The sequence below is a fragment of the Kitasatospora sp. NRRL B-11411 genome (genome assembly GCF_000721345.1).
GTDB lineage: Bacteria > Actinomycetota > Actinomycetes > Streptomycetales > Streptomycetaceae > Kitasatospora > Kitasatospora cineracea.
Window position 1 is genome coordinate 1 of sequence record NZ_JOGH01000015.1, and the last position, 56,791, is coordinate 56,791.

General features: G+C 72.8%; 51 protein-coding genes, 7 tRNA genes and 1 pseudogene (1 of these 59 cut by a window edge). 43 read left to right on the top strand and 16 right to left on the bottom strand.

Annotated elements, in window-relative coordinates:
* On the bottom strand, window positions 1-946 hold a 946-nt coding region (locus IH44_RS0110015; RefSeq protein WP_030459101.1), incomplete at its 3' end, for a serine/threonine-protein kinase.
* 554 nt (window positions 947-1,500) lie between these two features.
* Here IH44_RS0110015 and IH44_RS46400 point away from each other — a divergent pair.
* Entirely contained in the window at window positions 1,501-1,677 is a 177-nt protein-coding gene (locus IH44_RS46400; RefSeq protein WP_157852248.1) for a hypothetical protein, read from the top strand.
* A gap of 244 nt (window positions 1,678-1,921) precedes the next feature.
* Here the strand turns inward: IH44_RS46400 and IH44_RS0110025 are convergent.
* From IH44_RS0110025 to IH44_RS0110045, 5 genes are all read right to left on the bottom strand, one after another.
* A tRNA-Val gene (locus IH44_RS0110025) sits at window positions 1,922-1,996 on the bottom strand.
* 35 nt (window positions 1,997-2,031) lie between these two features.
* Window positions 2,032-2,103, bottom strand: a tRNA-Val gene (locus IH44_RS0110030).
* Between the two features lie 34 nt (window positions 2,104-2,137).
* Window positions 2,138-2,209: transfer RNA gene (locus IH44_RS0110035), tRNA-Val, on the bottom strand.
* Between the two features lie 39 nt (window positions 2,210-2,248).
* A tRNA-Cys gene (locus IH44_RS0110040) sits at window positions 2,249-2,319 on the bottom strand.
* Window positions 2,320-2,362: 43 nt separating this feature from the next.
* Window positions 2,363-2,435, bottom strand: a tRNA-Gly gene (locus IH44_RS0110045).
* A 357-nt stretch (window positions 2,436-2,792) separates the two neighbouring features.
* On the opposite strand from IH44_RS0110045, the gene IH44_RS0110050 reads away from it, so the two are divergent.
* Genes IH44_RS0110050 through IH44_RS0110060 form a run of 3 tightly spaced genes read left to right on the top strand, consistent with a single transcriptional unit; the run spans window position 2,793 to window position 5,552 of the window.
* Entirely contained in the window at window positions 2,793-3,836 is a 1,044-nt protein-coding gene (locus IH44_RS0110050; RefSeq protein WP_030459102.1) for a chorismate-binding protein, read from the top strand.
* Window positions 3,833-4,651 carry an aminotransferase class IV gene (locus tag IH44_RS0110055; protein WP_030459103.1) on the top strand — a complete coding sequence of 273 codons (819 nt, stop codon included), beginning with the start codon at window positions 3,833-3,835 and terminating at the stop codon, window positions 4,649-4,651. Before IH44_RS0110050 ends, IH44_RS0110055 begins: the two co-directional genes overlap by 4 nt.
* A gap of 55 nt (window positions 4,652-4,706) precedes the next feature.
* A complete protein-coding gene (locus tag IH44_RS0110060; RefSeq protein ID WP_030459104.1) occupies window positions 4,707-5,552 on the top strand; it encodes a GNAT family N-acetyltransferase in 846 nt (281 codons plus the stop codon).
* A 24-nt stretch (window positions 5,553-5,576) separates the two neighbouring features.
* Here the strand turns inward: IH44_RS0110060 and IH44_RS0110065 are convergent, their stop codons facing one another.
* From IH44_RS0110065 to IH44_RS0110075, 3 genes are all read right to left on the bottom strand, one after another.
* Entirely contained in the window at window positions 5,577-6,065 is a 489-nt protein-coding gene (locus IH44_RS0110065; RefSeq protein WP_030459105.1) for a DsbA family protein, read from the bottom strand.
* 44 nt (window positions 6,066-6,109) lie between these two features.
* Window positions 6,110-6,703: a CGNR zinc finger domain-containing protein gene (locus IH44_RS0110070; RefSeq protein ID WP_030459106.1), complete on the bottom strand. Its 594-nt coding sequence runs from the start codon at window positions 6,701-6,703 to the stop codon at window positions 6,110-6,112.
* 321 nt (window positions 6,704-7,024) lie between these two features.
* On the bottom strand, window positions 7,025-7,438 hold the full coding sequence (locus IH44_RS0110075) for an SsgA family sporulation/cell division regulator (protein WP_030459107.1): 414 nt from the start codon (window positions 7,436-7,438) through the stop codon (window positions 7,025-7,027).
* 448 nt (window positions 7,439-7,886) lie between these two features.
* Between IH44_RS0110075 and IH44_RS0110080 the strand changes: the two genes are divergently transcribed.
* Window positions 7,887-7,958: transfer RNA gene (locus tag IH44_RS0110080), tRNA-Val, on the top strand.
* A gap of 185 nt (window positions 7,959-8,143) precedes the next feature.
* A tRNA-Val gene (locus IH44_RS0110085) sits at window positions 8,144-8,215 on the top strand.
* Between the two features lie 77 nt (window positions 8,216-8,292).
* On the opposite strand, the gene IH44_RS0110090 is transcribed toward IH44_RS0110085, so the two are convergent.
* Complete coding sequence (locus IH44_RS0110090; protein WP_051816739.1) at window positions 8,293-9,057, bottom strand: exonuclease domain-containing protein; 765 nt, start codon at window positions 9,055-9,057, stop codon at window positions 8,293-8,295.
* Between the two features lie 268 nt (window positions 9,058-9,325).
* Between IH44_RS0110090 and thrS the strand changes: the two genes are divergently transcribed.
* Complete coding sequence (thrS, locus tag IH44_RS0110095) at window positions 9,326-11,305, top strand: threonine--tRNA ligase (RefSeq protein ID WP_030459109.1); 1,980 nt, start codon at window positions 9,326-9,328, stop codon at window positions 11,303-11,305.
* A gap of 84 nt (window positions 11,306-11,389) precedes the next feature.
* On the top strand, window positions 11,390-11,947 hold the full coding sequence (locus tag IH44_RS0110100; protein WP_030459110.1) for an HIT domain-containing protein: 558 nt from the start codon (window positions 11,390-11,392) through the stop codon (window positions 11,945-11,947).
* A 63-nt stretch (window positions 11,948-12,010) separates the two neighbouring features.
* On the opposite strand, the gene IH44_RS0110105 is transcribed toward IH44_RS0110100, so the two are convergent.
* Window positions 12,011-13,654, bottom strand: coding sequence for a hypothetical protein (locus IH44_RS0110105; protein WP_030459111.1), 1,644 nt, complete (start codon window positions 13,652-13,654; stop codon window positions 12,011-12,013).
* 191 nt (window positions 13,655-13,845) lie between these two features.
* On the opposite strand from IH44_RS0110105, the gene IH44_RS0110110 reads away from it, so the two are divergent.
* Entirely contained in the window at window positions 13,846-14,268 is a 423-nt protein-coding gene (locus IH44_RS0110110) for a thiol-disulfide oxidoreductase DCC family protein (protein WP_030459112.1), read from the top strand.
* Window positions 14,269-14,275: 7 nt separating this feature from the next.
* Here the strand turns inward: IH44_RS0110110 and IH44_RS0110115 are convergent, their stop codons facing one another.
* Window positions 14,276-16,288 (bottom strand): elongation factor G, encoded by a 2,013-nt coding sequence (locus IH44_RS0110115; protein WP_030459113.1) that lies wholly within the window; start codon window positions 16,286-16,288, stop codon window positions 14,276-14,278.
* A gap of 291 nt (window positions 16,289-16,579) precedes the next feature.
* Between IH44_RS0110115 and pgsA the strand changes: the two genes are divergently transcribed.
* The 17 genes and pseudogenes from pgsA (at window position 16,580) to IH44_RS0110200 (ending at window position 33,109) form a co-directional block, all read left to right on the top strand.
* A complete protein-coding gene (pgsA, locus tag IH44_RS0110120) occupies window positions 16,580-17,236 on the top strand; it encodes a phosphatidylinositol phosphate synthase (protein ID WP_030459114.1) in 657 nt (218 codons plus the stop codon).
* Entirely contained in the window at window positions 17,233-18,138 is a 906-nt protein-coding gene (locus IH44_RS0110125) for a phosphatidylinositol mannoside acyltransferase (RefSeq protein ID WP_030459115.1), read from the top strand. Before pgsA ends, IH44_RS0110125 begins: the two co-directional genes overlap by 4 nt.
* A complete protein-coding gene (locus IH44_RS0110130) occupies window positions 18,135-19,307 on the top strand; it encodes a glycosyltransferase family 4 protein (RefSeq protein WP_030459116.1) in 1,173 nt (390 codons plus the stop codon). The genes IH44_RS0110125 and IH44_RS0110130 overlap by 4 nt, the downstream gene beginning before the upstream one ends.
* Window positions 19,308-19,336: 29 nt before the next feature.
* Complete coding sequence (locus IH44_RS0110135) at window positions 19,337-19,699, top strand: tautomerase family protein (protein WP_030459117.1); 363 nt, start codon at window positions 19,337-19,339, stop codon at window positions 19,697-19,699.
* A gap of 19 nt (window positions 19,700-19,718) precedes the next feature.
* The gene (locus tag IH44_RS0110140; RefSeq protein WP_030459118.1) at window positions 19,719-20,264 is read left to right on the top strand and encodes a hypothetical protein; all 546 of its coding nucleotides are present in this window, start codon (window positions 19,719-19,721) and stop codon (window positions 20,262-20,264) included.
* Between the two features lie 146 nt (window positions 20,265-20,410).
* On the top strand, window positions 20,411-21,322 hold the full coding sequence (gene pdxS / locus IH44_RS0110145) for a pyridoxal 5'-phosphate synthase lyase subunit PdxS (protein ID WP_030459119.1): 912 nt from the start codon (window positions 20,411-20,413) through the stop codon (window positions 21,320-21,322).
* A gap of 98 nt (window positions 21,323-21,420) precedes the next feature.
* A complete protein-coding gene (gene pdxT / locus IH44_RS0110150) occupies window positions 21,421-22,032 on the top strand; it encodes a pyridoxal 5'-phosphate synthase glutaminase subunit PdxT (protein ID WP_030459120.1) in 612 nt (203 codons plus the stop codon).
* A gap of 98 nt (window positions 22,033-22,130) precedes the next feature.
* Window positions 22,131-22,886, top strand: coding sequence for a YebC/PmpR family DNA-binding transcriptional regulator (locus tag IH44_RS0110155; RefSeq protein ID WP_030459121.1), 756 nt, complete (start codon window positions 22,131-22,133; stop codon window positions 22,884-22,886).
* Between the two features lie 112 nt (window positions 22,887-22,998).
* Window positions 22,999-23,517, top strand: a pseudogene (gene ruvC / locus IH44_RS0110160) (crossover junction endodeoxyribonuclease RuvC); the annotation flags it as partial.
* Between the two features lie 221 nt (window positions 23,518-23,738).
* On the top strand, window positions 23,739-24,350 hold the full coding sequence (gene ruvA, locus IH44_RS0110165) for a Holliday junction branch migration protein RuvA (RefSeq protein ID WP_030459123.1): 612 nt from the start codon (window positions 23,739-23,741) through the stop codon (window positions 24,348-24,350).
* An 80-nt stretch (window positions 24,351-24,430) separates the two neighbouring features.
* Window positions 24,431-25,528: a Holliday junction branch migration DNA helicase RuvB gene (gene ruvB, locus IH44_RS0110170; protein ID WP_030459124.1), complete on the top strand. Its 1,098-nt coding sequence runs from the start codon at window positions 24,431-24,433 to the stop codon at window positions 25,526-25,528.
* Window positions 25,529-25,712: 184 nt separating this feature from the next.
* Window positions 25,713-26,117: a preprotein translocase subunit YajC gene (gene yajC, locus IH44_RS40830; protein ID WP_107066505.1), complete on the top strand. Its 405-nt coding sequence runs from the start codon at window positions 25,713-25,715 to the stop codon at window positions 26,115-26,117.
* A gap of 147 nt (window positions 26,118-26,264) precedes the next feature.
* Window positions 26,265-28,037, top strand: coding sequence for a protein translocase subunit SecD (gene secD / locus IH44_RS0110180; protein ID WP_030459126.1), 1,773 nt, complete (start codon window positions 26,265-26,267; stop codon window positions 28,035-28,037).
* 3 nt (window positions 28,038-28,040) lie between these two features.
* Complete coding sequence (gene secF, locus IH44_RS0110185; RefSeq protein WP_030459127.1) at window positions 28,041-29,162, top strand: protein translocase subunit SecF; 1,122 nt, start codon at window positions 28,041-28,043, stop codon at window positions 29,160-29,162.
* Between the two features lie 20 nt (window positions 29,163-29,182).
* Complete coding sequence (locus IH44_RS0110190) at window positions 29,183-29,737, top strand: adenine phosphoribosyltransferase (RefSeq protein WP_030459128.1); 555 nt, start codon at window positions 29,183-29,185, stop codon at window positions 29,735-29,737.
* A gap of 188 nt (window positions 29,738-29,925) precedes the next feature.
* The gene (locus IH44_RS0110195; protein ID WP_030459129.1) at window positions 29,926-32,217 is read left to right on the top strand and encodes a bifunctional (p)ppGpp synthetase/guanosine-3',5'-bis(diphosphate) 3'-pyrophosphohydrolase; all 2,292 of its coding nucleotides are present in this window, start codon (window positions 29,926-29,928) and stop codon (window positions 32,215-32,217) included.
* A gap of 100 nt (window positions 32,218-32,317) precedes the next feature.
* Entirely contained in the window at window positions 32,318-33,109 is a 792-nt protein-coding gene (locus IH44_RS0110200; protein ID WP_157852250.1) for a hypothetical protein, read from the top strand.
* A 63-nt stretch (window positions 33,110-33,172) separates the two neighbouring features.
* Here the strand turns inward: IH44_RS0110200 and IH44_RS0110205 are convergent, their stop codons facing one another.
* Together IH44_RS0110205 and IH44_RS0110210 are read right to left on the bottom strand one after the other, a co-directional pair.
* Entirely contained in the window at window positions 33,173-34,402 is a 1,230-nt protein-coding gene (locus IH44_RS0110205; RefSeq protein ID WP_030459131.1) for a DUF349 domain-containing protein, read from the bottom strand.
* Window positions 34,403-34,609: 207 nt separating this feature from the next.
* Complete coding sequence (locus IH44_RS0110210) at window positions 34,610-35,362, bottom strand: peptidylprolyl isomerase (protein WP_030459132.1); 753 nt, start codon at window positions 35,360-35,362, stop codon at window positions 34,610-34,612.
* A 224-nt stretch (window positions 35,363-35,586) separates the two neighbouring features.
* Here IH44_RS0110210 and IH44_RS0110215 point away from each other — a divergent pair, with 224 nt between their 5' ends.
* From IH44_RS0110215 to IH44_RS0110230, 4 genes are all read left to right on the top strand, one after another.
* Entirely contained in the window at window positions 35,587-36,294 is a 708-nt protein-coding gene (locus IH44_RS0110215; RefSeq protein ID WP_030459133.1) for an MBL fold metallo-hydrolase, read from the top strand.
* An 11-nt stretch (window positions 36,295-36,305) separates the two neighbouring features.
* Entirely contained in the window at window positions 36,306-37,577 is a 1,272-nt protein-coding gene (gene hisS, locus IH44_RS0110220) for a histidine--tRNA ligase (protein ID WP_030459134.1), read from the top strand.
* Window positions 37,574-39,373 (top strand): aspartate--tRNA ligase, encoded by a 1,800-nt coding sequence (aspS, locus tag IH44_RS0110225; protein WP_030459135.1) that lies wholly within the window; start codon window positions 37,574-37,576, stop codon window positions 39,371-39,373. The genes hisS and aspS overlap by 4 nt, the downstream gene beginning before the upstream one ends.
* Window positions 39,374-39,544: 171 nt before the next feature.
* Window positions 39,545-40,051, top strand: a complete 507-nt coding sequence (locus IH44_RS0110230; protein WP_030459136.1) for a GNAT family N-acetyltransferase — start codon at window positions 39,545-39,547, stop codon at window positions 40,049-40,051.
* Here IH44_RS0110230 and IH44_RS0110235 read toward each other — a convergent pair.
* On the bottom strand, window positions 40,024-40,989 hold the full coding sequence (locus tag IH44_RS0110235) for a LysR family transcriptional regulator (protein WP_081966816.1): 966 nt from the start codon (window positions 40,987-40,989) through the stop codon (window positions 40,024-40,026). The two genes, IH44_RS0110230 and IH44_RS0110235, sit on opposite strands and share 28 nt — an antisense overlap.
* A 329-nt stretch (window positions 40,990-41,318) precedes the next feature.
* Between IH44_RS0110235 and ppk2 the strand changes: the two genes are divergently transcribed.
* The 4 genes from ppk2 (at window position 41,319) to rpsD (ending at window position 45,083) form a co-directional block, all read left to right on the top strand.
* Entirely contained in the window at window positions 41,319-42,116 is a 798-nt protein-coding gene (gene ppk2, locus IH44_RS0110240) for a polyphosphate kinase 2 (RefSeq protein WP_030459138.1), read from the top strand.
* A gap of 9 nt (window positions 42,117-42,125) precedes the next feature.
* Complete coding sequence (locus IH44_RS0110245; RefSeq protein ID WP_030459139.1) at window positions 42,126-42,749, top strand: L-threonylcarbamoyladenylate synthase; 624 nt, start codon at window positions 42,126-42,128, stop codon at window positions 42,747-42,749.
* Window positions 42,750-42,799: 50 nt separating this feature from the next.
* Window positions 42,800-44,149: a replication-associated recombination protein A gene (locus IH44_RS0110250; protein ID WP_030459140.1), complete on the top strand. Its 1,350-nt coding sequence runs from the start codon at window positions 42,800-42,802 to the stop codon at window positions 44,147-44,149.
* A gap of 319 nt (window positions 44,150-44,468) precedes the next feature.
* On the top strand, window positions 44,469-45,083 hold the full coding sequence (gene rpsD, locus IH44_RS0110255) for a 30S ribosomal protein S4 (protein WP_030459141.1): 615 nt from the start codon (window positions 44,469-44,471) through the stop codon (window positions 45,081-45,083).
* Between the two features lie 82 nt (window positions 45,084-45,165).
* On the opposite strand, the gene IH44_RS0110260 is transcribed toward rpsD, so the two are convergent.
* Complete coding sequence (locus tag IH44_RS0110260) at window positions 45,166-47,346, bottom strand: hypothetical protein (protein ID WP_030459142.1); 2,181 nt, start codon at window positions 47,344-47,346, stop codon at window positions 45,166-45,168.
* Between the two features lie 252 nt (window positions 47,347-47,598).
* On the opposite strand from IH44_RS0110260, the gene IH44_RS40835 reads away from it, so the two are divergent.
* From IH44_RS40835 to IH44_RS0110305, 9 genes are all read left to right on the top strand, one after another.
* Window positions 47,599-48,078 carry a DUF948 domain-containing protein gene (locus IH44_RS40835; protein WP_035954619.1) on the top strand — a complete coding sequence of 160 codons (480 nt, stop codon included), beginning with the start codon at window positions 47,599-47,601 and terminating at the stop codon, window positions 48,076-48,078.
* 5 nt (window positions 48,079-48,083) lie between these two features.
* On the top strand, window positions 48,084-48,524 hold the full coding sequence (locus tag IH44_RS42575; RefSeq protein WP_051816736.1) for a DUF6167 family protein: 441 nt from the start codon (window positions 48,084-48,086) through the stop codon (window positions 48,522-48,524).
* Entirely contained in the window at window positions 48,524-51,193 is a 2,670-nt protein-coding gene (alaS, locus tag IH44_RS0110275; RefSeq protein WP_030459145.1) for an alanine--tRNA ligase, read from the top strand. Before IH44_RS42575 ends, alaS begins: the two co-directional genes overlap by 1 nt.
* Window positions 51,193-51,681: a Holliday junction resolvase RuvX gene (ruvX, locus tag IH44_RS0110280; RefSeq protein ID WP_030459146.1), complete on the top strand. Its 489-nt coding sequence runs from the start codon at window positions 51,193-51,195 to the stop codon at window positions 51,679-51,681. Before alaS ends, ruvX begins: the two co-directional genes overlap by 1 nt.
* Before the next feature lie 91 nt (window positions 51,682-51,772).
* A complete protein-coding gene (gene mltG / locus IH44_RS40845; RefSeq protein ID WP_232794887.1) occupies window positions 51,773-52,960 on the top strand; it encodes an endolytic transglycosylase MltG in 1,188 nt (395 codons plus the stop codon).
* Window positions 52,961-53,076: 116 nt separating this feature from the next.
* The gene (mltG, locus tag IH44_RS42580) at window positions 53,077-55,149 is read left to right on the top strand and encodes an endolytic transglycosylase MltG (RefSeq protein WP_051816737.1); all 2,073 of its coding nucleotides are present in this window, start codon (window positions 53,077-53,079) and stop codon (window positions 55,147-55,149) included.
* 76 nt (window positions 55,150-55,225) lie between these two features.
* Entirely contained in the window at window positions 55,226-56,050 is an 825-nt protein-coding gene (locus IH44_RS0110295; protein ID WP_030459149.1) for an ABC transporter ATP-binding protein, read from the top strand.
* Window positions 56,047-56,517: a GNAT family N-acetyltransferase gene (locus IH44_RS0110300; protein WP_030459150.1), complete on the top strand. Its 471-nt coding sequence runs from the start codon at window positions 56,047-56,049 to the stop codon at window positions 56,515-56,517. Before IH44_RS0110295 ends, IH44_RS0110300 begins: the two co-directional genes overlap by 4 nt.
* Window positions 56,514-56,791, top strand: the 5' end (the start) of a protein-coding gene (locus tag IH44_RS0110305; protein ID WP_030459151.1) for a shikimate dehydrogenase. Its footprint extends 550 nt past the window's final position; 278 of the gene's 828 nt are visible here — the first part of the coding sequence; the start codon lies at window positions 56,514-56,516; the stop codon falls past the right edge of the window. The genes IH44_RS0110300 and IH44_RS0110305 overlap by 4 nt, the downstream gene beginning before the upstream one ends.

A 56,791-nucleotide genomic window follows, 5' to 3' on the forward strand; every position in this document is an offset into this window, starting at 1 on the left:
GCGCCGCACCGGCAGCCGCCCGGCGGGCCGGCGGAGCGCCCTCCGCGGGACCGTCGGCGGGCGGCGCGGCGGGCGCGTGCGCCTCGTCGGCCCGGACGGCGGCGCCGCTCCGCCCGGCCCGGCCGCCGCCGCGCGCCGCGAGCTCGCTCAACCGCTCGTGCAGCGCCGCGGCCGGCGGGCGCTCGGACGGCTCCTTGGCCAGGCAGGCGCGCACCAGCGGTGCCAGCACCGGCGGGATGCCGGTCAGGTCGGGCTCCTCGTGCACCACCCGGTACAGCATCACCTCGGAGGAGGCGCCGGACCCGAACGGCGACTCCCCGGTCAGCGCGAAGGCCACCGTCGCCCCGAACGCGAACACGTCGGTGGCGGGCGTGACGGCCGCGCCGCGCACCTGCTCGGGCGCCAGGAAGCCGGGCGAGCCGACCGCGGTGCCGACGTGGGTGAGCGTGGAGGCGCCGCGCGACCAGGCGATGCCGAAGTCGATGATCCGCGGGCCCTTGGGGGAGAGCAGGATGTTCGACGGCTTGAGGTCCCGGTGCACCACCCCGGCCTCGTGCACCTTCACCAGCCCGTCGGCCAGCGCCGAGCCGATCCGGGCGGCGTCCGGCCAGGCCAGCGGCCCCTCCTCGGAGACCTGCTTGTACAGCGAGGGCCCGGGCACGTACGCGGTGGCCAGCCAGGGCCGTTCGGTCTCGATGTCGGAGCCGACCACCCGGGCCGTGCACCCGCCGCGGATCCGGGAGGCGGCGGCGATCTCCCGGGCGAACCGGGTGCGGAACTCGGCGTCCTCGGCCAGCTCGGCGCGGATCAGCTTCAGTGCGACCCGCTGCCCCTTGCGGTCGGAGCCGAGGTACACCACGCCCATCCCGCCGGCGCCCAGCCGCCGGTGCAGCCGGTACGGGCCGACGATGCGGGGGTCCTCACGCCTCAGCCGCATCATTGCCATCTGCCCGTACCCGTTCCCGTTCCGTCAGCTTGTGGGATGAGGCCCCGTCGGATGTGGGGCATCGTCAGGCAACCGTCTCGGGACAGCTTACGGACAGGTGGTGGCCCCGCGTCGACACGCAACACGCGAACCGCCGGTCGGATTGTCGGATTGGTGCCGTACGCTCCGTCCCCGGACGCCCGGACCCCGCCCGCCACCGGCGGCGATCCGTGTCCGAACCGCCCGGCGCCCGCCGTTCACGCCCCGTCAGAACCCGGGCTCCGCCGCCGATCGAGCCGACCCCCAGGGGGCGCCCCCAGGGTGGTCTAGGGGTACCCGCGCACCGGTCTCCGCCTCCAGGAGTAGGCCGCCGCACCACGCCTCATCCCAGCGGAGGCGATCGGAACGGTACGCGGGCATGACGACCCGGACACCCACCCCGCCATACGGTTGTCCACAGCGAGGGCGGGCCCGCTCGTCCCCCGAGAACCCGCCCCCGCTGCCAGACCGCACCACCCGTCCCACCCCCTCCGAACCCGACCCGCAGCACCCAGCCCGGCAGGAGCCCGCACACCATGGCACCGCTCACCAGAGCCCTTCGCCGCCGCCACCTCCCCGCCACGGAGACCCGGCACCCGGTCGTCGCCCTCGCCATCGTCCTGCCCTGCGCGGTCCTGCTGCTGGCCCTGTTCGGAGCGTGGGACCAATTGGCGACCCAGACCAGAGCGGTCGCCGACCTGATCGGGCGCTGACCCCCTCATGGGGTGGGGGTCTTCGCCGGCCGGAGCCGCCCTCACAGTCGTGGACGGACTCAAGTGAGTGGCACAGGCTGCAGCTCCGGCCCACCCGATGGCCGGGAACGACACGTCGGTGAGGGCGTGCCGTTCCCGGCCACCGGTCGTTCCCGCAACGGCCCGCCGGTCGTCTCCCGCGCAACGGCAGAAACGCGCAGAAACGCCGAGAGCCGCAGTCCGGACGGACTGCGGCTCTCAACCGTGGTGCGCGATACTGGGATTGAACCAGTGACCCCTACCGTGTCAAGGTAGTGCTCTCCCGCTGAGCTAATCGCGCGGGTGCGCCAGGAATCCCCTGCTGGGAAGCCTGAGTGCGCGATACTGGGATTGAACCAGTGACCCCTACCGTGTCAAGGTAGTGCTCTCCCGCTGAGCTAATCGCGCGGGTCGATCCGAAGGACCGGGATCCGAAGACCAGTGCGCGATACTGGGATTGAACCAGTGACCCCTACCGTGTCAAGGTAGTGCTCTCCCGCTGAGCTAATCGCGCGGGGAGGGCCTCCGGTCGGAACCGGACGGCACCTCTTTGAGGTGGAGACGGGATTTGAACCCGTGTACACGGCTTTGCAGGCCGTTGCCTCGCCTCTCGGCCACTCCACCAGGCAACTCACTTCTGAAGAACGATCTTACCCGTTCTCCATCGAGCGGACGACGAGATTCGAACTCGCGACCCTCACCTTGGCAAGGTGATGCTCTACCAACTGAGCCACGTCCGCCTGTCGGCCCGGGTGCTTTCCGGTTTTCCCGGCTGCGCTCCCTGGCGACGTGTTGAACTCTAGCGGATTCCCGGCCCAGCTGAAAAATCCGTTCCCGCAGCGTGGCGCGGGGGTGGCCGCCGCATGCCGAACCGCCCCGCCCGGCCCGGGCGTTCTCCCAGGCCCCCGACCTAGACTTTCCGGTACCGGGGCGATCCCCCGGGGCCCGTCCCGCGCCCGCGCGGACCGGCGCCGCCACCAGGCCCCGCCCGGCCGGTCCCGCCGGGCGCCCGGCCCGGCGCCGCCGGCGGGCAGCACCGAAATCCGCGCAGGAGAACCGTGTCCGGCCGCACCGCCCCCCTCAGCCCCGACCAGCCGATGGCCCGCTTCGCCGGCCGCCTCGCCACCGGACTGCGCGAAGTCAGCCACGACCCGGCCGTCCTTGACCGCGGCGGGTTCTGGGCCGTCGCCCACGACTTCGAGGGCCGCCTCACCTGCGCCCGGTTCGCCGACGTCCGCCCCGACCCGGCCCCGCCCGCCACCGCCCGCTGGCAGGGCCCCGCCCCCGCCGCCTGGCACAGCTCCCTCGACGCCGACGCCTACCGGGCCGGAGTCCGCCGGATCCGCGAGCACATCGCCGCCGGCGAGGTCTACCAGGCCAACCTCTGCCGGGTGTTGAGCGCCCCGCTGCCCGACCCCGCCCGCACCGACATCGACGCCCTCACCGGCCTGCTCGCCGCCCACAACCCCGCGCCGTACGCAGGAACGATCCGCCTCCCCGAGCACGGCGTCGAGATCGCCACCGCCTCCCCCGAGCTCTACCTCGCCCGCCGCGGCCGCACCGTCCGCTCCGGCCCGATCAAGGGCACCGGCCGCACCGAGCACGACCTGCTCGACAAGGACCACGCCGAGAACGTGATGATCGTCGACCTGGTCCGCAACGACCTCGGCCGGGTCTGCGGGACCGGCACCGTCACCGTCCCCGACCTCTGCGCCGTCGAGAAGCACCCCGGCCTGGTCCACCTGGTCTCCACCGTCGAGGGCACCCTGCGCCCCGACGCCGGCTGGCCCGAGCTCTTCGCCGCCACCTTCCCGCCCGGATCCGTCACCGGCGCCCCCAAGAGCAGCGCCCTGCGGATCATCGACGCCCTGGAGACCGCCCCCCGCGGCCCCTACTGCGGCGCCGTCGGCTGGGTCGACGCCGACCGCGGCGAGGCCGAACTCGCCGTCGGCATCCGCTCCTTCTGGATCGAACGCCCCGCCACCGGCGCCCCCGTCCTCAAGTTCGGCACCGGCGCCGGCATCACCTGGGACTCCGACCCCGACCGCGAATGGCGGGAAACCGAGCTCAAAGCCGCCCGACTGGTGGCGATAGCCTCCACCGGCACCCCCGAAACACCCGAAGGAGCAAGCCGCCGATGATCTGGGTCAACGGAACCCTCAGCACCGAGGACACCGCCGCACTCCCCGTCCTCGACCACGGACTCACCGTCGGCGACGGCGTCTTCGAAACCGTCAAGGCCGAGCACGGCGAACTCTTCGCCCTCACCCGGCACCTCGACCGCCTCACCCGCTCCGCCCGCGGCCTCGGCCTCCCCGACCCCGACCACGACCTGGTCCGCGAAGCCTGCGCCGCCGTCCTCGCCGCCAAGTCGCTGCCGCTCGGCCGCCTGCGCATCACCTACACCGGCGGCACCTCCCCGCTCGGCTCCGAACGCGGCACCGCCGCCCCCAGCCTGGTCGTCGCCCTCGGCAGCGCCCACCCCCGCCCCGAGACCACCGCGGTCGTCACCGTCCCCTGGCGCCGCAACGAGCACTCCGCCGTCACCGGCCTCAAGACCACCTCCTACGCCGAGAACGTCGTCGCCCTCGCCGCCGCCCACCGGGCCGGCGCCAGCGAGGCCCTCCTCGCCAACACCGCCGGCCTGCTCTGCGAGGGCACCGGCTCCAACGTCTTCCTGGTCCTCGACGGCCGCCTGGTCACCCCCACCCTCGCCTCCGGCTGCCTGGCCGGCATCACCCGCCACCTGGTCGTCGACTGGACCGGCGCCGAGGAGGCCGACGTCCCGATCGAGGCCCTCGCCGAAGCCGAGGAGGTCTTCCTGACCTCCACCCTCCGCGACGTCCAGGCCGTCACCCGGATCGACGACCGCGAACTCCCCGGCGTCGGCCCGGTCACCCGCAAGGCCATGGAGGTCTTCGCCGAACGCGCCGCCCAGGACCGCGACCCGGTCTGAACACCGGCGGCAGCACGGGGATAGAAGAACGTCCGGGGCGGGAAAGGGAGACGGCATGACCACCACGTTGCGGCCCGACGGGCCCGAGGAAGCGGGCGTCGGCGGCGGGCGGACGCAGCGCTGGCACATCATGGTGAACGGCCGCCGGGCGGGCGGCCTGCGCACCAACGCGTGGGCCCGCACCGGCCAGTACCCCGGCGAGATCTGCGAACTCGAAGTGGCCGAACCGGACCGCCGCCGCGGCCGCGCCACCGTCGCCGCCCTGGCCGCCGAGGAGGTCCTCCGCTACTGGGGCTGCGCCCGCGCCCAGGTCACCGTCCCGGCCGGAGCCACCGTCGCCCTGCACCTCGCGCACACCCTCGGCTACACCGAACAGATGCGCAACCTCGGCAAGGACCTCGCCCAACTCCCGCCGATACCAGAGGGATTGACGGACCGTCCGATCACCGCCGAGGAGTACCCGGACTGGCGCCGGGACGCCGTCGCCGGCTACCGCGAGGAACTGCTCACCGCCGGCCTCGGCCCCGACGAGGCCACCGCCCGCGCCGAGAACGACCACCGCCGCGCCCTCCCGGTCGGCCCCGGCACCGTCGGCACCGTGCTGCGCCACCTGCTGGACGCCGACGGCCGCGTCCTCGGCAGCATCTGGGTCACCCTCCACCAGGACCGCCTCCCCGACGGCAGCCCGCTCGCCTGGGTGATGCTGGTCAAGGTCGCCCCCGAACACCGCGGCCGGGGCCACGGCCGCACCCTCATGCACATCGCCGAACGCGAGTGCCTGCGGGCCGGCGTCCGCCACCTCGGCCTCAACGTCTTCCGCGACAACGGGGTGGCGATCGGGCTGTACGAGTCGCTCGGCTACCGGACCACCCGGCACCTGCTCAGCAAACCCCTGGGCTGACCACCCCGCCGCCCCGGGCCGCCCTCAGCCGTTCAGCAGCTCGACGATCCGCTCCCGCAGCCCCTCCTGCGACTGCCCGCCGTCCAGCCGCTTCCCGGCCACCACGTACGTCGGCGTGCCCTTGACCCCGATCGCCCGGCCCTCCGCCACGTCCGAGTCGACCCACAGCATGTGCCGCCCGTCGACCAGCGCGGTGTCCACCTCGTCCGCGTCCACGCCCACCGCACCGGCGATCTCCACCAGCACCGGAGCCCCGCCCCGCTCGACGTCCGCCAGCCGCTCCAGCACGGCCTCCACGAACTCCCAGCCGCGCCCCTGCTCGAACGCCTCCGCCGCCGCCTCGGCCGCCGGGTACGCGTACTTGTGCTTCTCCAGCGGGAAGTGCCGCAGCTCGACGGTCAGCGCGTCACCGAACCGCTCCCGCAGCGCCCGGACGTCGTCCAGCGCGGTACGGCAGTCGGGGCACAGCAGGTCGCACCAGAACTCGACACGGGGCAGCGAGGAATCACTCATGCCGCCAAGTCTCCCAGGTCGGCGGCGCCCCGCCGACCGCCGCCTCAGCGCCCCGGGGCCGGCACCGCCTCCGCCTCGGCCGCGGCCTCCGCCGAGCGCTGCCGGGCCCGGTACGCGGCGACGTGCAGCCGGTTGCCGCAGGTGCGGCTGTCGCAGTAGCGGCGCGAACGGTTGCGGGACAGGTCGACGAAGACCCGGGCGCAGCTCGGCGCCTCGCAGCGGCGCAGCCGCTCCAGCTCGCCGGCCATCACGATGAACGCCAGCGCCATGCTCAGCTCGGCGGCCAGGTGCCGGCCGATCGCGGCGTGCGGGGCGAAGTAGTGGATGTGCCAGCCGTGGTGGTCGTGGTTGGTCAGCCGGGGCGTGGTCCCGGCCTCCGCGACCAGGGCGTTCACCAGCCCGGCGGCCCGCTCGACCGACCCGGCCGAGAACACCTCGCGCAGCCGGGAGCGCAGCTCGTGCACGGCCGCCAGGTCCGCCGGACCGAGCGAGTCGATCTCGCTGATCTCCTGCCGGACCACGAACGCGCTCAGCGCCGCCACGTCGGGCAGCTGTTCGCTGCCGCACGCCTCCGGCGCCGTGTTCAGCAGCTCCACCAGGATGCTCAGCGCGCACTCGGTGTCATGGGTGATCAGCACGTGGGGGCTCCTCACGCGGCGCCGGCCGGGGGCCGTCGCGTCGGTCATCGCGCGCCGACTCTACCGGCCCGGGCCGCCACCGGGGCGGGTGCGCGGGCCGGGACGTGACCAGGCCGTGACGTGAAGCGACCGGATCCGACCGGACGCGGCCCGGACCCGGACGTGACTGGGCCCCGGGCGTCCGCTCCGGTGGGAGGGACGCCCGGGGCCGGCCCCGAGGCCGCCGTGGCGGCTGCGAGCTGCGACCGTGCCCCCGAGTAGGACGGTGCGCATCGAGGCGTTCCCGCCGCCGCGCGACGGCGGGCCGTACTCGTTCGGGGCTCAGTTCTCGGCGAGGATGTGGGAAAGCTCCCGGTCGAGGTCGAAGTGACGGTGTTCGGTGCCGGGGGGCACCGCGGCGTCCGTCCGCTTGAGGAAGGACTCAAGCGCCCGGGCCGGGGCCTCCAGCAGGGCCTCTCCTTCCGGAGAGCTCAGGGCGATGCAAACCACGCCTTGACCGTGGCTGCGGGACGGCCACACCCGGACGTCGCCGGTACCGGTCGGTCGGTGCAGCCCCTCCGCGAGGAGGTCGCGGGCGAACACCCACTCCACGGTCTCGTCTGCTCCGGTGTGGAACGTCGCGTGCACGGCATAGGGGTCGGCAGTGTCGTAGCGCAGGCCCGCGGGGACGGGCAGTGACGACTCGCTGGACACGATGAGGCGCAGGTGCAGCTCGCAGCTGACCGTGGTGTTCATAAGCGCCAGGGCCTTTCGCTCAGTGTGCGCTCGGGGAATCGCACGTCGGCGAACGGACCATCCCACCTGAAAGCCCGGTGTAAACCCGTCTGTCCCGATTCCGGTGCGAGTCGTACCCCTTCCGGCGCATTGCGGAATCCCCCGGCCGGTCCGGTCGCCCGAGCGGCGGACCGGTAACGGCAGGGCATTACCGGGGGTCGCACCGGGGCGGCCGCGGCGGGACTGGAGGAACCCACGAACCTGGCCCGGCGCGCGCCCGGCCGGCCCCCGTCCGGCCAGGCCCGGCGACCGCCCCGACCGGGGGCGTCACTCGGCGTGCCCGGCCCGCGCCGCTGGTCGGGGCGGTCGGGCGGGGGCCGGCCCCGGGGGCGGGGGAGCGGGGCGGGCGCGGCGGTGGCGAGGGTGTTCGGAGCACCCGCGCGGATGGGGTAATGTTTTCCCTGCACCCGGGCGATTAGCTCAGCGGGAGAGCACTTCGTTCACACCGAAGGGGTCACTGGTTCGATCCCAGTATCGCCCACCGGAATGCACAGGCGTAGGGCTCCGACTTGTTTATCAGGTCGGGGCCCTACGCCTTTTCCGCGTGCCGGGCGCCGAGTTCTGACGGTCATTCAACGTGCCGTCCCGGAACGGGAACTGGGGGACCGTCCGGGGAACGGATTGTGAACCGGGGCCCAAGTGGTGCTACAGTTCTTCTCGTTGCCCGGGCGATTAGCTCAGCGGGAGAGCACTTCGTTCACACCGAAGGGGTCACTGGTTCGATCCCAGTATCGCCCACCGAGCACCAACCGCAGGCCCCGACCACGCTGTCGGGGCCTGCGGCGTTTCCCGGGCCGGGCGGTCCCGACGGGGCGTCAGGCCGCCAACTCGCAGGCGTGGCCCGGCTCCAGGCGCCCGCCGCAGTGGCAGCGGGCCGGGCGCATCGGCCAGGCCGTGTCCACCCGTTCCGGGGTGCCCGCGCGCTCGAACCACCGCTCCAGGCCGCGTGCCTGCGCCGCGTGCCACACCGCCTGCCGCAGGTGCAGCTCGGCCGGCGTCAGCGCACCGAGGCGCGCCTCGTGCCGGGAGGCCACCGCGCGCACCAGGTCCATCGCCGCCAGCGCGTCCGCCGCCGCGTCGTGCGCGCCCACCAGCGAGACCCCGTAGTGCGCGCACAGGTCGGTCAGCGTGCGGCGGCCCTTGCGGTAGCGGTCCAGCTGCTTGTCCAGCACCCGCGGGTCGAGCACCAGCAGCTCCGCGCCGCCCAGCACCTCCGGCAGCGAACCCGCCCCGTGCCGGCGCAACTCCCGGTCCAGCAGCGTCAGATCGTACGGAGCGTTCATCACCACCAGCGGCACGCCCGCCCGGGACTGCTCGGCCAGGGCCAGCGCCACCTCCACCGCGACCGCCCGCGGCGGCCGGCCGTACGCCCGCACCTGCTCGTCCGAGATGCCGTGCACCGCGCGGGCCGGCTCCGGGATCGGCACCCCCGGATTCGCCAGCCACGTCCGGACGGCGGCCTCCCGGCCCGGTGCGGGCTGCACCACCAGGGCGGCCGAAACGATTCTGTCCCGCTCGACGTCGACACCCGTGGTCTCGGTGTCGAAGGACGCCAGCGGGCCGCGGTACCAGGAACGGATCTGCTGCATGACGCCCCCTCAGACGCCGCACGGTCCTTGCCGGGCGGCCGCTGCCACCGAGGACCGGTGCAGCGGCAGCGCCGTGCAGGAGTGATACCGCACTTGGCGGGCGGCCAACCGTCCCGGCGGCCGGATCGTCGCGGAACGTGACCGGACGATCACCCGGGCCGCGAACGGGCCTTGGCGACGGGGACGCGGCCCGGCTCGGTACCATGCACGGTGCAGCGGTTCAGCTGCGCCACGGTAGCCAGAACGTCAGGAGAGACCGGTGACGGACGTCCGGATCATCATCAACCGCGAACCCGATCGGGAAGAGCGCGTGGTGACCACGGGCACTACGGCCGCCGAGCTCTTCGCCGACGACCGCGCCGTGATCGCCGCCCGGATCGGCGGCCAGCTCAAGGACCTCGCCCACGTCGTCCGGGACGGCGACGAGGTCGAACCCGTCGTGATCTCCAGCCCCGACGGCCTCGACATCCTGCGGCACTCCACCGCCCACGTGATGGCCCAGGCCGTCCAGCAGGTCTTCCCCGAGGCCAAGCTCGGCATCGGCCCGCCCGTCCGGGACGGCTTCTACTACGACTTCGACGTCGAGCGGCCGTTCCAGCCGGACGACCTCAAGACCATCGAGAAGAAGATGCAGGAGATCATCAAGCGGGGGCAGAAGTTCTCCCGCCGCGTGGTCACCGACGAGGCCGCTCGCGAGGAGCTCGCCAAGGAGCCCTACAAGCTCGAACTGATCGGCCTCAAGGGCTCGGCCGCCACGGCCGGCGAGGGCGCCGACGTCGAGGTCGGCGCCGGCGAGCTCACCATCTACGACAACCTCGACCCGAAGACCGGCGAGCTCTGCTGGGGCGACCTCTGCCGCGGCCCGCACCTGCCCAGCACCCGGCACATCCCGGCGTTCAAGCTGATGCGCTCGGCCGCCGCGTACTGGCGCGGCAGCGAGAAGAACCCCATGCTGCAGCGCCTCTACGGCACCGCGTGGCCCACCAAGGACGAGCTCAAGGCCCACCTCGACTTCCTCGAGGAGGCCGCCAAGCGCGACCACCGCAAGCTCGGCAACGAGCTCGACCTGTTCTCGATCCCCGAGCAGATCGGCTCCGGCCTCGCCGTCTTCCACCCCAAGGGCGGCATCATCCGCCGCACCATGGAGGACTACTCGCGCAAGCGGCACGAGGAGGAGGGCTACGAGTTCGTCTACACCCCCCACGCCACCAAGGGGAAGCTGTTCGAGACCAGCGGCCACCTCGACTGGTACGCCGACGGCATGTACCCCCCCATGCAGCTGGACGAGGGCGTCGACTACTACCTCAAGCCGATGAACTGCCCGATGCACAACCTGATCTTCGACGCGCGCGGCCGCTCCTACCGCGAACTGCCGCTGCGCCTCTTCGAGTTCGGGACGGTCTACCGCTACGAGAAGTCCGGCGTCGTGCACGGCCTGACCCGCGCCCGCGGCTTCACCCAGGACGACGCGCACATCTACTGCACCCGTGAGCAGATGGCCGACGAGCTGGACCGCACGCTGACCTTCGTGCTGGACCTGCTGCGCGACTACGGCCTGAACGACTTCTACCTGGAGCTGTCCACCAAGGACCCGGAGAAGTTCGTCGGGTCGGACGAGGACTGGGAGGAGGCCACCGCCGTCCTGGCCAGCGTGGCCGAGAAGCAGGGCCTGCCGCTGGTGCCGGACCCGGGCGGCGCGGCCTTCTACGGCCCGAAGATCTCGGTGCAGGCGCGCGACGCGATCGGGCGGACCTGGCAGATGTCGACCGTCCAGCTCGACTTCAACCTGCCGAACCGCTTCGACCTCGAGTACACCGCGGCGGACGGTTCGCGGCAGCGGCCGGTCATGATCCACCGGGCGCTGTTCGGCTCGATCGAGCGCTTCTTCGCGGTGCTGCTGGAGCACTACGCGGGCGCCATGCCGCCGTGGCTGGCCCCGGTCACCGTCACCGGCATCCCGATCACCGACGAGCACGTGCCGTACCTGCTGGACGTGGCGGCCGAGCTGAAGAAGCACGGGATCCGGGTCGAGGTCGACACCTCGGACGACCGGATGCAGAAGAAGATCCGCAACGCCCAGAAGACCAAGGTGCCGTTCATGCTGATCGCGGGCAACGACGACGTCGAGGCCGGCGCGGTGTCGTTCCGCTACCGCAGTGGCGAGCAGAAGAACGGCGTGCCGAAGGCCGAGGCGATCGCGGAGATCGTCGAGGCGGTGCGCAGCCGGGTGCAGGTCTGAGACCTGCGGGACTGACGTGACGGTGCGGGGCGGCCTCCTTCGGGAGGGCGCCCCGCACTGCTCTGTTCGTGGGCCGTGGCGCTTATGCTGGCGGGCATGACGAGTGAGCCGGAACTGCAGCGGGGCGTGGGGGAGCCGGACGGCTTCCGTCGCCTGTGGACACCCCACCGGATGGCGTACATCCAGGGCGAGAACAAGCCCACCGGGCCGGCTCCCGACGACGGTTGTCCGTTCTGCTCGATCCCGAAGCTGAGCGACGAGGACGGGCTGATCGTGCAGCGCGGCGAGTCGGTGTTCGCGGTGCTGAACCTGTACCCGTACAACGGCGGGCACTTGATGGTGGTGCCGTACCGGCACGTCGCGGACTACACCGAGCTGGACGGGCCGGAGACGGCCGAGCTGGGGGAGTTCACCAAGAAGGCGATGACGGCGCTGCGGGCGGCGTCGGGGGCGCACGGGTTCAACATCGGGATGAACCAGGGGGCGGCCGCGGGTGCCGGGATCGCCGCGCACCTGCACCAGCACGTGGTGCCGCGCTGGGGCGGGGACACGAACTTCATGCCGGTGGTGGGGCAGACCAAGGTGCTGCCGCAGCTGCTGGCGGACACCCGGAAGATGCTGTCCGAGGTGTGGCCGGTCTGACAGCGGCTCAGGGGCGTGCGGGAGGGTTCCCGTACGCCCCTGCTGCTCGTGCGGCGGGTCCGGTCAGCCGGCGTCGTACTTGTCGGCGCGGAACGGGCGGGTGCCCTGGATCTCGCTGCGCAGGATGTTGGAGCGGTTGGTGATCCGGTCGGTGGCGACGTCGTGCTCCTCGAGGAACTCGATCACGGCGGCGTGGATGATGCCGACGATCGGGCGGGGCAGGTAGATGGTGTCGTCCGACTTGAAGCGGCTGTTCCAGGTCGGGTCGGCCCAGGCCTGGCGCAGGCAGAGCGGTTCGGGGAAGGCGATCGAGCCGCCGAGCCACTTCTGCAGGCCGGGGATCTTGTGGAAGGGGGCGCGGACGGCCTGCCGGACCACTTCGAGGTCGGTGACGACCGGGAGTTGGACGGTGCGGGTCTCCCAGAACCGGAAGGTCTTGGTGACGTCCTTCTCGGGGACCTTCGGCTTGCCGGTGAAGTAGCCGTTGATCGGGCCGAGGGTGTGCGGGGTGACGTGGATCTGCAGGTTGTGGGCGAGCACCATCACGTTGACGACGATGGTGGCGACCAACTGGCCCTTGTGCAGGACGAACTGGACGGCAATGCGGTGCCGGGTCTCGGCGCCGAGGCTCTGCTTGCTGGCGAGTTCCTGGACGGCGAAGTCGCGCATCCGGTCGCCGTCCATGTCGGGGCCGGAGGGGCGGCCGATCTCGTCGGCGCCCTCGCCGATGTCCAGCAGCACCCAGTGGCTGATCTGCGGGCGGGGCAGGCCGCCGTTGGGCACGTCGCTGCTGGTCAGGCCGGAGAGGCGGTCGGCGATCCGGCGGGTGAGGTCGGCGACGTGGAAGGTCCGGAAGTCGGTGTGGCCCTCGGCGGGGCGGAGGTCCTCGGCCAGGGACCACTCGGCCCAGCGGGCGCCGATGCCGAGGATGCCCTTGGGTCCGGCCTGGTGCTGGACGTTGGTGGCCTGTTCGGTGGTGAGGCGGTCCAGGCCGGCCTTGAGCGCGTTGGCCTTCTTGTCCAGGTGGTCCTTGGGGACGGCCTTGGGGACGACGGCGGCGACCGGGCTGCCGCCGACCAGGTCCCCCCAGCGGGCGCGCTGCTGCATGACGCTGGCGACCACGGTGCGCTTGGCCAGGTACCAGCCGAGGACCGGGCCGAGCATCACCACCCGGAAGTAGAGGCCGAGCGGGCCGCCGAAGGGCGGGCGGATCAGCAGCAGGAGGGTCAGGCCGAGGGCGAGCAGCAGGGCCAGGGTGCCGATGAAGCCGTCCTTGGCGGCGGACTTCTTGCTGCCGAGCCAGGCGCGGGCCTGGTAGGCGGCCAGCCAGACCAGGGTGCCGGGCAGGAAGAGCAGGCCGAAGAGCAGGCTGAGGCCGGCCAGCTTGCGGTCCCGGGCCTCGCGGAGGTCCTCGGCGGCCAGGCAGTGCTCGACGACCATCCGGACGTCGGTGCCGTGCGAGGGGACGAGCGGTTTGCGGCCGCCGCCGAGGGTGCGGTCGATCAGGGCGCGGCTGAAGGCCTCGCCGGCGCTGGGGCGGAAGAGCGCGAACTTGCCCTTCTTGACCGTGACTCCGGTGAGGACTTCCAGTTCGGTGTAGTCGCCGTTGCGGTAGGCGGCGGAGGAGAACGCCTGGGTGACCGCGGTCTGGTTGCCGACGTCCGTCCGTGGTACCTGCGCGCCCGGCGTCATGTCGAGCTGAGTCACCTGTGCAGCTCCTTCTCCCCTGATCGATCTGCGGCAGGTTACCGTGCGGGGGCCGGGCCGTGCGGATCATCGGCTGATCCTGGGTCACATATCGGCCGCGCGCGGCGTTTCCGGGGTGATGTTGCCCCGTGCGGGCGGGTTCGACGCCCCCGGTTTGTCGGCCGGTGCCGCGGGGGTGGAGGATCTCGGGCATGACGAGTGCGTACGCACCGGGGCCGGTGCTGGTTTTCGACGGTGATTGCGCGTTCTGTTCCAGCTGCGTGCGGTGGGCGGAGCGCTACCCGCGGCAGAGCCTGTCCTCGGCGGGGTGGGACGCGGTGGCGTGGCAGTTCGCGGACATGGCGGCGCTGGCGGAGTTCACCGGCGGGGAGGTGTCGGCGGAGCGGGCCTCGCGGGAGGTGCTGTGGGTGACGCCGGACCGCCGGGTGTACGGCGGGGCGCAGGCGCTGGCGCGGCTGCTGATGCGGTCGGGCGGCCTGTGGGCGTGGGCCGGCGGGGCGCTGGCGCTGGCGCCGGTGCGGCCGGTGGCGGACGTGGTCTACCGCTGGGTGGCGAAGAACCGGGACCGGATGCCGGGCGGTACTCCGGCGTGCGCGCTGCCGCGGCGTTCCTGACGGCGGGTCAGCCGTCGGCGTGCCGGGCGGCGAGGTGGGCGGGCATCGGGGCGTGCCGCAGGTAGCTGCGGGTGAACTGGCCGGTTCCGTGCGACAGCGAGCGCAGGTCGAGCGGGTAGCGGGTGAGTTCGAGCTCGGGGACCTCGGCGCGGACCAGGCTGAGGCCGGGTCCGCCGACCTCGGTGCCCAGGACGTGTCCGCGCCGGGCGGAGAGGTCGGTGAGGACGGCGCCCTGGTACTCGTCGGGGAGCAGCACGCGCACTTCGTCGACGGGTTCCAGGACGGCGACGGCGGTGTGGTCGGCGGCTTCCTTGAGGGCGAGGGCGGCGGCGGTCTGGAAGGCGGCGTCGGAGGAGTCGACGGAGTGCGCCTTGCCGTCGGTGAGGGTGACCCGGACGTCGGTCATCGGGTGGCCGTGCAGGCCCTGGGCGAGCTGGGCGCGGACGCCCTTCTCGACGGAGGGCACGAAGTGGCGGGGGACGGCGCCGCCGACGACGCGGTCGACGAATTCGAAGCCGCCGCCGGGCAGTGGTTCGACGGTGAGGTCGCAGACGGCGTACTGGCCGTGGCCGCCGGACTGCTTGACGTGCCGGCCGTGGCCGTCGGCGGGGGCGGCGAAGGTCTCGCGCAGGGCGACCCGGTAGTCGACGGTGTCGATGTGGACGCCGTGGCGGGTGGTGAGGCGGTCGAGGGTGACGGCGAGGTGGGCCTCGCCGGTGCACCACAGGACGAGCTGGTGGGTGTCGGGGTTCTGTTCGACGCGCAGGGCCGGGTCCTGGGCGGTGAGCTTGCCGAGGGCCTGGGAGAGCCTGTCCTCGTCGGCCTTGGAGTGGGCCCGGACGGCGGTGGGGAGTAGGGCTTCGGGCAGTGGCCAGGGCGGTAGGACGGTGTGGTCGGCGGTGAGGGTGTCGCCGGTGCGGGCGGCGGTGAGCTTGGTGACGGTGGCGAGGTCGCCGGCGACGGCCTGCGGGACGGGGCGCAGTTGGTGGCCGAGGGGGCTGTGCAGGGCGGTGAGGCGTTCCTCGGTGCCGTCGGGGAGGTGGGCGGCGGTGTCGGGGCGCAGGGTGCCGGTGAAGACCTTGAGCAGGCTGAGGCGGCCGAGGTAGGGGTCCTCGCCGGTGTGCACGACCTGGGCGGTGAGCGGGGCGTCCGGGTCCGGTGCGGGGAGGGCGTCGGTGCGGTCGGCGGGGGAGGGGAAGGCGTCGGCGAGCAGGTCGAGCAGGGCGTCGCAGCCGGTGCCGTCGGGGGCGGTGGCGAGGACGGGGTGCAGGGTGCCGGCCAGCAGTTCGCGGCGCAGTCCGGCGGTGAGGGCGGCGGTGTCCAGGGGCTCGCCGTCGAGGTAGCGGGCCATCAGGGCGTCGTCCTCGCCGGCCAGGGCCTCGACCAGGCGGGCGCGTTCGGCGGCCAGGTCGGGGGTGTCGCCGGGGGCGCCGTAGGTGCGGCCGGTGAGCAGGTCGGTGCTGCCGTGCAGGTGGCCGTCGCGCAGGTCGGCGTGGTGCAGGGGGCGGACGGTGTCGGGGGTGCCGAGGGTGTCCTGGAGCATCCGCAGGACGTCGTCGAGGCGGACCCGGGCGGTGTTCAGGTGGGTGAGGACGATCGCGCGGGGGAGGCGGGCGTCCTCGCACTGCTGCCACAGGGCGCGGACCGGGCGGGGGACCTCGGGGTCGGCGGCGGAGTGGACGAACAGGGCGGCTTCGGCGGCGCGCAGGGCGGCCTGGAGTTCGCCGGCGAAGTCGGCGTAGCCGGGGGCGTCGATCAGGTTGACCTTGAGGTCGCGCCAGGGGAGCGGGAGGAGGGCGAGCTGGACGGAGCGCTGCTGCTGGTGCTCGATGTCCTCCCAGTCGGCGGTGGTGGTGCCGTCGGGGACGGTGCCGGGTCTGGTCAGGACGCCGGCGGTGTGGGCGAGCGCTTCGGCGAGGGTGGTCTTCCCGGCTCCGCCGGCCCCGACCAGGGCCACGTTGCGGAGCCGGTCGGGTCGGTCGGCGGGCGGTGCGGGGGTGTGGGCCGTCCGGTCCGGCATGGCTGGCCTCCTGCCGCTCGATCAGCGTGGATACCATTGTCCGGCCGGGCGGGTCCATTCGCGCGGCCGCCCGGCGGGCAAGGTCCTGTCCGGTCGATCCTGTCGGACCAGCGCGCGGCGTTGGGCGCCCGGCTGGGCGTGCGCCCGAGCCGCCCTCGTACTGGATGTACTTGGGTGGTTCGGACGTGCGGCCAGGCGGGATGCCCGGCGTCGTGCGCCCGGCAGGATCGACCGGACAGGGCCTGGCTGCTCGCGGGTGCCAATCCGAGGAGCGGAGCGGACCGGAAGGCCATGCTCAACAAGTACGCGCGTGCCTTCTTCACACGTGTCCTCACCCCGTTCGCCGCGATGCTGCTGCGGTGGGGTGTCAGTCCGGACGCGGTCACGCTGATCGGTACGGCCGGGTCGGTGGCCGGCGCGCTGGTGTTCTTCCCGCGCGGGGAGTTCTTCTGGGGCGTGATCACCGTCACGCTGTTCATCTTCTCCGACCTGGTGGACGGCAACATGGCCCGCCAGGCGGGCCGCTCCAGCAAGTGGGGCGCGTTCCTGGACTCGACGCTGGACCGGGTCGCCGACGCGGCGATCTTCGGCGGTCTGGCGATGTGGTACGCCGGGGGCGGGAACAACGACCTGCTGTGCGCGGTGTCGGTCTTCTGCCTGGCCAGCGGCCAGGTGGTGTCGTACACCAAGGCGCGCGGCGAGTCGCTGGGCTTCCCGGTGAACGTCTCGGGCCTGGTGGAACGGGCCGAGCGGCTGGTGATCAGCCTGACCGCGGCCGGGTTCGCGGGCCTGCACAAGTTCGGGGTGCCGTACGTCGAGTGGCTGCTGCCGGTCGCCCTGTGGGCGGTCGCGGCGGGCAGCCTGGTGACGGTGGCGCAGCGGATGCTGACGGTGCGCCGGGAGTCGGCGGAGCTGGAGGCGGCGGCCGCCGCCGAGGGGGTCAAGTGAGGGAACGGTTGGTCGACGCCGCGTACGCGGCCGGGTGGGCGGGGCTCAAGCACCTGCCCGAGCCGGTGGCCCGCGGCCTGTTCGACACCATCGCCGACGTGGCGTGGCGGCGGCAGGGCAAGGGGGTGCGGCAGCTGGAGGCCAACCTGTCGCGGGTCCACCCGGACGCGGACGCGGTGCGGCTGCGGGAGCTGTCCCGGGCCGGGATGCGTTCGTACCTGCGGTACTGGCGGGAGTCGTTCCGGCTGCCGACCTGGAGCCGGGAGCGGATCGCCGGTGCCATAACGGTGAAGAACCTGGAGCAGCTGAACGAGGCGATGGCGGCCGGGCGGGGCGCGGTGCTGGCGCTGCCGCACATGGCGAACTGGGACCTGGCGGGGGCGTGGATCGCCTCGGCGGGCGGGTTCCCGTTCACCACGGTCGCGGAGCGGCTGAAGCCGGAGTCGCTGTTCGACCGGTTCGTGGCCTACCGGGAGAGCCTGGGGATGGAGGTGCTGGCGCTGACCGGCTCCCAGGTCTCGGTGGTGGGGACGCTGGCTCGGCGGCTGCGCGAGGGCAAGCTGGTGTGCCTGGTGGGCGACCGGGACCTCTCGGAGGCCGGGATCCAGGTGGACTTCTTCGGCGAGCCGACCCGGATGCCGGCCGGTCCGGCGGCGCTGGCCCAGCGGACGGGGGCGGCGCTGTTCCCGGTGTCGCTCTGGTACGACGGGGCGATGCTGCGGGCCGAGGTGCACCCCGAGGTGGTGCCGTCCGGCGAGGGCACCCGGCAGGAGCAGGCCGCGGCGATGACCCAGGCGATGGCGGACGTGTGGGCGGAGGCGATCCGCGAGCACTCGGTGGACTGGCACATGCTGCAGAAGCTGTGGCTGGCCGACCTGACGCCCCGTCGGGAGGCGTCGTGAGGATCGGCGTGGTGTGCCCGTACGACTGGGACGTGCCCGGCGGGGTGCAGTTCCACATCCGGGACCTGGCGGAGCACCTGATCCGGCTGGGGCACGAGGTGTCGGTGCTGGCCCCGGCGGAGGACGAGGAGGCGCTGCCGCCGTACGTGGTCTCGGCGGGGCGGGCGGTGGCGGTGCCGTACAACGGGTCGGTGGCGCGGCTGAGCTTCGGCATCCTGTCGGCGGCCCGGGTGCGGCGCTGGCTGCGCGAGGGCCGGTTCGACGTGCTGCACGTGCACGAGCCGAACTCGCCGTCGCTGTCGATGCTGGCGGCGTGGGCGGCGACCGGGCCGATGGTGGGGACGTTCCACACCTCGAACCCGCGCTCGCGGGCGATGATCGCGGCCTCGCCGATCCTGCAGCCGGGCCTGGAGAAGATGTCGGGCCGGATCGCGGTGTCCGAGTACGCCCGGCGCACCCTGGTCGAGCACCTGGGCGGGGACGCGGTGGTGATCCCGAACGGCGTGGACGTGCGGTTCTTCGCGGACGCCGAGCCGGAGCCGAAGTGGCAGGGCGGCGCGGCCGAGGGTGGCCCGGGGACGATCGGCTTCATCGGGCGGATCAACGAGCCGCGCAAGGGCCTGCCGACGCTGCTGGCCGCGCTGCCGCGGATCCTGGCCGAGCGCCCGGGCGTGCGGCTGCTGGTCGCGGGCAAGGGCGACGAGGAGGAGGCGGTGGCGGGCCTGGCGCCCGAGGTGCGGGCCCGGGTCGAGTTCCTCGGCATGGTCTCGGACCGGGACAAGGCCCGGCTGCTGCGCAGCGTGGACCTGTACGTGGCGCCGAACACCGGCGGCGAGTCCTTCGGCATCATCCTGGTCGAGGCGATGTCGGCGGGCGCCCCGGTGCTGGCCAGCGACCTGGACGCGTTCCGCCAGGTGCTGGACGGCGGCGCGGCCGGCGAGCTGTTCCCGGTGGAGGACGCGGACGCGCTGGCCGCCTCGGCGGTCAAGCTGCTGGGCAGCCCGGAGCGGCTGCTGGCGCTGCGCGAGGCGGCCTCCCGGCACGTGCGGCGCTTCGACTGGGAGACGGTCGGCGCCGAGGTGCTGTCGGTGTACGAGACGGTCACCCACGGGCGGCCCCCGGTGGCCGAGCTGGAACCGTCCGACCGGCGTCCGCGCCAGAGCCGATGACCCCGCACCGCCCCGAGAGGTAGCCCCGCATGCCGTTGATCACCGTCGACTACACCGACCGGCTCGCCGGTTCCTTCGACCGGCGCGGCTTCGGCCTGGCCCTGAACCGGCTGGCGGTGAAGCTGCTGGACGCCAAGCCGGAGAAGTGCAAGACCAGGTTCCGGCGCACCGAGGAGAACGTGGTCGGGGCGGACGCCGAGACCTTCGCGCTGGTCGCGGTCCGGGTCGAGGTCTTCCCGGGGCGCAGCGCGGAGGCCAAGGCGGCGCTGGCCGGGGCGGTGGTGGAGGCGCTGCCCGAGTACCTGGGGGCGGACGCCGGAGCGGTGCAGGTCGCCGTCCAGGTCGAGGAGTTGGACCACCTCGCCTACCGCTCGGCGGTCCTCGGGGGCTGAGCCGGTACCGTAGCGCCCCGTGGCTACCTGGATCTGGGCCGTTGCGGCCGTCGTACTGTTCGCCGTCTACCTGAGCTGGACGGCGGGCAGGCTCGACCGGCTGCACGCCCGGATCGACGCCGCCCGGGCCTCGCTGGACGCCCAGCTGCTGCGCCGCTCCTCGGTCGCGGTGGAGCTGGCCACCTCCTCGCTGCTGGACCCGGCCGCGTCGATCCTGCTGCTGGAGGCCGCGCACGCGGCCCGGCAGGCCGAGGACGAGCAGCGCGAGGTCGCGGAGAGCGAGCTGAGCCTGGCGCTGCGGGCGGTGCTGGACGAGCCGGCGCAGGTCGGCGCCCTGCGGGCGGCGCCGGGCGGCGAGGAGGCGGTGCGCGACCTGGTCGAGGCGGTGCGCCGGGTGCCGATGGCGCGGCGCTTCCACAACGACGCGGTGCGGGCGGCCCGGGCGGTGCGCGAGCACCGGCTGGTGCGCTACTTCCGCCTCGCGGGGCGGGCGCCGTTCCCGATGGCCTTCGAGATGGACGACGAGCCCCCGGTGGCCCTCACGCCCGAGGGCGCGCCCGCGTAGGCTGACAGCGTTTCCTGCCGAAACCGGGCCGCTGGCCTGATTGTCGTATGCCGGGGACGGCCCTGGACCATGTGGCGCATGGGTCGTGGGGTCGCCGGGCCTACGATGGATCGATAGCACCGGTTCATCCCTGAGTGAGGTCTTACGTGTCCACCACCCCCACTTCCGCTGAGCAGCCCCAGGTCGGCACCGCCCGGGTCAAGCGCGGCATGGCCGAGCAGCTCAAGGGCGGCGTGATCATGGACGTGGTCAACGCCGAGCAGGCGAAGATCGCCGAGGACGCCGGTGCGGTCGCGGTCATGGCGCTGGAGCGCGTTCCGGCCGACATCCGCAAGGACGGCGGCGTGGCCCGGATGTCCGACCCGAACATGATCGAGGAGATCATCGCCGCGGTCTCCATCCCGGTGATGGCCAAGTCCCGGATCGGCCACTTCGTCGAGGCCCAGGTGCTGCAGTCGCTCGGCGTCGACTACATCGACGAGTCCGAGGTGCTCACCCCGGCCGACGAGGTCAACCACTCCGACAAGTGGGCGTTCACCACCCCCTTCGTCTGCGGCGCCACCAACCTGGGCGAGGCGCTGCGCCGGATCGCCGAGGGCGCGGCCATGATCCGCTCCAAGGGCGAGGCCGGCACCGGCAACGTGGTGGAGGCCGTCCGCCACCTGCGCCAGATCAAGAACGAGATCGCCAAGCTGCGCGGCTTCGACAACAACGAGCTGTACGCGGCCGCCAAGGAGCTGCGCGCCCCGTACGAGCTGGTCCGCGAGGTCGCCGAGCTCGGCAAGCTGCCGGTCGTGCTGTTCTCGGCCGGCGGCGTGGCCACCCCGGCCGACGCCGCGCTGATGCGCCAGCTCGGCGCCGAGGGCGTGTTCGTCGGCTCCGGCATCTTCAAGTCGGGCGACCCGGCCAAGCGCGCCGCCGCCATCGTGAAGGCCACCACCTTCTTCGACGACCCGAAGATCATCGCGGACGCCTCCCGCAACCTGGGCGAGGCCATGGTCGGCATCAACTGCGACACCCTGCCGGAGACCGAGCGCTACGCCAACCGCGGCTGGTAAGTACCCACGCGTCCGGCCCGCCGTGCGAGTTCCCGGTACGGCGGGCCGCTGCGTGGCTCCCGGGCCCTGTAGTTCGAGAACGAAGAGGTAGTGAGACCGTGAGCACCCCCACCATCGGCGTCCTGGCCCTGCAGGGCGACGTCCGCGAGCACCTGGTGGCGCTGGCCGCCGCCGACGCGCTGGCCCGGCCGGTGCGCCGCCCCGAGGAGCTGGCCGAGGTCGACGCGCTGGTGATGCCCGGCGGCGAGTCCACCACCATCTCCAAGCTGGCGGTGCTGTTCGGCCTGATGGACCCGCTGCGCGAGCGGGTCGCGGCCGGCATGCCGGTGTACGGCACCTGCGCGGGCATGATCCTGCTGGCCGACAAGATCCTGGACGGCCGGGACGACCAGGAGGGCGTCGGCGGCATCGACATGACGGTGCGCCGCAACGCCTTCGGCCGGCAGAACGAGTCCTTCGAGACCGCGATCCCGTTCGCCGGCCTGGCCGGTGACCCGGTCACCGGCGTGTTCATCCGCGCCCCCTGGGTCGAGGCGGTCGGTGCGGGCGTCGAGGTGCTGGCCGAGGTGCCGGCCGCGGACGGCCCGGAGGCCCGGATCGTCGCGGTCCGCCAGGGCAACCTGCTGGCCACCTCCTTCCACCCGGAGCTGACCGGCGACCACCGCGTCCACGAGTACTTCGTCCGGATGGTCGAGGCCGCCGGGCGCTGAGCGCCCGGTGCGGCGCAGTGACCGTGTGCCACCTGACGGTGCGGCACCGGTAGGATCTCCCCTGTTCATTTCCCATTGGCGACGAAAAGGAGCTGGCGATGTCCGGCCACTCTAAGTGGGCTACCACCAAGCACAAGAAGGCCGCGATCGACGCCAAGCGCGGCAAGCTCTTCGCCAAGATGATCAAGAACATCGAGGTGGCGGCCCGCACCGGCGGCGGTGACCCCGCGGGCAACCCGACGCTCTACGACGCCATCCAGAAGGCCAAGAAGAGCTCCGTCCCGATCGACAACATCAACCGGGCCGTCAAGCGCGGCTCCGGTGCGGAGGCCGGCGGCGCCGACTACTCGACGATCATGTACGAGGGCTACGGCCCCAACGGCGTGGCCGTCCTGATCGAGTGCCTCACCGACAACCGCAACCGCGCCGCCTCCGACGTGCGCGTGGCGATGACCCGCAACGGCGGCAACATGGCCGACCCGGGCTCGGTGTCCTACCTGTTCAACCGCAAGGGCGTCGTGATCGTCCCCAAGGCCGACGGCGTGGACGAGGACAAGATCCTGGACGTCGTGCTGGACGCCGGCGCCGAGGAGGTCAACGACCTGGGCGAGGCCTTCGAGGTGATGTCCGAGGCCACCGACATGGTCGCGGTCCGCACCGCGCTGGTCGACGCGGGCATCGATTACGACTCCGCCGACGCCAACTTCGTCCCCAGCATGCAGGTCGAGCTGGACGCCGAGGGCGCCCGCAAGATCTTCAAGCTGATCGACGCGCTGGAGGACAGCGACGACGTGCAGAACGTCTTCGCCAACTTCGACGTCTCCGACGAGATCATGGCCGAGCTGGACGCCTGAGTCCGGCCGTTCCCCGCCCGGTGGCCCGCTGGTGGCCGCCGGGCGGAGGCGTGTCCGGGGCCGCCTGTCGGTGGCCGGGAGTAACCTGCGCAGGTCGGAGAGAGGTGGGGCCGTGCGAGTGCTGGGTGTGGACCCTGGGCTGACCAGGTGCGGCGTCGGCGTGGTCGAAGGGCTGCCCGGGCGGCAGTTGACGATGCTCGGCGTCGGCGTGGTGCGGACCCCGCCGGAGGACGAGATCGGCCCCCGGCTGCTGGCCATCGAACAGGGCCTGGAGTCCTGGCTCGACCGGTACCGGCCCGAACTCGTCGCGGTGGAGCGGGTGTTCGCCCAGCACAACGTCCGCACCGTGATGGGCACCGCGCAGGCCTCGGCGGTCGCCGTGCTCTGCGCGACCAGGCGCGGCATCCCCGTCACGCTGCACACCCCCAGCGAGGTCAAGGCCGCCGTCACCGGCTCCGGCCGGGCCGACAAGGCGCAGGTCACCGCCATGGTCACCCGGCTGCTGCGGCTCGACGCCCCGCCCAAGCCCGCCGACGCCGCGGACGCCCTCGCCCTGGCCATCTGCCACATCTGGCGCGGCGGCAGCACCAACCGCCTGACCGCGGCGATCAAGGCCCACGGCGCGGGCGGGAGTTCCTGGCACGGCGGCGCACCCGGGCGGAATCAGGGGCGCGGGGAACTGCGCGAAGCGGGAGACGCCCAGCAGCAGGATCCGCCCGAGCAGCAGGCAGCCCCACCCAGGGCGGCGTACGGCAGGGCGCCGGGCCGCTCGCGCAGTTCCCCGCGCCCCTGACGGGGCACCCGGCAGCACCGCAGTTCGACGTCCAACCACCGAAGGGAAAGAACGACGCCATGATCGCCTTTGTGCAGGGGCCGGTTGCGGTGGTGGGGGCCGGGGTGGCCGTGGTGGAGGTCGGGGGGGTGGGGATGGCGGTGCAGTGCACGCCGACCACGCTGGCGACGCTGCGGGTGGGGGAGGTGGCCCGGCTGGCGACCTCGCTGGTGGTCCGGGAGGACTCGCTGACGCTGTTCGGGTTCGTGGACGACGACGAGCGGGCGACGTTCGAGGTGCTGCAGGCGGCGCCGGGGGTGGGGCCGAAGCTGGCCCAGGCGATCCTGGGGGTGCACTCGCCGGAGGCGCTGCGGGCGGCGGTGGCGGGCGGCGACGAGAAGGCGCTGATCGCGGTGCCCGGCATCGGCAAGGCGAAGGCGGCGAAGCTGCTGCTGGAGTACAAGGACAAGCTCGGTGCCCCGCACGGCACCGTCCCGGCGCAGAAGCCGGTGGCGTCCGGCCCGGCGCCCTGGCACGAGCAGCTGCACTCCGCGCTGGTGGGCCTGGGCTACGCTCCGCGGGAGGCGGAGGAGGCGGTGGCCCGGGTGACGCCGGAGGCCGAGGCGCAGCCGGTGCCGGACGTCGGCGCGCTGCTGCGGCTGGCCCTGCGGGGGCTGAACCGGGCCCGCTGAGGCCCGCCGGGATCCCCCGGAAACACGATGAAGCAATGTGACGATCCGTCACCAAGTCGACAAAGGGGAGCAGTCTTCCGATGAGCCCGTACGAGTCCGAGCCCGTTGACCGCCTGGTGACGGCGTCCGCCGACGGCGAGGACCAGGCGGTGGAGGCGGCGCTGCGCCCCAAGCTGCTGGAGGAGTTCATCGGGCAGGAGCGGGTGCGCGAGCAGCTCTCGCTGGTGCTGCAGGCGGCCCGCAAGCGCGGGGCGGCGCCGGACCACGTGCTGCTCAGCGGCCCGCCCGGGCTGGGCAAGACCACCCTGTCGATGATCATCGCGGCGGAGCTGAACGCCCCGATCCGGATCACCTCCGGCCCGGCGATCCAGCACGCGGGCGACCTGGCGGCGATCCTGTCCTCGCTGACCGAGGGCGAGGTGCTGTTCCTCGACGAGATCCACCGGATGTCCCGGCCCGCCGAGGAGATGCTGTACCTGGCGATGGAGGACTTCCGGGTCGACGTGATCGTCGGCAAGGGCCCGGGCGCCACCGCCATCCCGCTGGAGCTGCCGCCGTTCACGCTGGTCGGCGCGACCACCCGGGCGGGCCTGCTGCCGCCGCCGCTGCGCGACCGGTTCGGGTTCACCGGGCACATGGAGTTCTACGTGCCGGCCGAGCTGGAGCGGGTGGTGCACCGTTCGGCGGGCCTGCTGGACGTGGAGATCGACCCGGCGGGCGCGGCCGAGATCGCCGGCCGCTCGCGCGGCACGCCGCGGATCGCCAACCGGCTGTTGCGCCGGGTGAGGGATTTCGCGCAGGTCCGGCACGACGGCCTGGTGACCCGGGAGATCGCCGCGCGGGCGCTGGAGGTCTACGAGGTCGACGCGCGCGGTCTGGACCGGCTGGACCGGGCGGTGCTGGAGGCGCTGCTGAAGCTGTTCGGCGGCGGCCCGGTGGGCCTGTCCACGCTGGCGGTGGCGGTGGGCGAGGAGGCGGAGACGGTCGAGGAGGTGGCTGAACCTTTCCTCGTCCGGGAGGGCCTGCTGGCGCGCACCCCGCGCGGGCGGGTCGCCACCGCGGCGGCCTGGCAGCACCTGGGGCTGACCCCGCCGCAGGCGGCGCGGGCGTCGGGCGGGGCGCGGGGCGGGCAGCAGAACGGGCTGTGGGCCGACGGCCAGGGGCAGGGCCAGGGATAACTCCGCTGCCTTATCGGGAGTTTATGTGCATGCCAAGGCTCGCCACTTTCGGCGGCACACTGGCATGCTTGGCGTTGTCCGTTCAGTGCGGGTCGCCTAGACTCCGCCGGACCGCCCCAGTCACCCGACGGGCCGACGTATACGCACTGGCCGCCGCACCGGCGGCCTACAAAGGACCCTGGCTGTGCAATTCATCATCTTCCTCCTCCCGCTCCTCGCCATCTTCCTGATGATGCGCTCGCAGAAGAAGCGTCAGGCCCAGATGCAGAGCATGCAGACCGCGCTCCAGCCGGGGTCCGGTGTTCGCACCATCGGCGGAATGTACGCGCTGGTCAAGGCGGTCAACGACGAGACGGTCGAGCTGGAGGTCGCCCCCGGTGTGGTGGCCCACTACACCAAGGGCGCGATCGCGGCCGTCCTGGAGCCGCTGGAGTACGACGCGATCATCAACGGCCGCCCCGCCGAGGACGAGTCCGACGAGGCCGTCGAGGCCCTCGACGCGGCTGCCGACGAGAAGCCGCTGAGCCTGTCCAAGGACGAGGCGAAGGACGAGGCGAAGGTCGACGCCGAGGCTCCCGAGAGCAAGTAGTACGGTCGGGGTCACCCTCGACCAGCGGCATCCGCCGCAAGCCCAACAGGACCTCTTGGGCCGTCGTGCGTCCGCCGCCTTCCGCCCCCGCCCGCGCGGGGCCGGGGGCCGGCCGCCGGGCGGCATGGACAGGGAGAAACGAGCAAGGTGGCAACACCCAAGTCGCGGTCGCGCGACGGATACCCGGGACGGGCGCTGGCGCTCATCCTGGTGGTCACCGTCGGCCTTGTGGCCCTCATGTTCGGGACGGGCAACACCAAGCCCCGTCTCGGTATCGACCTCGCCGGTGGCACCAGCGTCACGCTGACCGCAAAGTCGGACGATCCCTCCGCGATCAACAAGACCAATCTGAACACCGCGGTCGGCATCATCCAGAAGCGCGTCAACGGCATGGGTGTCTCCGAGGCGGAGGTGCAGACCCAGGGCAATGCCAACATCATCGTCAACATTCCCGACGGTGGTAACACGCAGCAGTCCATCGACAAGGTCGGTGACACCGCCAAGCTCTACTTCCGCCCGGTGCTGGCCGCCGAGCCGTCCGGTGCGGCCGCCCAGCAGCCCACCCCGTCCGGCTCCCCGGACGCCGCGGCCTCGACCGCCCCGAGCGCGGGCGCCTCCGCCTCCGCGGGCGCCTCCACCTCGGCCTCCGCCCCGGCCTCCGCGTCCGCGTCCGCCAGCAAGGCGGGCCGCGCGCTGTCCGGCGCGCTGCAGGCCGACCCGACGGCCTCCGCGAGCGCCGGCGCCTCGGCCCAGCCGAGCACCGCCGCCTCCGCGCCCGCCACCGCCCCGAGCGCCGCGCCCACCCCGGACGCCGCGACCGCCGCGCTGCAGCAGAAGTACGCCGCCCTGGACTGCACGGTCAAGGAGCAGCGGATCAACTACCAGACCAACGACCCGACCGCGCCGGCCCTGGCCTGCTCGTACGACGCGGAGCAGGGCCTCTGGTACAAGTTCGTGCTCGGCGGCGTCGCGGTGAACGGCTCGGACGTCACCAAGGCCCAGGCCGTGTACGACACCCAGACCGGCAAGGGCTGGATGGTCGACCTGTCGTTCAACGACACCGGCTCCAAGGCCTTCGCCTCCACCACCGGCCAGCTGGCCACCCAGTCCACCCCGGCCAACCAGTTCGCCATCGTGCTGGACGGCCAGGTCGTCTCCCACCCGTACGTGCAGGAGTCGATCACCGGCGGCAGCGCCGTGATCAACGGCACCTTCACCTCGGACGAGGCCAAGTCGCTGGCGAACGTGCTGAGCTACGGCGCGCTCCCGCTGGACTTCGTCAAGAGCGACGTCACCACCGTCTCCCCGCAGCTCGGCTCCGAGCAGCTGAAGGCCGGCCTGATCGCCGGTCTGATCGGCATGGTGCTGGTGGTCGCGTACTCGCTGGTCTACTACCGCGGCCTGGGCCTGATCTCGATCGCCGGCCTGGTCGTCTCGGCGGTCCTGACCTGGTCGATCATGAGCCTGCTGGGCGCGGGCATCGGCTTCGCGCTGAACCTGCCCGCGGTCTGCGGCGCGATCGTGGCGATCGGCATCACCGCGGACTCCTTCATCGTGTACTTCGAACGGATCCGGGACGAGGTCCGCGAGGGCGCCCAGCTGCGGGCCGCCGTGCAGCGGGCCTGGCCGCGGGCCCGGCGCACCATCCTGGTGTCGGACTTCGTCTCCTTCCTGTGTGCCGCGGTGCTGTACCTGGTGTCGGTCGGCAAGGTCCAGGGCTTCGCCTTCACGCTGGGCCTGACCACCCTGCTCGACGTCGTGGTGATCTTCCTGTTCACCAAGCCGCTGATCAGCCTGCTCGCCCGCACGAAGTTCTTCGCCGGCGGCCACCCGATGTCCGGCCTGGACCCGAAGCGGCTCGGCGCCCGTCCGCCGATCCGCGGCTCCCGCCGCCGTTCCACCACCACCCAGGAGGTCTGACCCATGTCGCTCCGCAACATCGGTCACCGCCTCTACCAGGGCGAGGTCTCCTTCGACTTCGTCGGCAAGCGGAAGATCTGGTACTCGATCTCGGCGGTGATCGTCCTGGTGGCCGCCGTCGGCCTGGCCATGGGCCTGCACCTGGGCATCGAGTTCAAGGGCGGCTCGGTCTACACCGTGCACAAGCCCGGTCTCTCGGCCTCCCAGGCGAAGGAGACCGCCGACAAGATCATCGGCTCCAACACCGCGCTGGTGCAGACCACGGACAAGGGTGACGTCCGGGTCCAGGTCAGCGCCCAGGAGTCGATCCCGGCGGCGACCTTCACCAAGGAGTTCTCGCAGGCGGTCGGCGTCCAGGAGCAGGACATCAACGCCCAGGTGATCGGCCCCTCCTGGGGTGCCGACATCTCCAAGAAGGCGCTGACCGGTCTGATCGTCTTCATGGTGCTGGTCACCGTCTACATGGCGATCGCCTTCGAGTGGCGGATGGCGGTGGCCGCCCTGGTCGCCCTGATCCACGACCTCCTGATCACCATCGGCGTCTACGCCCTGGTCGGCTTCGAGGTCACCCCGGGCACCGTGATCGGCTTCCTGACCATCCTCGGCTACTCGCTCTACGACACGGTCGTCGTCTTCGACACCGTGAAGGAGAACACCCGGGGCATCACCAAGCAGTCCCGCCGGACCTACAGCGAGGCCGCCAACCACGGCCTCAACCAGACCCTGGTGCGTTCCATCAACACCACGGTGGTGGCCCTGCTGCCGGTCTCCGCGCTGCTGTTCATCGGCGGCGGCCTGCTCGGCGCCGGCACCCTGAACGACATCTCGCTGGCCCTGTTCATCGGCCTCGCGGCCGGTGCCTACTCCTCCATCTGCGTGGCCACCCCGCTGCTCGCGCAGCTCAAGGAGCAGGCCCCGGACATGAAGGCGCTGGCCAAGCGGGTCGCCCAGCGGCGCGCCTCGGAGGCCAAGGCCGCGGCCGAGGGCCGGGGCCGGGACGCCGAGGGTGAGGAGTTCGACGGCGGGGAGGACGACGGCGACGAGGTCCCGGCCGGTATGGTCGGACAGCGTAACCAGCCGACCAGCCGCTCCCGAGGCAAGGGACGGCCGTCCGGCAAGCGCTGACCCTCCGCGAAGGAACCCCCGTGACCTCCACCACCGACCCCGCCCTGTCCGAGCTGCTCAACAGCCGGATCCGGGACGTGCAGGACTACCCGAAGCCGGGCGTCCTGTTCAAGGACATCGCCCCCCTGCTCGCCGACGCCGAGGCGTTCGGCGCGCTGACCCGGGCGCTGGCCGAGCGGGCGCGGGAGCTCGGCGCCACCAAGGTGGTCGGGCTGGAGGCGCGGGGGTTCGTGCTCGCCGCACCGGCCGCGTTCGCGGCCGGGCTCGGGTTCGTCCCGATCCGCAAGAAGGGCAAGCTGCCCGGCGAGGTGTTCGCCCGCTCGTACGACCTCGAGTACGGGTCGGCGACGCTGGAGGTGCAGTGCGACGCGTTCGAGCCCGGCGAGAAGGTCCTGGTGGTGGACGACGTGCTGGCCACCGGCGGGACGATCGCCGCCTCGCTGGACCTGGTCCAGGAGGCCGGGGCCCAACTGGTCGGCGTGGTCGTGCTGATGGAGCTCGGCTTCCTGACGGGGCGCGCGAAGCTCGCCGCGCACCTGCACGGCGCACCGCTGGAGACGCTCGTCGTGGTGTGACGCCGCGCTGTTCGAGAGCCGCCCGGGAACACGACCGTTCCCGGGCGGCTTCCTGTTCGAGGCGGGCGCGCCACCGCGCGGGGGTGCGCTGTCGGTACGATGAAGGTTGATCCGACGTAGGAGTGTCCTTGCCCGACGAGGTTGTGCCCACGGCCGCTGCCGCCAGTTCCCGTTCCTCGCAGGGCGGGATGCGGGCTCGGCTTGCGCGGCTGGGCGGACAGCGCAGTTCGATGGTCAACCCGGTGCTGGAACCGCTGTTCCGGACGATCCGGGCCAACGACCCCAAGGCCGACCCGGGGCTGCTGAAGGACATCGAGCGGGCGTACGCCGTCGCGGAGAAGTGGCACCGCGGGCAGAAGCGCAAGAGCGGCGACCCGTACATCACCCACCCGCTGGCGGTGGCCACCATCCTGGCCGAGCTGGGGATGGACGCGCCGACCCTGATGGCCGGGCTGCTGCACGACACCGTCGAGGACACCGACTACGGGCTGGAGACGCTCCGGCAGGACTTCGGCGACTCGGTGGCGCTGCTGGTCGACGGCGTGACCAAGCTGGACCGGGTCAAGTTCGGCGAGGCCGCGCAGGCGGAGACCGTCCGCAAGATGGTCGTGGCGATGGCCAAGGACCCGCGGGTGCTGGTGATCAAGCTCGCCGACCGGCTGCACAACATGCGCACCATGCGCTACCTGAAGCGGGAGAAGCAGGAGAAGAAGGCCCGCGAGACGCTGGAGATCTACGCCCCGCTGGCGCACCGGCTGGGCATGAACACCATCAAGTGGGAGCTGGAGGACCTGGCCTTCGCCATCCTCTACCCCAAGATGTACGACGAGATCGTCCGGCTGGTGGCCGAGCGCGCCCCCAAGCGCGACGAGTACCTGGCCACCGTGATCGACCAGGTGCAGGGCGACCTGCGCGGGGCCCGGATCACCGCGCAGGTGACCGGCCGGCCCAAGCACTACTACTCGGTCTACCAGAAGATGATCGTCCGGGGCCGGGACTTCGCCGAGATCTACGACCTGGTGGGCATCCGGGTCCTGGTCGACACCGTCCGCGACTGCTACGCGGCGCTGGGCACCATCCACGCGCGGTGGAACCCGGTGCCGGGGCGGTTCAAGGACTACATCGCGATGCCCAAGTTCAACATGTACCAGTCGCTGCACACCACGGTGATCGGCCCCGGGGGCAAGCCGGTCGAGCTGCAGATCCGCACCTTCGACATGCACCGCCGGGCCGAGTACGGCATCGCCGCGCACTGGAAGTACAAGCAGCGCGCGGTGGCCGGCGCCTCCAAGGTGCGCACCGACACGCCCACCCACGGGCGGCAGCACGACAAGGCCGACGCGGTCAACGAGATGGCCTGGCTGCGGCAGCTGCTGGACTGGCAGAAGGAGACCGAGGACCCGAGCGAGTTCCTGGAGTCGCTGCGCTTCGACCTGTCCACCAACGAGGTGTTCGTCTTCACCCCGAAGGGCGACGTGATAGCGCTGCCCGCGCAGGCCACCCCGGTGGACTTCGCGTTCGCGGTGCACACCGAGGTCGGCTGCCGGTGCATCGGCGCCCGGGTCAACGGCCGGCTGGTGCCGCTGGAGTCGACGCTGGAGAACGGCGACACCGTCGAGGTGTTCACCTCCAAGGCGGAGAACGCCGGCCCGTCCCGGGACTGGCTGAGCTTCGTCAAGTCGCCCCGGGCCCGCAACAAGATCCGCGCCTGGTTCTCCAAGGAGCGCCGCGAGGAGGCGATCGAGCAGGGCAAGGAGTCGATCGCCCGGGCGATGCGCAAGCAGGGCCTGCCGATCCAGCGGATCCTCACCGGGGACTCGCTGGTCACCCTGGCCCACGAGATGCGCTACCCGGACATCTCCTCGCTGTACGCGGCGATCGGTGAGGGCCACGTCGCCGCGCAGGCCATCGTGCAGAAGCTGGTCCAGGCGATGGGCGGCGAGGAGGGCGCGGTCGAGGACCTCGCCGAGACCGCCACCCCCTCGCACCAGCCGCGCGCGATGCGCCGCCGGGCCAAGGGCGACCCGGGCGTCATCGTCAAGGGCGTCGACGACGTGTGGGTGAAGCTGGCGCGCTGCTGCACGCCGGTGCCCGGCGACCCGATCGTCGGCTTCATCACCCGCGGCAACGGCGTCTCGGTGCACCGTGCGGACTGCGTCAACGTGGAGTCCCTGCAGCAGCAGCCCGAGCGGATGATCGACGTCGAGTGGGCGGCCACCCAGTCCTCGGTGTTCCTGGTCGCCATCCAGGTCGAGGCGCTGGACCGCTCCCGGCTGCTCTCCGACGTCACCCGGGTGCTCTCCGACCAGCACGTCAACATCCTGTCGGCGGCCGTCCAGACCTCCCGCGACCGGGTGGCGATGAGCCGGTTCACCTTCGAGATGGGCGACCCCAAGCACCTGGGGCACGTGCTCAAGGCGGTGCGCGGCGTCGAGGGCGTGTACGACGTGTACCGGGTCACCTCGGCCCGCAACAAGTAGGCCCGCGGCCCTCCCCCCGGTCGCCGACCGCGCCCGCCCCGCCGACACTGGCCGGGTGGGGGCGGTCGGCTTTCCGGGAGGCACCGTGCACGGGATACGGATGAGGACGGCAGTGGCCGGCGCGGCGGCGGCCGCGGCGCTGGCGGCCGGCTGCGGCAGCGGCTCGGGCGGCTCCGGGAGCACCGGCAGCCCGGCGGCGAGCGGCACCGGCAGCCCGGTGTCGGCGTCCGCGGCGGCGGCCTCCGCGGCCGCCGACAACGGGGTGGCCGGGCAGTCCGCCGACCAGGTGCTGCAACGGGCCGTGCAGGCGCTCAAGGACGCCGGCGCGGTCCGGGCGGCGGGCACCGTCGGCAGCGAGGGCGGCCAGATCACCATGGACCTGCGGCTGGACACCACCGGCGACTGCACCGGCACGCTCAGCCAGGGCGGCGTCGGCAGCTTCCAGGTGGTGAAGTCCGGGCAGCAGCTGTGGGTCAAACCGGACCAGGAGTTCTGGCAGACCCACGGCGGCCCGGCGATGGCCCAACTGGTCGGCGACCGCTACCTGAAGACCACCAGCGACAACCCGGACTTCGGCGAGATCGGCAGCCTGTGCGACCTGACCGCGCTGGCCGACCAGCTCGGCACCGGCAAGAGCGGCCTGGCCAAGGGCGGCGAGGAGAACGTGCAGGGCCGCCCCGCGCTCACCCTGACCAACACCTCCAGCACCGGCACCGGCACCCTGTACGTGGCCACCACCGGCGAGCCGGTGCCGCTGAAGCTCGCCAAGGACACCGGGGCGGTCGAGTTCAGCGACTTCGGCACCCCGGTGCCCAGCGCCACCCCCGGGCCCGACCAGAGCCTCGACCTGGACCAGCTGCAGCAGCCGTCCTCCTCGACCTCGGTGGTGTGAAGCGGAACGCGCGAAGGGCCCCCACCGTGCGGCGGGGGCCCTTCGCGCGGGCGTTGCCGGAGCTCAGGAGGTGAACTCCTGGAGCGACTTCTGCGCCTGGTCGAGCAGCGCCCGGCGGCCGGCCAGCTCGGTCTCCAGCTTGGCGGCCTTGGCCGTGTTGCCGGCGGCGCGGGCCTTGGCCAGGTCGGCCTCGAGCTTGTCCACGGCGGCCTGCAGCAGCGCGGTCATGCCGGTGGCGCGGGCCCGGGCCTCCGGGTTGGAGCGCTGCCACTCGGCCTCCTCGGCCTCGCGGACCGCGCGCTCCACCGCGCTCAGCCGGCCGTCCAGCTTCGGGCGGGCGTCGCGCGGGACGTGGCCGATCGCCTCCCAGCGCTCGGCGATGTCGCGCAGCGCGGCCTTGGCGGCCTTCAGGTCGGTGATCGGCAGGATCGCCTCGGCCTCGACCAGCAGCGCCTCCTTGGCCTTCTGGTTCTCGCCCTGCTCGGCGTCGCGCTCGGAGAACGCGGAGGACCGGGCCTGGAAGAAGACGTCCTGGGCGCCGCGGAAGCGGGCCCACAGCTCCTCCTCGGCGTCCCGCTGGGCGCGGCCGGCGGCCTTCCACTGCGTCATCAGGTCGCGGTAGGCGGCCGCGGTCGGGCCCCACTCGGTGGAGCCGGACAGCGCCTCGGCCTCGGCGACCAGCTTCTCCTTGACCGAACGGGCCGACTCGCGCTCCGAGTCGAGCGCCGCGAAGTGCGACTTGCGGTGCTTGGAGAACACCGAGCGGGCGTGCGAGAAGCGGTGCCACAGCTCGTCGTCGCTCTTGCGGTCCAGGCGCGGCAGCGCCTTCCAGTTGTCGACCAGGGCGCGCAGCCGGTCGCCGGCCTCCCGCCACTGGTTGGACTCGGCGAGCTGCTCGGCCTCGGCGACCAGCGCCTCCTTGGCGGCGCGGGTCTCCTCCTGGGCCTTCGCCCGGGCGGCCTTGCGCTCGCCCTGCCGGGTCTCGATCTCGCCGGCCAGGGTGTCCAGGCGGGCGGCCAGGGCGGCCAGGTCGCCGACCGCGTGCGCCTCGGTGACCTGCGCGCGCAGGTGCTCCAGCGCGGTCTGCGCCTCCTTGGCGGCCAGATCGGTCTTGCGCACCCGGTGCTCCAGGAGGGAGGTCTCCGCCTCCAGGCCCTGGAACTTGCGCTCGAAGTAGGCGAGGGCCTCCTCGGGGGAGCCGGCCTGCCAGGAGCCGACCTGGCGTTCGCCGTCGGCCGTCCTCACGTAGACGTTCCCCTGCTCGTCGACACGGCCCCACGGGTCGCTGCTCACAGCGCCTCCTCCACATGACGCCACGCCCACGGGCGGGAGCGTCGTCCACAGTTGATGTGCGGCGGACCGATGGAGCCCGCCGTCCCGAGCCGTCGTGGTGTTGCGCCGAGGGTGACGGCCGACGGTCAGGGCACCCTATACAACAGCAACATAGGCGACCAGCGCCGGTGCTGTCCGCATCCGGCGCCGGTCGATTTTCGCGGCGGGTCAGCCCTTGGCGGTGGTGATGCTCGTGACGTTGACCGGGAGCTTGGGGGCGCCGTCGCCGCCGGTTCCCTCGGCGCCGCCGGCGGCGATCTTCTGCAGCACGTCGAGGCCGCCGGTGATCTTGCCGAACGGGGTGTAGCTGGGGGGCAGTTGGGTGTCCTTGTAGACCAGGAAGAACTGGCTGCCGTTGGTGTTCGCGCCGGAGTTGGCCATCGCCACGGTGCCCGCGGGGTAGGTCGCGCCCTCCAGGTTCTCGTCGGCGAACTGGTAGCCCGGGCCGCCCCGGCCGGTGCCGGTCGGGTCGCCGCACTGCAGGACGTAGATGCCCTCCGTGGTGAGGCGGTGGCACTTGGTGTTGTCCCAGAACTGCTGACCGGCCAGGAACACGAAGGAGTTGACGGTGTGCGGCGCCTTCGCCGCGTCCAGCGCCAGGGTCACCTCGCCCTGCGAGGTCTCGATCTTCGCGGTGTACTTGGCGGCCGCGTCGATCGACATGGCCGGCTCGGCGGCCCACTGCTTGCCGGTGGCGGACGGGGACGGCGCGGCGGAGGCCGTCTTGGTGTCCTTCTTCTTGTCCGAGTCGAACACGCCGGAGGCCACGGTGGCGACACCGCCGACCACCACGACGGCCAGGATCCCCGCGACGATCGCGTTGCGCTGCTTGCGCTTGGCCGCCGCCTCGGCGCGCGCCTGCATCTGGCGCTCGTACTTCTCACGGGCGAGCTGCCGCCGCCGCTGTTCGCTGCTGACCACCGGGGGTGTCTCCTGGACTGTGTCGACGTGGGGGGAGTTGAGCTGGCGTGCACGGATCATCGCATCCGTCGGCGGCCAGTGTAAGGACCCCGCGCGTCAGGACGGGATCAGCGCGAGATGAGAAAGGTCTGAACGCACCGGACAACCGGTTCGCCCGCGGCCCGGTGCCGCCGGTAGGCTGCGGGGGAAAAGCAGACCGCCGCCGCATGAAACGAAGGACTCGCGTGTTCGTCGCCGGATTCCCCGCCGGGGCCTGGGGCACCAATTGCTACCTGGTCGCACCCGCCGCCGGTGAGGAGTGCGTGATCGTCGACCCCGGGCACGAAGCGGCCGCCGGCGTCGAGGAGTTGATCCGCGAGCACCGGCTCAAGCCGGTCGCGGTGCTGCTCACCCACGGGCACATCGACCACGTCGCCTCGGTCGTCCCGGTCTGCGGCGCGCAGGGCGTCCCGGCCTGGATCCACCCCGCGGACCGCTACATGCTGGCCGACCCGGAGAAGGCGCTCGGGCGCTCGCTCGGGCAGCAGCTGATGGGCTCGATCACCGTCGGCGAGCCGGACGACGTCCGCGAGTTGGCCGACGGCAGCGTGCTGGAGCTCGCCGGGATGCACCTCACCGTCGACCACGCCCCCGGCCATACCGAGGGGTCGGTGACGTTCAGGACGCCCGCATCGGCAGAGGTCCCGCCGGTGCTGTTCTCGGGCGACCTGCTGTTCGCCGGCTCCATCGGGCGTACCGACCTCCCGGGCGGAGACAGCGGAGCGATCATGCGCTCGCTGGCCCGGGTGTGCCTGCCCCTCGACGACGCGACCGTGGTGCTCTCCGGCCACGGCTCGCAGACCACCATCGGCCGAGAGCGCGCCACCAACCCCTACCTCCGGCAGGCGGGCGGTGCGCCGGACGCACCGGCCTTCCCGCGACGAGGAATGTGACGGAAGAGAAGTTGAGCACCTTCACCGCCCCCAAGGGCACCTTCGACCTGCTGCCGACGGTCAACTCCGCGGCCTACCTGGCGATCCGCGACCGGCTCTCCGGGCCGCTGCGCCGCGCCGGGTACGGCTACGTCGAGACCCCCGTGTTCGAGGACGTCAAGCTGTTCTCCCGCGGCGTCGGCGAGTCCACCGACATCGTCACCAAGGAGATGTTCACCCTCGCCCAGCGCCCGGAGAGCAGCGAATCGCTGGCGCTGCGCCCCGAGGGCACCGCCTCGGTGGTCCGGGCCGCGCTGGAGGCCAACCTCCACAAGCTCGGCAACCTGCCGGTCAAGCTCTGGTACTCCGGCAACTTCTACCGCTACGAGCGCCCGCAGAAGGGCCGCTACCGGCAGTTCTCGCAGGTCGGCGCGGAGGCCATCGGCGCCGAGGACCCGGCGCTGGACGCCGAGCTGATCATCCTGGCCGACGACGCCTTCCGCTCGCTCGGCCTGCGCGACTACCGCCTGCTGCTCAACTCGCTCGGCGACCAGCAGTGCCGCCCGGTCTACCGCGCCGCCCTGGTCGAGTTCCTGGCCGGCCTCGACCTGGACGAGGACACCCGCCGCCGCGCCGAGATCAACCCGCTGCGCGTGCTCGACGACAAGCGCGAGGCCGTCCAGGCCCAGCTGGTGGACGCGCCCAAGCTGCGCGACTACCTGTGCGAGGACTGCAAGGCGTACGACGAGAAGGTCCGCGAGCTGCTCACCGCCGCGGGCGTCGCGTTCGTCGACGACCCCAAGCTGGTGCGCGGCCTGGACTACTACACCCGCACCACCTTCGAGTTCGTGCACGGCGGTCTCGGCGCGCAGTCCGCGATCGGCGGCGGCGGCCGCTACGACGGCCTGTCCGAGATGCTCGGCGGCCCGGCGCTGCCCTCGGTCGGCTGGGGCCTGGGCGTGGACCGCACCTTCCTCGCGCTGGAGGCCGAGGGCGTCGTCCTCGACCTGCCCGCCACCACCGAGGTGTACGCGGTGGCGCTCGGCGAGGAGGCCAAGAGCGTGCTGTTCGCCAAGACCGTCGAGCTGCGCCGGGCCGGCGTCGCCACCGACCTGGCCTTCGGCGTCAAGAGCATCAAGAACGCCATGAAGTCCGCCAACCGGTCGGGTGCGCGCTACGCCCTGATCGCGGGCGACCGGGACCTCGCCGAGGGCGTGGTCCAGCTCAAGGACATGGAGTCCGGCGAGCAGACCCCCGTCGCCCTTGAGGCGCTCGTCACCACCCTGAAGGAGAAGCAGCTGTGATCCGCACGCACGACGCGGGCACGCTCCGCGCGGAGCACGCCGGCACCACCGTCACCCTGGCCGGCTGGGTGGCCCGCCGCCGTGACCACGGCGGCGTGGCCTTCATCGACCTGCGGGACGCCTCCGGCACCGTGCAGGTCGTGGTCCGCGACCTGGAGTCGGTGCACGGGCTGCGCTCCGAGTACTGCGTGAAGGTGGTCGGCGAGGTCCGGGTCCGCCCGGAGGGCAACGAGAACCCGGAGATCCCGACCGGCGCCGTCGAGGTCGTCGTCGAGTCGATCGAGGTGCTGTCCGAGGCCGCGCCGCTGCCGTTCCAGGTCGCCGAGTACGAGCCCGGCTCGGTCAACGAGGAGGTGCGGCTGCGCTACCGCTACCTCGACCTGCGCCGCGAGGGCCCGGCCCGCGCGCTGCGGCTGCGCTCGAAGGTCAACCACATCATCCGCACGGTGATGGAGGAGAACGACTACCTCGACATCGAGACCCCGTACCTGACCCGCTCCACCCCCGAGGGCGCCCGCGACTTCCTGGTCCCGGTCCGCCTCCAGCCGGGCCACTGGTACGCCCTGCCGCAGTCCCCGCAGCTGTTCAAGCAGCTGCTGATGGTGGCCGGCATGGAGCGCTACTACCAGATCGCCCGCTGCTTCCGCGACGAGGACTTCCGCGCCGACCGGCAGCCCGAGTTCACCCAGCTCGACATCGAGGCGTCCTTCGTCGACCAGGAGGACATCCTGGCGCTCGGCGAGAAGATCATCGCCGCGATCTGGAAGCAGGTCCACGGCTACGAGATCCCGAACCCTCTGCCCCGGATGACCTACGCCGACGCCATGTCCCGCTACGGCTCCGACAAGCCGGACGTCCGCTTCGGGCAGGAACTCACCGACCTCACCGAGTACTTCAAGGGCACCGGGTTCCGGGTCTTCCAGGCCCCGTACGTCGGCGCGGTCGTGATGCCCGGCGGCGCCTCGCAGCCCCGCAAGCAGCTCGACGCCTGGCAGGACTGGGCCAAGGCCCGCGGCGCCCGCGGCCTCGCCTACGTGCTGGTGGACGCCGAGACCGGCGAGCTGCGCGGCCCGGTCGCCAAGAACCTGTCCGAGGAGCACCTGGCCGGCCTGGCCGCCGCCGCCGGCGCCAAGCCCGGCGACGCGGTGTTCTTCGCCGCGGGCAAGAAGACCGCCTCGCAGGAGCTGCTCGGCGCCGCCCGCCTGGAGATCGGCCGCCGCTGCAACCTGATCGACGAGTCCCAGTGGGCCTTCCTCTGGGTCGTGGACTTCCCGATGTTCGAGCCGATCGAGGACGACAAGGGCGAGTTCCAGGGCTGGCACGCGGTGCACCACCCGTTCACCGCGCCGACCGCCGAGTCGCTGGCCACCTTCGACACCGACCCGGGCAGCGCGCTCTCCAACGCGTACGACCTGGTGCTCAACGGCTCGGAGCTGGGCGGCGGTTCGATCCGCATCCACCAGCGGGACGTGCAGAAGCGGGCGTTCGACGCGATCGGCCTGTCCGAGGAGGAGGCGGCCTCGCAGTTCGGCTTCCTGCTGGACGCCTTCAACTACGGCCCGCCGCCGCACGGCGGCATCGCGCTCGGCCTGGACCGCGTGGTCACCCTGCTGGGCGGCTACGACACCATCCGGGACGTCATCGCCTTCCCGAAGACCTCCACCGGCGGCGACCCGCTGACCGGCGCCCCCACCCCGATCACCCCGGCCCAGCGCCGCGAGGCCGGCGTGGACGCCCAGCCCAAGGCCAAGGAGAACAAGGACGGCGCCAAGGCCGAGGCCGAGCCCACCGTCTGACGGACCGTCAGGATCCCGGTCGGATTCTGACGGGACATCACAAAGATCACGATTCGTTCCGGCCCCGGCCGGTGCGCGGCCACCAGGAGTAGGCTGCCACCGCCCGGGGCCGGAATGCTGCACCACCCGGAACGCTGCACAACGGGGTGCAGAGCGCAAGAAGGGTCAAGGATGACCGTACGAACCAGAGTTGAACTCCCCACCGACACCGCCGAGACCCGGCGGGTACACATGGCGGCCTTCCCAGGCCCCGAAGAGGCGGACCTGGTGGACGCGCTGCGCCGCGACGCCGCCTGGCTGCCCGCACTGTCCCTGGTCGCGGTGGACGAGCGCGAAGTGGTCATCGGCCACGCGCTGCTCACCCGGCTGAAGGTCGGCAACGGCAAGGGCCTGGCCCTCGCCCCCGTCGCGGTCGCCCCCGAGTGGCAGCGCAAGGGCGTCGGCACCGCCGTGGTGCGGGCCGCGCTGGACGCCGCCGCCGAGGCCGGCGAACGCGTCGTGGTGGTGCTCGGCGACCCGGGCTACTACGGCCGGTTCGGCTTCGCCCCCGCCTCCGGACACCGCATCACCGGGCCGTTCGACGTCCCCGACGGGTACTTCCAGGCCCTGCGGCTGCCCGGCGCCGACGGCGCCCCGCACGGCATGTGCCGCTACCCCGCGCCGTTCGCCGAGGTCTGAGCGGCCGCCGCTTCGGGGGACCGGCCGCCACCGGTCGCCCGGAACTGCACCTCCAGGTGCAGCCGGCAGGACTCCGCGAACGCCGCCATGGCGGGCGTCTGCGCCCGCCCGTGCGGCCGGAACAGCCCCACCAGGCTCGGCCCCAGTCCGCGCACCGGCAGGCAGCGCACGTCCGGACGGCTGCTCCAGCGGCCCACCGCGCGCGGCGCGAACCCCACCCCCTGCCCGCAGGCCACCGCGGCCATCCACTCGTCCGCGTTGTGCGCCACCGCCCCGATCCGCACCGGCCGGCCGGCCCGCTCCGGCGCGCCCAGCCAGTAGTCCCGCCACACCCCGGCCTGCTCCGGTATCGCCACGAACGGCTCGTCCCACAGGTCCGCCACCGACACCTCGGTGCGGGCCGCCAGCCGGTGGTCGGCCGCCAGCACCACCCAGCGCTCCTCGGTGCCCAGCGGCACGTGCGCGTACCGCTCGGCCATCGAGGCCGGGGCGTGCCACAGCGCCAGGTCCAGCCGGCCCGAGGCCAGGCCGGAGGACTCGTCGAACCAGTCGTTCTGCCGCAACCGCAGCCGCCACCCCGGCATCCGGCGGGCGAAGTCCTCCGCCACCGCGCGGCCCAGCAGGCTCATCGTCGACCCCTCGAAGCCGACCCGCAGCTCCCCGCCGGCCTCCGCCGCCGCCAGCCGGGTCGCCCGCACCGCCTCCTCCCAGCCCGCCAGCAGCGTCCCGGCCCGGGCCAGCAGCTCGGCGCCCGCCGCCGTCGGCGCCATCCCGGCCCGCGAGCGGCGGAACAGCTCCACCCCCAGCTGCCGCTCCAGCGCCCGGACCTGCTTGGTCAGCGTCGGCTGGCTGACCCCCAGCCGGGCCGCCGCCGCGGTCAGCTGGCCCTCCTCGCCGACCACGGTCAGGCAGCGCAGCATCCGGGTGTCCACATCCATGCCCCCAGGCTATGGACCAATGCATTGGACCTCGGACCCGGGGGTGCCGCAGAGTGGTCCGGCCTTCCCCGGCGCGATCGGCACCGGCGGCACGGGGGACCGCCGGTGCCCGCCGGGGAAGGACGCCCGCACCCCGCCCGCGTCCTCCCCGCACCCCGTCCGAACTGCGGCGCCGCCCGGCGGACCGTAGCCTGAGGGATCGTCAGCATCGGCGACCCGGCGAGCGGAGGGCACACCCAGTGGCGGCACCCAGCACAGGCAGGACGGGCAGGGGCGACAAGGGCGGGAAGGGCGACGGGGGCGGGAAGAAGTCCCGCGGCGCCAAGCGGATGCCGAAGAAGCTCTACGAGGACGAACTGCTCCGCCTCCAGCGCGAACTGGTCAAGCTCCAGGAATGGGTCCGCACCGAGGGCGTCCGGATGGTGATCGTCTTCGAGGGCCGGGACGCCGCCGGCAAGGGCGGCGCCATCAAGCGCGTCACCGAGTACCTCAACCCCCGGATCGCCCGGATCGCCGCCCTGCCCGCCCCCACCGAGCGCCAGCGCGGCCAGTGGTACTTCCAGCGCTACGTCGAGCAGCTCCCGGCGGCCGGCGAGATGGTCCTGTTCGACCGCTCCTGGTACAACCGGGCCGGCGTCGAGAAGGTGATGGGCTTCTGCACCGACGAGGAGTACTGGCAGTTCCTGCACCAGTGCCCCACCTTCGAACGGATGCTGGTCGAGGCCGGCATCCTGCTGCGCAAGTACTGGTTCTCGGTCAGCGACGTCGAACAGGAACGCCGCTTCCGCGACCGGCTCGACGACCCGATGCGGCAGTGGAAGCTCTCCCCGATGGACGTCGAGTCCATCACCCGCTGGGAGGACTACTCGCGGGCCAAGGACGAGATGTTCGTCTACACCGACATCCCCGAATCACCCTGGAACGTCGTCGACAGCGACGACAAGCGCCGCGCCCGGCTCAACATGATCGCCCACCTGCTCTCCACCGTCCCGTACCACGAGGTGGTCAAGCCCGCCGTCACCCTGCCGCCACGACCCGCCCCGCGCGGCTACCAGCGGCCGCCGCGCGACCTCCAGAAGTACGTCTTCGACCACGCCGCGACGGTGCTGGCCCAGGCCGGGAAGTAGGGTCGAGCAATGGCGAAGTACTTCGACGTGCACCCCGAGACGCCCCAGCCGCGCACCATCTCCACCGTGGTGGCGAGCATCCGGGACGGCGCCCTCATCGCATACCCCACCGACTCCTGTTTCGCGCTCGGCTGCCGGCTGGACAACCGGGACGCACTGGACCGGATCCGCACCATCCGGCGGCTCGACGACCGGCACCACTTCACCCTGATGTGCCAGGACTTCGCCCAGCTGGGCAAGTTCGCGCAACTCGACAACAACGTCTTCCGCGCCGTCAAGGCCGCGACGCCCGGCAGCTACACCTTCATCCTCCCCGCCACCAAGGAGGTGCCGCGCCGGCTGCTGCACCCCAAGAAGAAGACCGTCGGCGTCCGCATCCCCGACCACGCCGTCACCCAGGCCCTGCTCGCCGAACTCGGCGAACCCCTGGTCTCCAGCACCCTGCTGCTGCCCGGCGAGGAGGAACCGATGACGCAGGGCTGGGAGATCAAGGAGAGCCTCGACCACGTCCTGGACGCGGTGGTCGACTCCGGCGACTGCGGGACGGTGCCGACCACGGTCGTCGACTTCTCGGACGGGGTGCCGGAGATCGTCCGCTACGGGGCGGGGGACCCGGAGCGCTTCGAGCAGTAGGGCGCTCCCCGGCCCCCCGCGTTGTCGGAGCCGTCGCATAGGCTCGGAGCGTGGACGAGCCCGACCTTTTCACGCACGCCGCCGAGGAACGCCAGAGCTCCGAGCCCGGGCGCGCCCCGCTCGCGGTGCGGATGCGGCCGCGGACGTTGGACGAGGTGGCGGGGCAGCAGCAGCTGCTCAAGGACGGGTCGCCGCTGCGGCGGCTGGTCGCGGGGGCGAAGGGCCCGGCGGCGACGAGTTCGGTGATCCTGTGGGGGCCGCCGGGGACGGGCAAGACCACGCTGGCGCACGTGATCAGCCAGGCGGTGGAGGGCCGGTTCGTCGAGCTCTCGGCGATCACGCACGGGGTCAAGGAAGTCCGGGCGGTGATCGACGGGGCCCGGCGGGCGGTCGGGATGAGCGGCCGGGAGACGGTGCTGTTCCTGGACGAGATCCACCGCTTCTCCAAGGCCCAGCAGGACTCGCTGCTGCCCGCCGTGGAGAACCGCTGGGTCACCCTGATCGCCGCGACCACCGAGAACCCGTACTTCTCGGTGATCTCCCCGCTGCTGTCGCGCAGCCTGCTGCTGACCCTGGAGTCGCTCACCGACGAGGACGTCCGGACCCTGCTGCGCCGGGCCGCCGCCGACGAGCGCGGGCTGGGCGGCAGCGTGGAGTTGAGCCCGGAGGCCGAGGACCACCTGGTGCGGCTGGCGGGGGGCGACGCGCGGCGGGCGCTGACCACGCTGGAGGCGGCGGCGGGGGCGGCGCTGGAGCAGGGCGAGAAGGTGCTGACCCTGGCGGCGACCGAGACGGCGGTCAACCAGGCCGCGGTGCGCTACGACCGGGACGGCGACCAGCACTACGACGTGGCGAGCGCGCTGATCAAGTCGATCCGGGGCAGCGACGTGGACGCCACCCTGCACTACCTGGCCCGGATGATCGAGGCGGGGGAGGACCCGCGCTTCATCGCCCGGCGCCTGATGATCTCCGCCAGCGAGGACGTCGGCCTGGCCGACCCGACGGCGCTGTCCACCGCGGTGGCCGCCGCGCAGGCGGTCGCGCTGATCGGCTTCCCGGAGGCGCGGATCATCCTGTCCCAGGCGGCGATCGCGCTGGCCCTGGCGCCCAAGTCGAACGCGGCGTACCTGGCGATCGACGCCGCGCTGGCGGACGTCCGGCAGGGCCTGGCCGGGGCGGTGCCCGCGCACCTGCGGGACGCGCACTACGGCGGGGCGAAGAAGCTCGGGCACGGCAAGGGCTACCAGTACCCGCACGACCTGCCGGAGGGCATCGCCGCGCAGCAGTACGCGCCGGACGAGGTGCACGGCAAGGAGTACTACCGGCCGACCCGGCGGGGCGGCGAGGCCCGGTACGCGGAGATCGCGGAGTGGACCAGGGCCCGGCTCAAGGGGCAGTGAATCCGGCCCGTCCGGAGCCTGTAGACTGGCTCGCAGTGTGTCCCGGGCCCGGGGTTCCGCGAGGAGCGACCGGCCGCACCAGCGGGGCACTGAACGGGGGCCTCCCGCGAGGGAGTTCCCCAGGAGCGGCGCGCACCGGCCTTCGGTGTCGCGGGTCGTCCACCACCCTTCCCGGTCGTGGGTGTCCCGTGTGCAAGCACATAGTGCCCGGTCGCGGAGAGCGGCTGACCGTCCGGCAACGGGCGGTTTTTCTCCGGGCCGCGAGAAGCGTCCTCCGTCAACACCTGGTGACAGCCGTATCTGAACAGGAAAAGGAAACATGGCGAACCAGAAGCGCCCCAAGGTCAAGATCGCCCGTGCTCTCGGCGTTCCGCTGACCCCGAAGTCCGTCAAGTACTTCGAGGCCCGTCCGTACCCGCCCGGCCAGCACGGCCGCGGCCGCAAGCAGAACTCTGACTACAAGGTCCGTCTGACCGAGAAGCAGCGTCTGCGCGCGCAGTACGACCTCAGCGAGAAGCAGATGGCGCGTGCCTTCGAGGCCGCCAAGAAGATCGAGGGCAAGACGGGCGAGGCCCTGGTCGGCCTGCTCGAGGTCCGCCTCGACTCCCTGGTCCTGCGTTCGGGCATCGCCCGCACCATCTACCAGGCCCGCCAGATGGTCGTGCACGGCCACATCCAGGTCAACGGTGCGAAGGTCAACAAGCCCTCGTTCCAGCTGAAGCCGGGCTACGTCGTCACGGTGAAGGAAAAGTCCAAGGAGAAGGTCCCCTTCCAGGTGGCTCGCGAGGGCGGCAACGCCGGCGAGGGCCAGACCCCGAAGTACCTCGAGGTCAACCTGAAGGCCCTGGCCTTCCGCCTGGACCGCGCGCCGCAGCGCCGCGAGGTTCCGGTCGTCTGCGACGAGCAGCTCGTCGTCGAGTACTACTCGCGCTGACCCGCGAGCGGAACGCCCCCTCGGTCCTCGGACCGCGGGGGCGTTTCCCGTTCCCGGACCGCCCGCGGGCCGGCGGGCGGGGTCAGGCGCCGACGGGGGAGTACGGGCGGGCCGGGTCGAGCGGCGGGCCGGGGCGGTCGGTGCCGCCGCCGTCCGCGGGCGGTTCGGGGGAGCCGCCGTCGAGGGCGCGGCGGACGGCGGCGTCCAGGTCGAGCCGGGAGCCGAGCCGGAAGGCCGCCGCGTAGGCGTCGCCGCTGAGGCCGCCGCGGGCGCGCCGCTCGCACTCCAGGTGCGGGCCGTTGAAGGAGCGGGAGCCGAAGAACGGGGTGCCGACGGCCCGCCAGAGCCGGTGCGCGGCGCCCTGCAGGACGCGGGCCTCGTGCAGGTCGGCGTCCGGGCCCTCGGTGGCCAGCAGGGCCAGCAGGTCCATCGCCAGCACGATGCCCAGCAGGTCGCGGAACAGGTGGTTCAGCCGCATCGACTCGCGGGCGAAGGACCGGGCCAGCCGCAGGTCGCCGGCCTGCCGCCGGGCGAAGGCCATCGCGTACAGGCAGTAGCCGTACGCCCACTGCTCGCCGTGCTCCTCGCAGGTCTCCCGGAGGCGTTCGATGCCGGCCCGGCCGCGTTCCTCGTCACCCTGGAAGAGCCGGGCCAGGGCGAGTTCGAACATCGCCATCAGGACGTTGGAGTTGAGTTCGCCGAGGGTGTCGTAGTGCCACAGCGCCTCCTCGAACAGCTCGGCGGCGCGGGCCGGGTCGTCGCCGATCAGGGCCGCGCAGCCCTGGCGGTGGACGGCGTAGGCCAGGGCCCGGTCGTCGCCGGTCTCCAGGGCCTGGCGGCGGCACTCCTCAAGGGCGGGGCGGGCCCGGTCCAGGTCGCCCTGGAGGGTGGCGAGGTAGCCGGTGACCCAGAGCGCCTTGGCCCGGGCGTCGGTGGGTTCGGGGGCGAGCGCGAGGGCCCGGTCGAGCCAGTGCCGGCCCTCGCCGAGGTGGCCGGTGCCGACCCAGAAGTACCAGAGGGTGCCGGCCAGGACGAGGGCGAGCTGCTCCTCGCCGGGCTCGGCGAGCGAGAACTCCAGCGCGGAGCGGAGGTTGGGGTGGGCGAGCCGGGTGCGTTCGGCGGTCTCGGCCTGCCGGGGGCCGAACCACTCGACCTCGCCCCAGGTGGCGACGCCGAGGTACCAGTCGCGGTGGCGGCGCAGCAGCCGCCGGTCGTCGCCGCCGGCCCGCAGCCAGTGGGCGCCGTACTCGCGCAGGGTGTCGAGCATCCGGAAGCGGACGGTGCCCTCGCCGTCGAGGCGTTCCAGCACGGACTTGTCGACCAGCGAGTCGACGAGTTCGCACAGGTCGTCCTGGTCCAGGCCGCGGCCGGCGCAGACGTACTCGGCGGCGTCCAGGTCGAAGCCGCCGGCGAAGACCGAGAGGCGGGCCCAGAGTAAACGTTCCTGCATCGTGCAGAGCTCGTGGCTCCAGCCGATCGCGGTGCGCAGCGTCCGGTGCCGGGCCGGGGCCGTCCGCTCGCCGCCGGTGAGCAGCCGGAAGCGGTCGTCCAGCCGGGCCGCCAGCTGCTCGACGGACAGCGCGCGCAGCCGCCCGGCGGCCAGCTCCAGGGCCAGCGGGATGCCGTCCAGCCGGCGGCAGAGCAGGGCCACCCCGGCCCGGTTGCGCGGCTCCAGCCGGAAGCCCGGCCGGACGGCCGCGGCCCGGTCGGCGAACAGCAGCATCGCCTCCGGGTCCGCCCCGTCGCCGTCGGCCGCCAGGTACGGCAGCGGGGCCAGCGGCAGCAGGTGCTCGCCCGCGGCGCGCAGCGACTGCCGGGAGGTGGCGAGCACCCGCAGGCCCGGTGCGGCGCGCAGCAGCGCGTCCGCCAGCTCGGCGCAGGCGTCCACCAGGTGCTCGCAGCCGTCCAGCACCAACAGGGCCTCGCGGTCGGCGAGTTGCTCGACCAGGACGTCCAGCGGCGGGCGGGCGGTGTGGTCGGTCAGCTGCAGCGCCTCCAGCACGGCGTGGCCGAGCAGCAGCGGGTCCTGGACGGGGGCGAGCTCGGCCAGGTGCGCGCCGTCCGGGAACCCGGGGGCCAGCCGGGCGGCGGCGCGCAGCGCCAGGCGGGACTTGCCGACGCCGCCCGGGCCGGTCACCGTGACCAGCCGGGCCCGGGCCACCAGGGCGGACAGCCCGTCGAGTTCGGCGGCCCGGCCGACGAAGCTGGTGACCTCGGCGGGCAGCCGGCCCGGGCTCCTCGACGCTGCCGACGTGCTGTTCATGGGACGCCCCCGTCCGTACCGGTGCACCACCGGGGACCGGCAGGAGACCGGAACCGGCGGGCCCGCGTTCCGCGAGCCACACCCCCAACGAGGTGACCTGACGGTAGGTTACGCGCCGGGTTCGCACACCCGACCGGGCCGGGGGCCGGGCCACCGGCGGATATACCGGTCGGGGAGCGAGCCGTGGTCACGGTAGGGTTCAACCCTGGGATCGCAAGAGTTTCGCAAGCACAGCCGAGGGAGCGCGCGAAGGTGTCCGTGGGAGAGCTGGCCGGGCTGCTGGTGGCCGTCTTCTGGGCGGTCCTGGTCACCCTGCTCGCCGTGGTGCTGGTGCGGCTGTCCAAGGTGCTGCGGGAGGCGACCGCGCTGGTCTCCGCCGTCACCGAGCAGGCCGTGCCGCTGCTGCAGGACGCGAACAGCGCCGTCCGCAGCGCGCACGAGCAGCTGGAGCGGGTCGACGAGATCACCGCCAACGTGCAGGACGCGGCGGCCGACGCCAAGGCGCTGTCCTCGACCGTGGCGGCGACGCTGGGCGGGCCGCTGGTGAAGCTGGCGGCGTTCAGCTACGGCGTCCGCAAGGCCGCCGCCCGGCAGCAGGCCGGGCCGGTCGGGGTGCCGCAACAGGCTGGTGAGCGCGAGGAGTTGGCCCGGATGATCCGGGCCGAGGTGCGGGCCCAGGCGGCCCCGCGCGGCGGGCTGCTGGCCAAGGTCCGCCGGGCCGTGAGGGGCTGACCGCGATGGTGCGCAGGATCTTCTGGATGGCCGTCGGCGCGGGTGCCGCGGTCTGGGCCGCGAACAAGGCCAACGAGGCGGTGCACCGCCTCACCCCGGACTCGCTGTCCGGCACCGCCGCCCGCGGCGCGCTCCAGCTCGGCGACGCCGCCAGGCGCTTCGCCCGGGACGTCCGCTCCGGCATGGACGAGCGCGAGCGCCAGCTGCGCGCCGACCTCGGCCTGGACGGCACCGCCGTGGTCGAGCCGCCGCGCCGCCGGGCGCCGGGCGGACCGGCGGCCGCCGACGACGGGGTCCGAGCTATCTCGGCGGCCCCGGGCTCCCCGGCCGCCGCCCTGCCCCCGTCCTCGCGCACCGAGCGCCGCACCACCCCCCAGACCATCGTTGCCAAGCCCCGACAGCGCGAGCTGCCGGGCCGCACGACCGACCGGAAGGACCCCCACTGATGGAGTCGGCAGAGATCCGCCGCCGCTGGCTGCGCTTCTTCGAGGAGCGCGGCCACACCGTCGTACCGTCGGCCTCGCTGGTCGCCGACGACCCCACCCTGCTGCTGGTCAACGCCGGCATGGTGCCCTTCAAGCCGTACTTCCTGGGCGAGGTCAAGCCGCAGTTCTCGCGCGCGACCAGCGTGCAGAAGTGCGTCCGCACGCTGGACATCGAGGAGGTCGGGAAGACCACCCGGCACGGCTCGTTCTTCCAGATGTGCGGCAACTTCTCGTTCGGCGACTACTTCAAGGAAGGCGCCATCACGTTCGCCTGGGAGCTGCTCACCAGCTCCGTGGCGGACGGCGGCTACGGCCTCGACCCGGAGAAGCTCTGGATCACCGTCTACCAGGACGACGACGAGGCCGAGCAGATCTGGCGCGACGTGATCGGCGTCCCGTCCGAGCGGATCCAGCGCCTGGGCATGAAGGACAACTTCTGGTCGATGGGCGTCCCCGGCCCGTGCGGTCCGTGCTCGGAGATCAACTACGACCGCGGCCCCGCGTACGGCGAGGAGGGCGGCCCGGCGGTCAACGGCGAGCGCTACCTGGAGATCTGGAACCTGGTCTTCATGCAGTACGAGCGCGGCCACGGCGACGGCAAGGACGGGTTCGAGATCCTCGGCGACCTGCCGAGCAAGAACATCGACACCGGCCTCGGCCTGGAGCGCCTCGCCGCCGTCCTGCAGGGCGTCGACAACCTCTTCGAGATCGACACCTCGCGGATGATCCTCGACCGCGCCGCCGAGCTCACCGGCCACACCTACGGCGCCGACCACAAGTCGGACGTCTCGCTGCGCGTGGTCACCGACCACTTCCGCACCGCGCTGATGCTGGTCGGCGACGGCGTCACCCCCGGCAACGAGGGCCGCGGCTACGTGCTGCGCCGCATCCTGCGCCGGGCGATCCGCAACATGCGGCTGCTGGGCGCCACCGAGCCGGTCGCCAAGGACCTGATCGACATCTCGATCAAGGCGATGGCCCCGCAGTACCCGGAGCTGGAGACCGACCGCAAGCGGATCGAGACGGTCGTGGTCGCCGAGGAGAACGCCTTCCTCCAGACCCTGCGCTCCGGCACCAACCTGCTGGACGCCGCCGTCACCGAGACCCGCCAGTCCGGCGGCGCGGTGCTCTCCGGCGAGCAGGCGTTCAAGCTGCACGACACCTACGGCTTCCCGATCGACCTCACCCTGGAGATGGCCGAGGAGCAGGGCCTCCAGGTCGACGAGGCCGGCTTCCGCCGCCTGATGCAGGAGCAGCGCGACCGCGCCAAGGCCGACGCCAGGGCGAAGAAGATGGGCCACGCCGACGTCGCCGCGTACCGCGAGGTCGCCGACAAGGCCGGCGCCTCCGTCTTCACCGGCTACGCGAACACCGAGGGCGAGGCCACCGTGGTCGGCCTGCTGGTGGACGGCGTCCCCTCGCCGGCCGCCACCGAGGGCGACGAGGTCGAGATCGTCCTCGACCGCACCCCGTTCTACGCCGAGGGCGGCGGCCAGCTCGCCGACCACGGCCGGATCCGGCTGGACTCCGGCGCGGTCGTCGAGATCCGCGACGTCCAGCAGCCGGTGCCCGGCGTGATCGTGCACTCCGGCGGGGTGCTGTTCGGCGAGGTGGTGCTCGGCGCGTCCGCGTACGCCACCATCGACACCGACCGCCGCCGGGCCGTCTCGCGCGCCCACTCGGCCACCCACCTGACCCACCAGGCGCTGCGCGACGCGCTCGGCCCGACCGCCGCCCAGGCCGGTTCGGAGAACGCGCCGGGCCGCTTCCGGTTCGACTTCGGCTCGCCCGCGGCCGTCCCCGGCTCGGTGCTGACCGACGTCGAGCAGAAGATCAACGAGGTGCTGGTCCGCGAACTCGACGTCACCGCCGAGGTGATGACGATGGACGAGGCCCGCAAGCAGGGCGCCATCGCCATGTTCGGCGAGAAGTACGGCGACTCGGTGCGCGTGGTCACCATCGGCGACTTCTCCAAGGAGCTGTGCGGCGGCACGCACGTCGGCAACACCGCCCAGCTGGGCCTGGTGAAGCTGCTCGGCGAGTCCTCGATCGGCTCCGGCGTGCGCCGCGTCGAGGCGCTGGTCGGCGTCGACGCGTACAAGTTCCTGGCCCGCGAGCACACCGTGGTCTCCCAGCTGACCGAGCTGGTCAAGGGCCGCCCGGAGGAGCTGCCGGAGAAGATCTCCGGGATGCTCGCCAAGCTCAAGGACGCCGAGAAGGAGATCGAGAAGTTCCGCGCGGAGAAGGTCCTCGCGGCCGCGGCCGGCCTGGCCGCAGGCGCCGAGGACGTCCGGGGCGTGGCCCTGGTCGCCGCCCGGGTCGGTGACGGCACCGGCGCGGACGAGCTGCGCAAGCTGGTGCTGGACATCCGCGCCCGGCTCGGCAACCGCCCGGCCGTGGTCGCCGCGTTCACCGTGGCGAACGACCGCCCGCTGACCGTCATCGCCACCAGCGAGGACGCCCGCGCGCGCGGCATCAAGGCCGGCGAGCTGGTCCGCGCCGCGGCCAAGACCCTCGGCGGCGGCGGTGGCGGCAAGGACGACGTCGCGCAGGGCGGCGGCACGAACCCGGCCGCGGTCGGCGAGGCGATCGCCGCCGTCCGGGCGCTGGTCGCGGAGCGGGCTTCCTGATGGAGCCCGAGCAGCCCGAGGAGAAGGTCTTCCGGCGCGGCCGGCGGATCGCCGTCGACGTGGGTGACGCCCGGATCGGGGTCGCGGTCTGCGACCCCGACGGGCTGATCGCCACGCCGGTGGAGACCGTCCCCGCCGGGGGCCGCTCGCAGGCCCGGCTGAAGGCGATCGTCGAGGAGTACGACGCCGTCGAGGTGGTGGTCGGCCTGCCGCGCTCGCTGAACGGCAAGGAGGGCCCGGCCGCCGCCAAGGTCCGCGAGTACGCGGGCCGGCTGGCCGGCCTGCTGCACCCGGTCGGGGTGCGGCTGGTGGACGAGCGGATGACCACCGTCACCGCCGCCGCCGGGCTGCGGGCCTCCGGGCGGTCGTCCAAGAAGGGCCGCTCGGTGATCGACCAGGCCGCCGCCGTGGTCATCCTGCAGTCGGCCCTGGAGACCGAACGGGTGAGCGGTCGGGCGCCCGGTGAGAGTGTCGAGCCGGTCAACTGACCGGTACGGGTTAGCTTCCCGGTAGAGGGGCCCGTGCGGGCGCGCGTCCGCACGGGCCCCTCTCTCCTTGCCCGCCGCCGGAAGGGCCCCCGTGACCGACCCGTACACCGCGCCCGGACTCACCCCCGGCCACCTCGGTGCCCCCGTCGTCGAGCCCGAGGGCGCCCCGCCCGGCCTGCCGTACGGCGTCGAGCCGCCGGACCCGCAGCAGGTCCGCACCGGCGCCGCGTGCTGCCTCAGCGTCGCCGGGCTGATCGGGGTGGCGATGGCCGCGGCGCTCGCGCTGTTCGTGCTCTGGCCCGAGGGCAAGCAGCCCGCCCCCGATTACCCGGGCGGCGGCACCGGCCAGGTCCAGGTGTCGGTGGCGCAGGGCGCCAGCCTCACCCAGATCGGCAAGGTCCTGACGGCCAAACACGTGGTGGCCTCCGCCCGGGCGTTCACCGACGCCGCGGCCAGGAGCCCGGCCGGCAGCAACGTCCACCCCGGCACGTACACCCTCAAGGAGAAGATGTCGGCGGTCTCGGCGCTCAACGTGCTGCTCGACCCGTCCAACGCCAACGCCCTGACCGTTCCCGAGGGTTGGCGCTCCACCCAGGTCTTCGCCGCGATCGACACCCGGCTCGGCCTGAAGCCCGGCACCGCCAAGGCCACCGCCGAGCAGCACCTCGCCGATCTGGGCCTGCCCGCCGACGCCGCCGGGCACATCGAGGGCTACCTCTACCCCGCCACCTACCCTGTGACCGGCGACAGCACCCCCCTGACGCTCCTTCAAGACATGGTAAAGGAGGCCGACGGCAACCTGGAGGGCCCCTCCGTCACCGACGCCGCCACCGCCAACGGCGTGACCCCCTACGGCCTGTTGGCCGTCGCGAGCCTCGCCCAGGCCGAGGCCGACAACCCCGAGGACATGGCCAAGGTCGCCCGGGTCGTCTACAACCGCCTCGCGAAGAAGATGCCGCTCCAACTCGACTCCACCATCAACTACGCACTCGGCCGCTCCACCCTCACCACCACCCAGGACGACACCAAACTCGACTCGCCCTTCAACACCTACGCCCACCCCGGCCTCCCGCCGACCCCCATCGGCAACCCCGGCCGGGACGCGCTGCGCGCCGCCCTCCACCCCGCCGACGGTGACTGGCTGTACTTCGTCACCGTCCAGCCCGGGGACACCCGCTTCACCGACAGCGAGGAGCAGCAGCGCAAGAACGTCGACGAGTTCAACGCCTACCGCGCCCAGCACGCCTCGCCCCCGGCCTCGGCGTCCGCCTCCCCGTGAACGACAGCGGTCAGTGACGGTCCTTGGCTACGCTGCGGTACGGTAGCGTCTCCGACCACGTGCCGCGCGGACAGCACGCGGGTTCGATGGACACCCTGGACGCTGTAAGGGGATCGATGACTGATCAGAGCGGGCGCTACGGCTCCCAGGGCGACCAGCCGTGGTATCCCGGCGAACAGCCCCAGCCCCAGGGCCCGTACGGGCAGCAGGACTACCCCCAGCAGTACCCCCAGGGGTACCCGCAGCAGCAGGGCGGCGTGCCGCAGGACGGCTCCTACGGCGGGCAGCAGCAGTTCGTGCAGCAGCAGCCGGGCATGCAGCAGCCGGGCATGCAGCAGGGCGGGATACCGCAGGGCTACCCGCAGCAGGGCGTGCCGCAGGGCGGTTCGTACGGCGGCCAGCAGCAGTTCGTCCAGCAGCAGGGGTACCCGCAGCAGCAGGGCGGCGTGCCGCAGGGCGGTTCCTACGGCGGGCAGCAGCAGTTCGTGCGGCAGCAGCCGGGGATGCAGCAGCAGGGCTACCCGCAGGGGCAGCCGGTGCCGCAGCAGATGCCGATGGGGCAGGGTCACCAGGGCCACCCGCAGCAGCAGGGCGGCTCCTACGGCGGGCAGCAGCAGTTCGTCCCGCAGCAGTCCGGTGCCCGCCAGGGCATGCCGGGGCAGCAGGGCATGACCCAGCAGGGCATGGTCCAGCAGGGCATGGTCCAGCAGGGCACCCCGCCGCACGGCTTCCCGGTCGGGCAGTTGCAGGGGCAGCAGCTCCAGCAGCCGGGCATGCCGCAGCCGGGCATGCAGCAGCGCCCCGTGCCGGGTCGGCCCGGGCCGGGAGGCCCGCAGCAGCAGCGCCCCGCCGCCGCGGGCGGGCCCGAGCCGGCCGGGGGCCCCGGGCCGGACGGGATCGACTGGGAGGCGGAGGCCGCCGCCCTCGACGCCCCGCCGGCCGGACGCCGCGGCGCCGCCGCCGCGGTCGACGAGCGGGCCGACCAGGAGCACGAGGACTGGGCCGAGGACGAGTACCCGGACGAGGAGGCGGCCGAGGACGACTCGTTCTTCTCCGAGCAGGACAACTCCCGCGAGGCCGAGCGCAAGCGCAAGGAGAAGGGCAAGAAGTCGGGCCGCCGCAACAGCGGCGCCTGCCTGGTGGTCGCCCTGGTGCTGCTCGGCGGCCTGGGCGGCGCCGGCTGGTGGGGCTACGGCTTCTACCAGCAGCACTTCGGCCCGCCGCCGGACTTCAAGGGCGACGGCACCGGCTCGGTGAACATCACCGTCAAGGACGGCGCCGGCGGCGACGCGATCGGCAAGACCCTGGTGGACGCCGGCGTGGTCAAGAGCATCAAGGCGTTCCACAACGAGTACGAGAAGGACACCCGGGGCCGCGGCATCCAGCCCGGCATCTACACCATGAAGCACCAGATGTCCGCCGCCGCGGCGTTCAAGGAGCTGGTGGACTCCAACGGCGGCAACGCGCTGATCATCCCCGAGGGCCTGAAGGCCGCCGACATCTACACCAAGATCGACGCCAAGCTGAAGCTCCAGGCGGGCACCACGGCGAACGTCGCCAAGGAGCAGGCCGGCAGCCTGGGCCTGCCCGCGTACGCCAACAACAACCCCGAGGGCTTCCTCTGGCCGACCCGCTACTCGGTCGCCGACGGCATGAAGCCCGAGGACCTGCTCAAGCAGATGGTGGCCAACGCCGTCCAGAAGTACGGCGACCTCAAGCTGGACGAGGCGGCGCAGAAGCTCGGCCTGAAGAACGCGTACGAGGTGGTGACCGAGGCCAGCATCCTGCAGGCCGAGGGCAACAACTCGGAGGACTTCGGCAAGATGGCCCGCGCCATGTCCAACCGCCTGACCACCAACGTCACCCAGCACAAGCTGGGCGTGGACACCACCCTGCAGTACTCGCTGGGCCGCACCAAGCTCACCGAGCAGGAGATCAACGACGGGTCGAACAAGTACAACTCGTACATCAACCCGGGCCTGCCCCCGACCCCGATCGGAAACCCCGGCGAGGAGGCGCTCGACGCCGTGCTCAACCCGACGCCGGGCGACTGGGTGTTCTGGCTGGCCGTCTCGCCGCAGGAGACCAAGTTCGCGGCGACCGGTGCGGAGCACGCCAAGAACACCGAGGCGTGGTGCCTCGGCAAGGGCATGAAGTACGACGCCAAGCACGTCGCCTGCACGTCCTGACCGGCCGCGGGCCGGGGCGTCCGGTGGTCGATACGGCTTTGCGGGGCGGCCGGGTGGTGCGGGTAGCGTGATCCGGATGGAGACACCGGAGAGCACGCCGCACCTGCCCGAGCCGGCCCTGCTGGAGGCTGCCCGCGTCGACGTGGTGCGGGGCGGGCAGTACCTGCTGCGGGACGTTTCGCTGACCGTCCGGGCGGGGGAGCACTGGGCGGTGCTCGGGGCGAACGGGGCCGGGAAGAGCACCCTGCTGTCGCTGCTGGGGGCGGTCGAGCACCCCACCGCGGGCACCGTGAAGGTGCTCGGGCGGCAGCTCGGCAAGGTCGACGTCCGGGAGCTGCGCGGGCACCTCGGGCACGTCAACCCGCGGCACCCGCTGCGTTCCCCGCTGACGGTGCGCCAGGTCGTGCTGACCGGTACCACGCAGTCCATCGAGCCGGACCCGTTCCGCAAGCCCACGGCCGAACAGCTCGACCACGCCGAGGAGTTGATCCGCACCCTGGGCGTCGGGCACCGCGCCGAGAGCCCCTGGACCACGCTCTCCCAGGGCGAGCGCGGCCGGGTCCTGATCGCCCGCGCGCTGATGCCCGAACCCCGGCTGCTGCTGCTCGACGAACCCGCCACCGGCCTCGACCTGACCGCCCGCGAACAGCTCCTGGAGAGCCTGGACGAACTGCGCGCCCGCTACCCCGAGGTGGCGTCCGTCCTGGTCACCCACCACCTGGAGGAGCTCCCCGAGACCACCAGCCACGCCCTGCTGCTGCGCGACGGCCTGACCACCGCGGCCGGCCCCGCAACCGAGGTGCTGACCACCGAACTGGTCTCCGAGTGCTTCCGCCACCCGATCCGGATCGCCCACAGCGAGGGCCGCTGGTCCGCCCGCACCCGCCGGGGCACCGAGTGACGGCCACGGCGGTGTGGACGCTGCGCCCCGCCACCGCCGCCGACCTGGAACCGCTGGCCGAACTGCGGGCCGCGGCGATGCGCCCCGACCTGGAACGGCTCGGCCGCTACGACGAGCACCGGGTCCGGCAGCGGCTGCGCGACGCGTACCGGCCCGAGCACACCTTGATCATCGACGCCCCCGGGCTGGTCGGCTGCCTGGCGCTCGGCCCCGACGAGCGGCCCGGCACCCTGCTGCTGGAGCACTTCTACCTCGACCCGGCGCTGCACGGCCGCGGCCTGGGCACCGCGGTGCTGCGCGCGGCGCTGGAGCGGGCCGACGCCGCGGGCCTGGCCGTCCGGCTGAACGTGCTGCAGGGCAGCCCCGCCCGGCGGCTGTACGAGCGGCACGGCTTCGCGCTGGAGTCCGAGGACCCGGTCGACGTGTACCTGCACCGCCCCGCCCCTCTCGAAAGGCCCACCACGTGAGCACCCCGCACCGGGCCGCCGTGCTCGGCTCGCCGATCGCCCACTCGCTCTCCCCGGCGCTGCACAACGCCGGGTACGCCGCGCTCGGGCTGGACGGCTGGCAGTACGGCCGGCACGAGGTCGACGAATCGACCCTGGCGGCGTTCGTCACCGCGCTCGACCCCGCCGAGTGGGCCGGCCTGTCGCTGACCATGCCGCTCAAGCGGGCGATCCGGCCGCTGCTGGACACCGTCAGCGACACCGCCCGCGCGGTGGACGCCGTCAACACCGTGGT

What these genes read in the sequence shown, in the direction of transcription:
- IH44_RS46400 (WP_157852248.1), top strand. Translation starts at nt 1,501, where the DNA reads ATGGCACCGCTCACCAGAGCCCTTCGCCGCCGCCACCTCCCCGCCACG.
- IH44_RS0110050 (WP_030459102.1), top strand. Translation starts at nt 2,793, where the DNA reads ATGGCCCGCTTCGCCGGCCGCCTCGCCACCGGACTGCGCGAAGTCAGC.
- IH44_RS0110055 (WP_030459103.1), top strand. Translation starts at nt 3,833, where the DNA reads ATGATCTGGGTCAACGGAACCCTCAGCACCGAGGACACCGCCGCACTC.
- IH44_RS0110060 (WP_030459104.1), top strand. Translation starts at nt 4,707, where the DNA reads ATGACCACCACGTTGCGGCCCGACGGGCCCGAGGAAGCGGGCGTCGGC.
- IH44_RS0110065 (WP_030459105.1), bottom strand. Translation starts at nt 6,065, where the DNA reads ATGAGTGATTCCTCGCTGCCCCGTGTCGAGTTCTGGTGCGACCTGCTG.
- IH44_RS0110075 (WP_030459107.1), bottom strand. Translation starts at nt 7,438, where the DNA reads ATGAACACCACGGTCAGCTGCGAGCTGCACCTGCGCCTCATCGTGTCC.
- IH44_RS0110100 (WP_030459110.1), top strand. Translation starts at nt 11,390, where the DNA reads ATGCTGGCGGGCATGACGAGTGAGCCGGAACTGCAGCGGGGCGTGGGG.
- IH44_RS0110110 (WP_030459112.1), top strand. Translation starts at nt 13,846, where the DNA reads ATGACGAGTGCGTACGCACCGGGGCCGGTGCTGGTTTTCGACGGTGAT.
- IH44_RS0110115 (WP_030459113.1), bottom strand. Translation starts at nt 16,288, where the DNA reads ATGCCGGACCGGACGGCCCACACCCCCGCACCGCCCGCCGACCGACCC.
- pgsA (WP_030459114.1), top strand. Translation starts at nt 16,580, where the DNA reads ATGCTCAACAAGTACGCGCGTGCCTTCTTCACACGTGTCCTCACCCCG.
- IH44_RS0110135 (WP_030459117.1), top strand. Translation starts at nt 19,337, where the DNA reads ATGCCGTTGATCACCGTCGACTACACCGACCGGCTCGCCGGTTCCTTC.
- IH44_RS0110155 (WP_030459121.1), top strand. Translation starts at nt 22,131, where the DNA reads ATGTCCGGCCACTCTAAGTGGGCTACCACCAAGCACAAGAAGGCCGCG.
- ruvA (WP_030459123.1), top strand. Translation starts at nt 23,739, where the DNA reads ATGATCGCCTTTGTGCAGGGGCCGGTTGCGGTGGTGGGGGCCGGGGTG.
- ruvB (WP_030459124.1), top strand. Translation starts at nt 24,431, where the DNA reads ATGAGCCCGTACGAGTCCGAGCCCGTTGACCGCCTGGTGACGGCGTCC.
- secF (WP_030459127.1), top strand. Translation starts at nt 28,041, where the DNA reads ATGTCGCTCCGCAACATCGGTCACCGCCTCTACCAGGGCGAGGTCTCC.
- IH44_RS0110195 (WP_030459129.1), top strand. Translation starts at nt 29,926, where the DNA reads ATGCGGGCTCGGCTTGCGCGGCTGGGCGGACAGCGCAGTTCGATGGTC.
- IH44_RS0110200 (WP_157852250.1), top strand. Translation starts at nt 32,318, where the DNA reads ATGAGGACGGCAGTGGCCGGCGCGGCGGCGGCCGCGGCGCTGGCGGCC.
- IH44_RS0110230 (WP_030459136.1), top strand. Translation starts at nt 39,545, where the DNA reads ATGACCGTACGAACCAGAGTTGAACTCCCCACCGACACCGCCGAGACC.
- IH44_RS0110235 (WP_081966816.1), bottom strand. Translation starts at nt 40,989, where the DNA reads ATGGATGTGGACACCCGGATGCTGCGCTGCCTGACCGTGGTCGGCGAG.
- ppk2 (WP_030459138.1), top strand. Translation starts at nt 41,319, where the DNA reads ATGCCGAAGAAGCTCTACGAGGACGAACTGCTCCGCCTCCAGCGCGAA.
- IH44_RS0110245 (WP_030459139.1), top strand. Translation starts at nt 42,126, where the DNA reads ATGGCGAAGTACTTCGACGTGCACCCCGAGACGCCCCAGCCGCGCACC.
- rpsD (WP_030459141.1), top strand. Translation starts at nt 44,469, where the DNA reads ATGGCGAACCAGAAGCGCCCCAAGGTCAAGATCGCCCGTGCTCTCGGC.
- IH44_RS0110260 (WP_030459142.1), bottom strand. Translation starts at nt 47,346, where the DNA reads ATGAACAGCACGTCGGCAGCGTCGAGGAGCCCGGGCCGGCTGCCCGCC.
- IH44_RS42575 (WP_051816736.1), top strand. Translation starts at nt 48,084, where the DNA reads ATGGTGCGCAGGATCTTCTGGATGGCCGTCGGCGCGGGTGCCGCGGTC.
- alaS (WP_030459145.1), top strand. Translation starts at nt 48,524, where the DNA reads ATGGAGTCGGCAGAGATCCGCCGCCGCTGGCTGCGCTTCTTCGAGGAG.
- ruvX (WP_030459146.1), top strand. Translation starts at nt 51,193, where the DNA reads ATGGAGCCCGAGCAGCCCGAGGAGAAGGTCTTCCGGCGCGGCCGGCGG.
- mltG (WP_051816737.1), top strand. Translation starts at nt 53,077, where the DNA reads ATGACTGATCAGAGCGGGCGCTACGGCTCCCAGGGCGACCAGCCGTGG.
- IH44_RS0110295 (WP_030459149.1), top strand. Translation starts at nt 55,226, where the DNA reads ATGGAGACACCGGAGAGCACGCCGCACCTGCCCGAGCCGGCCCTGCTG.